Source organism: Lewinella sp. (assembly GCF_050633125.1).
In the GTDB taxonomy this organism is placed as follows: domain Bacteria; phylum Bacteroidota; class Bacteroidia; order Chitinophagales; family Saprospiraceae; genus Lewinella.
In genome coordinates, this window is record NZ_JBOEFX010000138.1 from 1 (window position 1) to 46,006 (window position 46,006).

At 45.2% G+C, this 46,006-nt stretch carries 29 protein-coding genes and 1 riboswitch; of the genes, 11 read left to right on the forward strand and 18 right to left on the reverse strand.

The features are described 5' to 3' along the window. The 6 genes from ACRBG0_RS25170 to ACRBG0_RS25195 form a co-directional block, all read right to left on the reverse strand. On the reverse strand, positions 1-3,428 hold a 3,428-nt coding region (locus ACRBG0_RS25170; RefSeq protein ID WP_431489597.1), incomplete at its 3' end, for a beta strand repeat-containing protein. Positions 3,429-3,693: 265 nt separating this feature from the next. Next, complete coding sequence (locus ACRBG0_RS25175) at positions 3,694-4,287, reverse strand: leucine-rich repeat domain-containing protein (protein ID WP_431489598.1); 594 nt, start codon at positions 4,285-4,287, stop codon at positions 3,694-3,696. 140 nt (positions 4,288-4,427) lie between these two features. After that, positions 4,428-5,105 carry a T9SS type A sorting domain-containing protein gene (locus ACRBG0_RS25180; protein ID WP_431489599.1) on the reverse strand — a complete coding sequence of 226 codons (678 nt, stop codon included), beginning with the start codon at positions 5,103-5,105 and terminating at the stop codon, positions 4,428-4,430. A 36-nt stretch (positions 5,106-5,141) separates the two neighbouring features. Next, positions 5,142-6,986, reverse strand: a complete 1,845-nt coding sequence (locus tag ACRBG0_RS25185) for a tail fiber domain-containing protein (RefSeq protein ID WP_431489600.1) — start codon at positions 6,984-6,986, stop codon at positions 5,142-5,144. Between the two features lie 172 nt (positions 6,987-7,158). Next, positions 7,159-10,251 carry a CRTAC1 family protein gene (locus ACRBG0_RS25190; RefSeq protein WP_431489601.1) on the reverse strand — a complete coding sequence of 1,031 codons (3,093 nt, stop codon included), beginning with the start codon at positions 10,249-10,251 and terminating at the stop codon, positions 7,159-7,161. Positions 10,252-10,506: 255 nt separating this feature from the next. Then, positions 10,507-15,483 (reverse strand): T9SS type A sorting domain-containing protein, encoded by a 4,977-nt coding sequence (locus ACRBG0_RS25195; protein WP_431489602.1) that lies wholly within the window; start codon positions 15,481-15,483, stop codon positions 10,507-10,509. Between the two features lie 407 nt (positions 15,484-15,890). Here ACRBG0_RS25195 and metK point away from each other — a divergent pair, with 407 nt between their 5' ends. Further along, positions 15,891-17,144, forward strand: coding sequence for a methionine adenosyltransferase (metK, locus tag ACRBG0_RS25200; protein WP_431489603.1), 1,254 nt, complete (start codon positions 15,891-15,893; stop codon positions 17,142-17,144). A gap of 118 nt (positions 17,145-17,262) precedes the next feature. Here metK and ACRBG0_RS25205 read toward each other — a convergent pair whose 3' ends face one another. Beyond that, a complete protein-coding gene (locus ACRBG0_RS25205; RefSeq protein WP_431489604.1) occupies positions 17,263-18,741 on the reverse strand; it encodes a T9SS type A sorting domain-containing protein in 1,479 nt (492 codons plus the stop codon). A gap of 84 nt (positions 18,742-18,825) precedes the next feature. Continuing rightward, on the reverse strand, positions 18,826-20,352 hold the full coding sequence (locus ACRBG0_RS25210) for a zinc-dependent metalloprotease (RefSeq protein ID WP_431489605.1): 1,527 nt from the start codon (positions 20,350-20,352) through the stop codon (positions 18,826-18,828). A gap of 195 nt (positions 20,353-20,547) precedes the next feature. Between ACRBG0_RS25210 and mdh the strand changes: the two genes are divergently transcribed. Then, on the forward strand, positions 20,548-21,477 hold the full coding sequence (gene mdh, locus ACRBG0_RS25215; RefSeq protein WP_431489606.1) for a malate dehydrogenase: 930 nt from the start codon (positions 20,548-20,550) through the stop codon (positions 21,475-21,477). Between the two features lie 241 nt (positions 21,478-21,718). On the opposite strand, the gene ACRBG0_RS25220 is transcribed toward mdh, so the two are convergent. Both ACRBG0_RS25220 and ACRBG0_RS25225 read right to left on the reverse strand, forming a co-directional pair. After that, on the reverse strand, positions 21,719-22,249 hold the full coding sequence (locus ACRBG0_RS25220) for a DUF6794 domain-containing protein (protein WP_431489607.1): 531 nt from the start codon (positions 22,247-22,249) through the stop codon (positions 21,719-21,721). A gap of 207 nt (positions 22,250-22,456) precedes the next feature. Further along, positions 22,457-23,527 carry a 3-oxoacyl-ACP synthase III family protein gene (locus tag ACRBG0_RS25225; RefSeq protein WP_431489608.1) on the reverse strand — a complete coding sequence of 357 codons (1,071 nt, stop codon included), beginning with the start codon at positions 23,525-23,527 and terminating at the stop codon, positions 22,457-22,459. Between the two features lie 228 nt (positions 23,528-23,755). Between ACRBG0_RS25225 and ACRBG0_RS25230 the strand changes: the two genes are divergently transcribed. The 3 genes from ACRBG0_RS25230 to ACRBG0_RS25240 are packed head-to-tail and all read left to right on the forward strand — an operon-like array spanning position 23,756 to position 28,141. Continuing rightward, positions 23,756-24,388: a response regulator gene (locus ACRBG0_RS25230; RefSeq protein WP_431489609.1), complete on the forward strand. Its 633-nt coding sequence runs from the start codon at positions 23,756-23,758 to the stop codon at positions 24,386-24,388. Further along, a complete protein-coding gene (locus ACRBG0_RS25235) occupies positions 24,375-27,515 on the forward strand; it encodes a two-component regulator propeller domain-containing protein (RefSeq protein WP_431489610.1) in 3,141 nt (1,046 codons plus the stop codon). Before ACRBG0_RS25230 ends, ACRBG0_RS25235 begins: the two co-directional genes overlap by 14 nt. A 2-nt stretch (positions 27,516-27,517) precedes the next feature. Beyond that, entirely contained in the window at positions 27,518-28,141 is a 624-nt protein-coding gene (locus tag ACRBG0_RS25240) for a fumarylacetoacetate hydrolase family protein (RefSeq protein ID WP_431489611.1), read from the forward strand. 9 nt (positions 28,142-28,150) lie between these two features. Here the strand turns inward: ACRBG0_RS25240 and ACRBG0_RS25245 are convergent, their stop codons facing one another. Continuing rightward, positions 28,151-29,623: a hypothetical protein gene (locus ACRBG0_RS25245; protein ID WP_431489612.1), complete on the reverse strand. Its 1,473-nt coding sequence runs from the start codon at positions 29,621-29,623 to the stop codon at positions 28,151-28,153. Positions 29,624-29,817: 194 nt separating this feature from the next. Between ACRBG0_RS25245 and ACRBG0_RS25250 the strand changes: the two genes are divergently transcribed. The 3 genes from ACRBG0_RS25250 (at position 29,818) to ACRBG0_RS25260 (ending at position 35,182) form a co-directional block, all read left to right on the forward strand. Further along, complete coding sequence (locus ACRBG0_RS25250; protein ID WP_431489613.1) at positions 29,818-33,780, forward strand: cohesin domain-containing protein; 3,963 nt, start codon at positions 29,818-29,820, stop codon at positions 33,778-33,780. A 60-nt stretch (positions 33,781-33,840) separates the two neighbouring features. Beyond that, a complete protein-coding gene (locus ACRBG0_RS25255; protein ID WP_431489614.1) occupies positions 33,841-34,413 on the forward strand; it encodes a dockerin type I domain-containing protein in 573 nt (190 codons plus the stop codon). 202 nt (positions 34,414-34,615) lie between these two features. Continuing rightward, complete coding sequence (locus tag ACRBG0_RS25260) at positions 34,616-35,182, forward strand: hypothetical protein (RefSeq protein ID WP_431489615.1); 567 nt, start codon at positions 34,616-34,618, stop codon at positions 35,180-35,182. A 78-nt stretch (positions 35,183-35,260) separates the two neighbouring features. On the opposite strand, the gene ACRBG0_RS25265 is transcribed toward ACRBG0_RS25260, so the two are convergent. From ACRBG0_RS25265 to ACRBG0_RS25280, 4 genes are all read right to left on the reverse strand, one after another. After that, positions 35,261-36,769, reverse strand: coding sequence for a M28 family peptidase (locus ACRBG0_RS25265; protein WP_431489616.1), 1,509 nt, complete (start codon positions 36,767-36,769; stop codon positions 35,261-35,263). A 193-nt stretch (positions 36,770-36,962) separates the two neighbouring features. Then, on the reverse strand, positions 36,963-37,601 hold the full coding sequence (locus ACRBG0_RS25270; protein ID WP_431489617.1) for a peroxiredoxin: 639 nt from the start codon (positions 37,599-37,601) through the stop codon (positions 36,963-36,965). Between the two features lie 39 nt (positions 37,602-37,640). Beyond that, positions 37,641-38,738 carry a homoserine O-acetyltransferase MetX gene (metX, locus tag ACRBG0_RS25275; protein WP_431489618.1) on the reverse strand — a complete coding sequence of 366 codons (1,098 nt, stop codon included), beginning with the start codon at positions 38,736-38,738 and terminating at the stop codon, positions 37,641-37,643. Between the two features lie 126 nt (positions 38,739-38,864). Then, on the reverse strand, positions 38,865-40,184 hold the full coding sequence (locus ACRBG0_RS25280; RefSeq protein WP_431489619.1) for an O-acetylhomoserine aminocarboxypropyltransferase/cysteine synthase family protein: 1,320 nt from the start codon (positions 40,182-40,184) through the stop codon (positions 38,865-38,867). A 222-nt stretch (positions 40,185-40,406) separates the two neighbouring features. Then, positions 40,407-40,524: riboswitch (SAM riboswitch) on the reverse strand. Between the two features lie 161 nt (positions 40,525-40,685). On the opposite strand from ACRBG0_RS25280, the gene ACRBG0_RS25285 reads away from it, so the two are divergent. Beyond that, complete coding sequence (locus tag ACRBG0_RS25285) at positions 40,686-41,099, forward strand: OsmC family protein (RefSeq protein ID WP_431489620.1); 414 nt, start codon at positions 40,686-40,688, stop codon at positions 41,097-41,099. Positions 41,100-41,101: 2 nt separating this feature from the next. On the opposite strand, the gene ACRBG0_RS25290 is transcribed toward ACRBG0_RS25285, so the two are convergent. Together ACRBG0_RS25290 and ACRBG0_RS25295 are read right to left on the reverse strand one after the other, a co-directional pair. Continuing rightward, entirely contained in the window at positions 41,102-42,136 is a 1,035-nt protein-coding gene (locus tag ACRBG0_RS25290) for a hypothetical protein (RefSeq protein ID WP_431489621.1), read from the reverse strand. Between the two features lie 9 nt (positions 42,137-42,145). Continuing rightward, on the reverse strand, positions 42,146-42,409 hold the full coding sequence (locus tag ACRBG0_RS25295) for a hypothetical protein (protein WP_431489622.1): 264 nt from the start codon (positions 42,407-42,409) through the stop codon (positions 42,146-42,148). A 123-nt stretch (positions 42,410-42,532) separates the two neighbouring features. On the opposite strand from ACRBG0_RS25295, the gene purU reads away from it, so the two are divergent. Then, positions 42,533-43,390 carry a formyltetrahydrofolate deformylase gene (purU, locus tag ACRBG0_RS25300; protein ID WP_431489625.1) on the forward strand — a complete coding sequence of 286 codons (858 nt, stop codon included), beginning with the start codon at positions 42,533-42,535 and terminating at the stop codon, positions 43,388-43,390. 121 nt (positions 43,391-43,511) lie between these two features. After that, positions 43,512-44,990 carry a glycogen synthase GlgA gene (gene glgA / locus ACRBG0_RS25305; RefSeq protein ID WP_431489623.1) on the forward strand — a complete coding sequence of 493 codons (1,479 nt, stop codon included), beginning with the start codon at positions 43,512-43,514 and terminating at the stop codon, positions 44,988-44,990. 90 nt (positions 44,991-45,080) lie between these two features. Here the strand turns inward: glgA and ACRBG0_RS25310 are convergent, their stop codons facing one another. Next, a complete protein-coding gene (locus ACRBG0_RS25310; protein ID WP_431489624.1) occupies positions 45,081-45,926 on the reverse strand; it encodes an NmrA family NAD(P)-binding protein in 846 nt (281 codons plus the stop codon). Between the last annotated feature and the right edge of the window lie 80 nt (positions 45,927-46,006).

Genomic DNA, 46,006 nt, shown 5'->3' on the forward strand with positions numbered 1-46,006 from the left:
TTGCCGTCATCGGTAACACCAGTACCGCTATAAACACCCAGGTCTCCTGTAACCGTTCCTTGTGGAGGCGTACCACCGCCAAGACCAGCTTGTACGCCGGCATCAACACATAGGTCTGCAAGAGCAGTGAAGGTTATGGTAGGTAGCGCGAAAACTTCTATGTCATCAGTGGCGCTTACCATACAACCGTTTGCATCGGTATAAGTATAAGTAAGCGTATGTGTTCCTACGCCAGCCGCAGCAGGATCGAAACTGTAGGTCATGCCGTTACCATCATCGGTGACGCCAGCACCACTGTATATACCCGAATCACCAGCAACGGTTCCTTGTAAAGGAGTACCACCGCCAAGGCCTGCTTGAACACCGTCATTAAGACATAAATCAGCAAGAGCAGTGAAGGTTACCGTTGGTAAGGCAAATACCTCTACATCATCATCAATCACCATGCCTGCAGAGCAGCCATTTGGATCAGTATAATCATAAGTAATGGTATGCGTACCAACACCTGCTGCTGCTGGATCAAAACTATAAGTCATACCGTTGCCATCGTCGGTAACGCCTGTACCGCTGTAAACGCCACCCATTGGCGTGCCACCACCTAAACCAGCTTGTACACCGGCATTTAAGCAAATGTCAGCGAGTGCGGTAAAGGCGACAACAGGAATAGGGAATACTTCATAAGTATCATCGGCAGAATTCGTACAGCTATTACCATCGGTATAGGTATAGGTAAGTGTATGGACACCTACACCTGCGCTAGCTGGATCAAAATCAAAAGTGCCGTTACCATTATCCGTTACACCGGGGCCACTGTACATAATAATGTCGCCATCAACGGAGCCATCAGGAGGATTGCCTCCTGATAAATTAGTTAACACACCTGCATTAATACAGGTGCCAGAACCTGTGCCTGCACCTGTAACAGTAAAGCTCACGTTTGGTAACGCAAATACTTCCCGATTAAGGTTGGCCATATTAGAGCAACCATTGGCGTCTGTAACAGAATACATGATAGGATGAAGACCTACGCCAGCAGTAGCTGGATCAAAGGAGTAAGTCATACCATTTGCATCATCTGTAACACCAGCACCACTATATACACCACCGGAAGGTGATCCGCCATCCTGGGCAAGTTGAATGCCAGCATCTAAACAAGTACCAGTGCCGGTAGCAGTGAATGAAACACTAGGTAAGGCAAATACTTCTACATCATCCATAGCTAGTCCTGCACAGGCTCCACCTCCTACGATATAAGTTATTGTAGTTGTTCCAACGCCAGCGACTGCTGGATTAAAACTATAGGTCATGCCGTTACCATCATCGGTAACACCTGCACCTGAATATATACCTCCTGTAGGCGTACCTCCACCCAAGCCAGCTTGCACACCTGCATCAATACACAGGTCTGCTGGTGCGGTGAAGGCCGCAGCGCCTACGGGGAAGACCGTTTCGTCATCTGAGGCACTATTGGTACAACCATTCGCATCTGTAAAGGTGTAAGTAACTGTATGCATTCCCGCACCCGCTGCAGCGGGGTCAAAGGAATAAGTCATACCGTTAGCGTCATCCGTAACTCCGGTGCCACTATATACACCGCCTGTTGGCGTGCCACCTGATTTACCGGTCTGAACGCCTGCTGTAATACAGGTTCCTGTACCAGTAACGGTCATGGTAACGGTAGGTAAAGCGAATATTTCTACGTCGTCGGTAGCACTATTGGTACAACCATTACCATCAGTGAATGTATAGGTAAGAGTATGGGTGCCAACACCTGCGCTAGCAGGGTCAAAGGAATAGGTCATACCGTTGGCATCATCGGTAACACCTGCACCTGAATATGTACCGCCGGTAGGCGTACCACCACCCAAACCAGCTTGCACACCTGCATCAAGACATAAGTCAGCGGGAGCAGTAAAGGTTACGTTAGGAAGAGGATTTACCGTGAAATTGGAGATGCTGGTTGCTGAACAGCCATTCACGGTAACAGTGTACATGATATCATTGTTACCTGTTGCAGCCATACTCGCGTCAAAGGTAAAAGTCATGCCATTACCATCGTCCGTTACACCAGGTCCGCTGTAAGTTCCGCCAGTAGGGGTAAAGTTTCCAAATCCATTAGAGGAAAAGTTTGCACATACGGCTCCAAAATCAGGCGTACTATTGATGACAGGAATTGCTAATACCTCTACATCATCACTGGCGCTGTTGGTACAGCCATTTCCATCAGTGAAGGTATAAGTAAGGGTGTGCGTTCCTACACCCGCAGCAGCTGGGTCAAAGGAATACGTCATACCGTTTCCATTGTCGGTAACACCTGTACCGCTGTAGACACCGCCTGTTGGGGTGCCGGTACCAAGGCCAGCTTGGACGCCAGCATTAACACAGAGGTCAGCAGGTGCAGTGAAGGTAACATTAGGTAAAGCGAATACTTCTACATCGTCCGTCGCCATGCCAGTACCGGTACCATCCGTAAGGGTATAGGTGATGGTATGGGTTCCTACACCCGCCGCAGCAGGATCAAAATCGTAGGTCATGCCATTACCATCATCGGATACACCAGGACCACTGTAAGTGCCACCCGTTGGTGTGCCGCCACCAAGGTTATTTTGTACGCCCGCGTCGATACACAGATCAGCAGGAGCGGTGAAGGTGACCGTAGGGCCAGCAGCCCCTAAAGTCACTCCACCAGTGAAAGGCGTTGTTGACAAAGCTAAATTTGTAGAAGCTGTAATGTTCCAGTTCGTGGCTACATCTTCAATATCGCTAGCATCTGTAGGTAGGTTACGTTTGGCAGGATCGTATTCTCCGTCGCTCGCGTTTAAAAAGATAATTACAGCATTGGGATGCTGTCCGCTAGGGTCGTCTCCTGATCCTAGTGCTCCATCAAACGCATTGGTAAAGACTAATGAGGAGTAAATTTCATCAACGTTAGAAGTAGGATTACCAGGAACGCTGGAACGGAAAGCGTGCAAGGCATCTGAGGCAGCAATACCAAAGTTTCCACCAGAGTGGGCTATCGAACCTCCAGCACCCGTAACGGTGAATGTGTTAGTACCAGTTTCACTGACGAAAACTACTTCACCTTCCATTAGTCCACCCACAGGAGGAGTATAAGCAAGGAGTGCTTCACCAATACCCGAACAGGTGCCATCAAAATGAAACTGTCCGTTACTGCCACCAGTAGTACAGCTACTTTTGTATTCCTCGTCGGTGAAATAGATAGTTTCCGTATCAGGTATCGCTTCGCCCGCTACGAAAGAAAAGCCGTCAGGACTACTACTACGAGTACCTCCAACAAAAGCTACTTTAGGAACTTGAGCCTCTACAAAGAGGATACTTGCGAGGAGAACTATACCCAGCACGAAGATTTTTTGGCATAGAATACCAATACGGCGAGGCACAGTGGGAAACTGTAAAAGTTGTTTCATGGTCGATTATAATTTGTTAGTCGAATAGGGGCCTGGTGAACAGGGCCTAAGCTCAAAAAAACGGTGTAGGCCGAAGCCCTTTTTAGGTCTCTTTAGTAAAACTGCGGGAATCTATTCAAAAGAACAGGAAGAGCCCACATTCAAAAATTCTCTCAAAGCTAGCCAAATATGGTAGGATATACAATTATTTAAGCGACTGAATTTAAAATGTTTTAAATGAACACCTTATCCTATCAAGCTTCAATGTTTAGATCATGAAAATTGATTAGCGCCGAGTTCCCTTTTCGAGGGTTAGTCCGGTGGCTTTTTCAGCCCTTTTTATTTCTATTTCAGAGAGATGGTCGTTAGGTAAAGCCAGAATGGATTGGAGTTTAGGCTGATGACGAACATCTAATCCTTGAAGCGATTTCAATGGGTTTTTAAAACAAGAAATTTCTTGTAAATGGCTTAGAAATGCTATTTTTTCAAGAGATGAAATTTGATTTTTATGAACAAATAATTTCTCCAGATTTAGCATTTTTTCTACCCCCGAAAGGCTTTCTATTTTGTTGTTATAAACGACCAACTGCTTAAGTTGAGTCAAGGCTGAAATCTCTTCCAGACTAGTGATTTCATGATGAGTAACAAAGAGCAATTCGAGGTTTTTTAAGCCTTTGAGGCCACTCAGGTTGGTGAGGTCAAAGCCCATGTTAGGGTTTTCTGAACCAGGGCTTGCAAAACGTAAGACAGGCATTGTCCAAAGGTCAAGGATTTCTGCATCAGTAGGCGTGTAGACTGTTCTTGCATGAAAAACAGCTTGGCTAAAGGCGAGCTTCCATTGATCTTCTAGTTGATCCCACCAGGCTTGAGGTTTTTGCATTTTATTTAAACTTGTTTGGTTTGAATAGGGGAGGAGGCGCAAAAATAAGAAAGCCGCTCCCTAAATTAGGAAGCGGCTTGATTTATTTTGTACTCTTTTGTTCAAAGACGTAATTAAAAACGCCTCTGTTCAAATTGTAATTACTTGGTTACCACCATGATACGAGAGTCGACAATGTTGCCGTCTACGTAAAGGCTGTAAACATAGTTGCCGGTGGCCAGTGATTGGGTGTCCAACCTTAGGTTGCTGAGTCCCATTTCCTGGATCTCGTAAGTCTGAAGAACAATGCCCTTCAGGTCTGAAATCTCCACACGAGCGTCGGTCATGTTTTCCGGTACGTAATAGCGAATGGTAGAATTGTCTACGATTGGATTGGGTGCATTCTGCAAAAGGTAGGCATCATTGGCATCCAAGTTAGAAGCTTCGCAGCAGCTGTTAAGGCTTTTGCGGATAACTTCATTTTCGCGACGCAGCTCTTCGTTGGCAGTCATTAAGACCTCCATCTGAGCAGTGAGTGCATTCAGTTTTTCAACAACCTGACGAGGTGAAGAAGAAACGTAAAGTTCCTCTTTCAATTCATCAAAATCTGCTGGAAAAACAGTAGTGACTTCCTCCGTTGCAGAACGATTTAGGCTTCCAGGGATATCCTGATCACTGCCTTTGAATACGTCACTGCTGGCAGGCGTATCAACTTTGTCAGTAGCTTGTGGTTGCTTAACGTCTTTGTCACGACCATTATTAAGCTCTGTGTTTTGTGCCCAAGTTAGCTGAAGCGAGCAGCTAGCAACCAGAAGCAACAATAATTTTATATTCTTCATTTTATTATTTGCGTTTGATTTTTGAAATAAGATAGCCTAGCGCTTTTCAGAAACGTTCTGACTTTGCGTATCGGCATTCTGCTCAGTGACTTGCGCCTTCAGTACTTTAGCCAATTCGGCAACTTCCTGACGCAGCTGAGCTACTTCACTCAATTGAGCTTCTAGCTCGTTGATACGCTCGTCCTGGTTATCAATGATTGCTTGTTGATCCTGTACAGCATTGATCAAGATATAAGTAAGAGGTGTACCGTCAACAAAGAGATAGCCTTCTTCACTACCTTCTGTCACCTTTACGGTGTAAGGAGCAACTTCCTGGATTTCTTGTGCGATCAAACCAATGAATTCCGGCTCGGTAGGCATGTTCATCTTACCGTTGTAGTTGTAACGTACAGGACGGATGGCCATTACTTTTGCTAAACCATCTTCGAAATCACGAATGTTGGTTTTAAGGCGACGATCAGAAGGAGCAGCCCAGGTACCACCGTTAGGCTTTACCGCATCATCTACTCCCAATTGTAAAAGGTGATCAGGACTGACAATTCCAATACCTACTCGTTCGGTAGCACCATTCACGTGTAAGATGGTATTGTTGTTTGCATTGTTCAATACATTAAAAGCATTGTCGACAAAGAAGCGAGTATTCGTACCTTTTGAAGTCGTATTACCTTGTACCTGAAGGTTACCGTCTTCTAGGAAGAGATTGCCTTGCTTTACGTGTAATTCAGCAGTAGGGTTATCCGTACCGACACCTACGCGACTATTACGAATAACAAGTTGGTCATCATTATCAGCTCCGGGAAAGATGCGGAAAGAAAGGGTCGAAGAATTGGTCACGTCACGTACAAAGAAGTTCGTTTCGTTACCAGCTAGATCCCAGGTTTGGGAGGAGAAACCATCGCTACCATCCTGTTCTAGTCGTACCGTAGGCGTATTTCCCTCTACCATGTGAAGGTCTACAACAGGGTTAGCTGTCTTGATACCTACATCTCCATCAGCCTCTGCGTAAAGTGTATTAGCTGGTGCGCCTGCTTCAACCACGAAAGGACGACGGCCTGCGGTAGCATCTTCAATCGCAAAGAGGTTTGCACCACCGTTGCTGGTTTCATTCGCTACCAAACGCCAGTCATTACTTGGGAAAGAAGCGGAATTACTCGTATCATCAAAGTGAAGACGCAGGTTGTTCTCTTTTAAGCGTTGAGTGTCAAAACCGAAAGATTCGGAAGAGGAACAATCAATACCTACACAAAGGCTTCCTTGGACAATCACGTCGGTGACGAAGACTTGCATATCTTCCGCCATGGACATATCCATCGTTTGAGGAAGCGCTTCGATTTCGAAATAGTTCAAAGAAGCATAAATAGCTTCTGACGCAAAGAATTCCGTTTGCTGACCCATCATCGTCGGAGGTGGCATATCACCTTCGTGCTTGTTTGGGGAAACGAACTTACCGTTGAGGATGCCGAAGTTGTAGTTCTGGATTTCCAGTGCCTGAGGTAGGCCATTGGCTACCACATAGCGCTCAATAGCTTCCTGGTCACCTTTTTGGCGGAACTCAAGAAGGTCTTCTTGCTGTTGCTCCGTCAAGCTAAAGGTAGGCGTCACCGCTACCTTGTAGGTTCCGTCCGCAAATGAAGTTCCGTCAGCCTTTACGGGGCTAATGGTTAATTCTTGAATGTCGTCTGCCATGTAAGTTGTTCGGTAGCTGTTGGGCCCAGAGATATCGACTTGATAAGCTTGAGCATTCTCTTGATTGACCACGATAGTCACTTGAGTTTCTTGTACGTCTATGTTCGACTTAGTGGTCGACTGAGCGTACACCATCTGTCCAATCAGGCAGCATGCGAGTACTCCTAAGAGTCGCAAGTTGATAGTTGTCTTCATATGGGTATGAATGTATAAATGATGAAATTGATTATAATCAATGATAACTGCATATACCATCAGGTTTACACAGCGGAAATTTTGAATAAGGAAACGGTTGTAATTAAGTAGTAGGGGGGAATAAGCATTGTAAAAGTAATAATATTTTATGTGCAATATGAGAAATACAGTACTAATTTTGATTAAACCTGTGTATTTTGTTGATAGTTAGGTTTTTGTGCTCTTCTTGAGTTCCGTCTGGCCAGATGATTTTTAAATCCACTTGATCTGCTTGTCCCACTCCAAAATGCATCATTTTGGGGTGGACAGATAAGTAGCCATCGGTACTATGAACTTCCCGCCACAATTGCCGTCCGTCGGGCAGTACTACGATGAGTTGAGCACCGATAGCGTCGCGATTGCTTTTATTGGGATTGCCGGCGAGTTTAACTTTTAGCCAATTAAAGTCATCTGTGCTGGCCGTGTTTTCAAATAAACGGGCACCTGCCTGGAATTCATTCACAATGATGTCCAAATCTCCGTCTTGGTCATAATCAAAATAAGCAGCACTTCTAGAGGTACCTTTGTAGTCGAGTCCACTATCACTCTCTACAACATTTAACTGGCCGTCACTATTTTCGAAAAGGATGTTCTTCTCGGCCAAACTTTGAGCCAGCGTAATGTCAATTACCTCTCCATCTGGTGAAGTATAGTAGGGATTTTCGTCGCTGTATACACTGTATTGGTTCATTCCCGTAAGACAATAAAGATCCAGGTCTGTATCATTGTCGAAATCAAAAAAGTCAGCATCCCAGGACCAACCGGTGGAGTTGTATCCTCTTCCTACTTTAGTGGATTGTTGGAAAATCGGGCTACTGCCCGCTTGGCGAGCCTGAGAAACAAATAAGTCGTTGGCTTCTATGACCCGCATGCTGGCCAGTGATTTTGGATCAAAGTGGGCCTGGGTGTCTTCATTGGGCAGTACGTATTTATCGTCTTTTTCCATCACCACGATATTGGAAATGTAGAAGTCGGGGCTAAGGTCCCCATTAATGTCCCCGATACCAACGTTCATGGTGTAGCTGGGTTTATCAGTACCTATTTCTGCGCTTACATCCGTAAAGGTTCCGTCTTGGTTATTGAGGTAATAACTATTGGTGCCAAAGTCATTGCCGGCAATGAGGTCTTGCCACCCATCGCCATTAAGGTCAGTATGGCCAGCTGCTTGGGTCCAGCCGGTGTTTTCTACACCAGAACCAGCGGAAACATCCTGAAAGCGAAAGTCCCCCAAATTGCGGAATAGCTTATTAGGGCTACCATTTGTATTGTGGCGTCTGAGCGTTGGCAGTTCTCCTTCTAGGTAGTTGCCAAAATAGCCGATATAAATATCAAGCAGACCATCACGGTCATAGTCAATAACGGTAGTGGGGCCACCCACCAAGCCTGCTCCGCCAAGCTGGGCTGGCTTGGTTTGGTCTCGGAAACGCCAGTTTCCAAGATTTTCGAAGACGCGATGATCATCGTTGGCATAAATAAGGATGATATCCTGATCACCATCGTTGTCAAAATCGGCTACGAGTGGTTGTCGGGCTTCCGGATAGGTGCCATCTGCGCGCTGCCAGTTAATACCGGCTTGTTTGGTTTTCGAGACAAATCCTTGGCCCTGCTGGTTTTGGTAGAGTTCGCAGCCTTTGCCTCCAAGCAGGAGTACGTCTATCCAACCGTCGCCATCAATGTCTTCTGCGGCCACACCACCACCACCGAAAGCAGGAGGAATAGAGAGCCGAACGACCGTTTCGTTTCCTTCTTCTTTGGCTACGTAGCCACGGATCAAGCGACTCAACCAGTCGGAGTTACGGTGTTCAAAATTGATGCCCAAGTCTTGGCTACGATCCTGAAACAAGCGACCTTCTTGCCGCTTTGGTGATACTGCTGCCGAGGATAAACTCACCTCTTCTGTAGAGGGAGGAGGGAGTTGACTATAGCGCTCCAGGCGTCCTTGGAAATCGCGCAATGCTAAGTTAATATGGTCAATGTTGAGCCTTGGGTCGTCTAGTGCTTTGGCTTTTGTGCCAGCAATACGGAAGAGGAGTACCGCAAATTGTGCGACACCTTCTACCAGCATTTCTAGCGCAAACGGATCTGGACGAAGTAGCAATGCTTGGCCTTGGTCATCCAAAGCAAATTTCAGGTATTGCCAATGCAGGCCGCTATCGCGAAAGGCATCGAGGTCATAAGCTTGAATGACAAGGTTATCCTGAGGAGCTAAACGGGGAAAATAGTCGACATCCTCAAAAGCATTCACGCTATGGGGGAGGTAATCCTGCACAGCTGTGTAAACGTGCTCATAACGAATACTATTACTCCCGGCTTGCTGAGCCAGCGACTGGGCATGTAGCAATACTTCGCTGCTAAAGGCAGCCATGAGTTCTGTGTAGTGGTTTTTCAATTGTCCGGATTCTTCGCTACTCGCAGGCCAAAGAACTTTAGAAAAATAGACCTGGATATTCCGTAAAAAAACCGCCTGGCTGATCTGATTATAAGCTTGGTAAGCTGCTAGCTTTTGGGTAATTAAAGGATAGATCAAATCTGTAGGCTTAACACTCGTATTGGTTACCGAAGGGCTTACTTCTGTTACTGGTAGTGACCAAATGGTAGCCGCCTGTACGATATGCTGTTCGGTAATCTGTTGGCTATTCGCACGCCGAGCGAGCTGGTCGGCTTCCTGTAATAAAGCGAGGACCGCAATGTCTATCGTCTTTTTGAAATATTCTAACGTTTTCCCTTCTAATGGGGCTAAGTTTTGATCAGCCATCATACAGGATTGTTGCACTGCCAGAATAGCACGATAAGCATAAGCGACAGAGCTGTATTGTCGGTAATCACGCGCTGTAATTTGCACCTTTTGCCCCCCTGGTAGGAACAATTCAACGCCTTTCTCATCTTCCTGAAAAGCCAACTGTTGAGCCGCCACTGTTTTGAAAAGGCTCAATTCTTCTCCCGCAGGGTTTGCTTCTTTTGCTTTGGTGTAAGCCATCCATATATGCTGAACCAGCGCTTGCTGAAAATTGATTCGCGCTGTACGCGCTTCGAAAGTAAGCGGAGTGCCGTACAGGAAGTCTTCTAAGCGAGAAGCAGTAGCATGGCACTTGGGGTCACGTGCACTTTCGAGGGTGCCTATTTCGGTGAGTATAGGAGAATAAGCAGGGAAATCCTGAGCACTAAGTTGTGAATGAAAAAGTATAAATACCAGGATAGTACTAGCGAAGAGGAGGTGTTTTTGCATAAGAGGAAGCTTTTGCTTGGGCTGTAAAATGATCTTCCTGCAAAGTTACAATTTCTTAGTCAACTATGGGCCATGCCATCGTTCCTCGGCACCACGCTGTTCGCTACCGCTACCATCGCTTGTCCTTGGTCACTCCGTGCCCCGAGCTTGGGCCGCTGGCCCTCGCACTACGAGGGATAAAAAAGCGCTCTCAGGCAACAGAGGGAGCCCAAGAACGCTAGTTCGCAAAATCCAATACTTCTTGATTTACCGTCACTAAGGAAGCAGCACCATCTTTTTGGTCAACGATACATCTGCTGTGGACAGGGTGTAACTGAGTACGCCTTGTGCATTTCCGAGTAGCTGACGATTCAGCGTTACCAGGTGTTCGCCAGCAGCATATTTACCATTGAACTGGTAGATGATCTGCCCTTGTAGGTTTTGTACACTAAAGGTGATCTCTTCTTCTTGCGCAAGCGCAAACTTGATCTGGCTCGATGTCCGAAATGGGTTGGGCGTGTTCTGTTCTAACGAAAGTGGGAGAGAAGCTTGATTAGTAAAGCTCAAGCCTAAACTTAGGAGTTCCTCCTGGCGATAAGCTTCTGGGTTAAGGCTCCTCGATTCACGGATACCAAGGGCATCGCTCAGCCTAATGTCTTCTTCTGCTTTCAGAATCAGCGTAAAGAAAACTTGTTCACCGTTCTGGTCCATAGATGCCAGACCAGTCTGATGCCAAGAGGCCAACAGTAAGTTATCCTCGGTAGGAGCGTAGTTGAAGTTTTCTTCTTGAGCCAGGTTATAGGCGATGTCCACGATTGTTACGCCATCTAGTGATAACGCCATTTGCCATCCATCCAAAGGCAGATTGCCATCATTCCTGAAAATGACAGGGTATTCCTCACCGGCAAGTAAAACCTGATCCGTTAGAGAGAAATCGACCTTGCCGTCCAGGGAACGATCTTGTTGAGCATGGGCATTGGCAAGCACACTTTGATTGACATCTCCAACTTTTACACCAACAAAATTGGCCAATACTTCTTCTCCAATGTTATTGTGGCTAGCGACCTCAGGGAAAAACTCCAGCCAAGGGTTGTTGGCTTCCGGGAAAGAATAGTCGCTAGGAATGAAACGCCAGCTTGTATTATTGGGAAATTCGGTGTTGATCTGTAGTACCAGTTTGCGGATTTGAATCAAGTCCAATGTAGAGATACTTTCCGATTTGTTGACATCAGCTGCAATCATTTTGTAAGGGCTATCGAGGATCCGTATTCCCAGGATATGCTTGCTAATGAGCACCAAGTCAAAAGTAGTTACACCATTGGATGGGTTAGCATTCAAGTAAGGAATCACTGATACATCAATATCTGTTTCCAGGTTGGTGAAGCTATACATTCCAGCAGATGTAGTAACGGTGGCTTGTGAGTAATTACCACTTATGTTGACCTCTACGCCTTCAATACCTTCTGCGTTTTCGGTAGCTATTAAGCCAGAAATGGTGCCGGTTACAGCTCCGCAGTCGCTATGCTCTTGCACCTCAATGTAGGTTTCGCAATAGTCGTAGTTGCCCTCTTGGTCAAAAGCATAAACATAGACAACCGTAGTTGTCTCATCATTTTGGGTAAGTACCAAACCATTGTCAGCAGGGTTAGGCACAAATTCAGGGTCTGCCTGAACGGTACTGGCCCGATAAATAGCATAGCTGTTTACTTCGCGTAAGCCATCATCTTCTAAAGGCCCTTGGCCTGTGCAGTCGTAAATTGGAGAATTGGCGAAATCTGACGCCCAAATACTCATGGCACAACCTCCGTCAACTTGTGGCATCAGCGTTACGGTCAACCCGTTGATACAAATGGGAGCTGGACCTTTTTTGTCAATCACATCAAAGAGAATGGTTTGACTGGTTTGGTTACCACAACCATCTTCAAAAAGTACCCGTAAGGCATGAAATACGTTCGCACCCATGGATGCCGGGATGATCGGGAACTCACCATTGAAATCAAAAGTACCATCCTCGTTGTCCGTTATTAATGGCAATGCGGTTTCGTCTGCTACGAATTCTGTAGACTGGATGATGCCATCATTATTGGTGTCCACCGCAAATGCGTCTATAGATGCATCCACTAAACTGATCACCAAGTTGCCGTCACCGTCAAATAATTCGCATTCATCGGTAACAGAGAACGGAATGCTTACAGGGGCCGTACAGTTACCAAAAACGTCTGCGAATTGGCCAACTGCCAAATCGGGAGAGGCATCTGTTGGGCCGCCAAAGTAGCCTACAGACACAACAGGTGCAGCTGTATCATATACTTTTATGAATTGGGTATAAATATACCGCCCATAATTCGTTAGCGTAGGCGAGGCGTTGCTCAATTGAGAGTCTCCGTCACGGTCATTGTGTTTACGGTCAATAACCAGCCCGGTTACGTTATTGTAGCGAATAACAGGACGTTCATTGCCTTCTACAGCACGATCCTGGGGGAGGGCTTCGCCATCATCTTCTGTCATTCGGTCGAGGGTGTAGCCATCGTATTCGCCATCCCACAAGCACCAGTTAATAACGTCGTAGGTCAGCGAATATTTGTAGCACTCGTCGCCGGTTGCAGCAAACACCACAGGTTCGCTAATATTGACCGAAAGTACATCGCAGCCCAGTGCTTCTGTAATAATAGTAGGAACAATGGGGTCGCCACAATCTGCAGCGGCATCTTCAGGGAAGTCAATAGTAAATTGGTGAACCTCGGTAATGGTAATGACCTGCTGACAGCTATTGGTCGAGCGGAAAACTTCCGAAATGTCAATGACTCCGTTATCGTTTGCGTCTCCTTGGGGGCGTAATTGCCAAGCTTCAAAACGACGTGTAATCGTACCCCATCCGCATTCATTGATACTGATGTTTGGCGTTCTTTCCACGATGGTATCTACAGCGCAATTGTCGTTGCCACTAGCACCGCCAAAAATACTTGTCATCATGGTAGAAGTTGCTGCAAAATCACTAAGATAGGCGATGCCGATATCTCCAGGGAAGCTCAGTGGCAGTTCTACACAACTCAGTGAAACATCTTGAGGGCCAGTGCAATGCGGGTTTAATTTGTCTTCAGGGATGACCTCCAGCCAGCAAGTGTTGGTATTCTGAGCAGTATCGGTTACCAGTAAGTGGATTTTGATTGTTTGACCAATGTCTTCACACGAAAAATCTACGGTGTCCGTCCAAGCGGTGTCTTCGTCTCTGCGAATAGCTAGGCTAATGTCGCTGCAATGATCTGAGGAGCCTTCGTTTAAGTCTTCTGCGCTGAGGCTGGCATGGCCGTATTCTCCGTTATTAATATCCCCTCCACCGAGAGAAACAATTATTGCATTTGTACAGGCAGCAGTAGGAGCAATGCGGTCTCTTACTTCAAGGATAACCTCCGAGCAGTTTTCGTTACCACATTCATCTGTTGCACAGTAAAGAAGGTCATAATCACCGATTTGCAGTTGTACAAGTGTACTGGTTGTGCCACTCCAAATGTAGTTGCCTTCTGCATCATTTATCTGAGCCTGAATACTCTGGATACCTGAGCAGCCATTTCCATCACTCACAATGGGAGTAGGAACAACAATATTAGCGAAGCAACTCGCTGGCGAAGTGGAGAATTGGTAATATTCATCCGGTTCGCCATCGTGATCATAATCGGGGATGTTGTAAGCAATAACAGGGCCTGTATAGTCGCCAACGGATATGATTTGATTGTAAATAATGGTACTACCTGGATCACACCAGTCAACAATGGTCCATTCTCTGCGGAAATGGTAGGTGCCAGGGCAGGTAACGATACGCGGCTCATCAGAATAGGAAGCACCGATATTACACACACTCTGGTCAAGGTTGTAAAAATTAATTCCGGTGCTTAAATAAGGAAAACCTGCATATTCCGGGGAGGGGTTGTCATCTGGTCCTCCTTGGTCGCCATCGGTTGGGAAACCTTCGTCGCATTCCATGATTGATGTAAAGGGAGGAAGTGCAATGTCGTTTAAGGTAGGCTTGCGAACAGTAATGATTTGGGTACATTCAACTACCAGTGCGGGGTCTTCGCAGTTGGAGTTGTACCGATCTGCAATACTGAAGTGTCTGGTGATTGTCCAGTCTCCGCAATCTCCGTCTTCTTCCAGGTCATCGTAAACGGTGACGAGCATGTCACCACAGTTGTCTGTTACTTCTGGGAATCCGGTGAAATCTAGTTTGTTGCGGATGGCCTGCGGGATGCGGTAAGGGTCGTCGTAGTCCAAGATTAGGCTTCCATCGGCATAGAGACTATAAACATAGGTGTTCGTAAGAACAACATCTTCAACATCAAGGCAAATTAGTTCAGCAGCTAGCTGTACTTGTGATTTACTAAGGTTAGTCACCCTTCCATTGTTGTCGGCAAAAATGGCAATACCATAGCCTCCAGTTTCTATTGGTTCTCGGCTGGTCCAAACAAGGGTATAAGTCCGGTTGATTTGGAGGTTGAGACTTAATCGAAAAGAAGGATTGATGTTGGGTACAATAGGATCGAAACTATCTACACTTCCATTAAAAGTGTTGTCGGATTGAGCAATTAAATTTTGACAAGGATTTTCAGGAGTGAAGTCACCTTGGTAAAGGCCAATGAGGCCATCATATTCTGCTGCACCAATAAAGGTGTAGATATCTGATGAAGTAATGGTAAAAGTATGGACGTTGTAATAGCGACTGCCAGAGAGTAGGGGCGGTTCTATTTCTTGGTAGCAACTTTGTGAAGCGGGGCTGAAAGAAGGAGAATCGGTAAACAATTCACCTCGAAAGACTTGCATATCATTAAGAAGTACTGCTTCGCCGGTTCCTTCTGGGCAGGTAAGTACTGGTGGTGTCTTGTCTTCGGCCAGGATTTCGCCCCAGCAACTAAAGAGTAATTCATCATTAAGGTAGGTATCCACATTATAAGTGTGTGTACCGCAACCCGTAAGATAGTCGGTTGCTTCGCCGTCAATGGTGATTTCAATAAGGTCTGCTGCTGAATAATCACCTGTCAGGATCATTTCCGGAGAGACCAGCGCGCCGCAATTCTCGTCAAGGGTAAGGTTTATATCCCCAATACATCCAATTTGAGCATTGGCTTGGAAATAACTTAATAGACTTAGGGCCAGGAATAAAAAGGCTGACAAGGAGTTCTTGTCTCGATGAGGTAATGGGATAGAAAAAAGGATGCATTGGCAACCAGCCAAGCGAGGGGCGTTGTGTAGTTTAATCATAAATCGTCCTTTTGAAGTCGTCTCAGTGCAATAATTCAAAACGCCAGTATTGAAAAGGTACCGCAAAATACCAGTAATAACAATACTGCATCAGCCTGGCTGACAGTGGATTAGACGATTGGATAATGTTGTATACCACTAAAACCCTAAGTGATTAGGAAGGGTACTACTTCTTGATAAGGGAAGTAAAAGCTAAAGCTAAAACTTTGATAAAGTATGTGGCTGTAAAAATAAGGTTAGCAAATATAACTTTTTTCCTAAATATTAGGAATTAATAAGCTTCTTTTTTTATGATAGAACATAGCTGGTCCTTAACTGTTATTGTCCGTAAATAATTTATATTTTTGCGGCGCCCGGAACAAGGATATCCTCTCCGGACCATTGTAAGCGAAAGAAAATATCAGAATATGCCTTACCTCTTTACTTCAGAATCTGTTTCCGAAGGACATCCCGATAAAGTTGCAGATCAGATTTCCGATGCTTTAGTCGATCACTTTATTGCTTTTGATCCACAATCTAAAGTGGCTTGTGAAACATTGGTAACCACCGGACAGGTTGTGCTTGCTGGTGAAGTTAAATCCAATGTTTACCTAGATGTGCAGCAGATTGCTCGCGACGTCATTCAACGCATCGGCTACACCAAGTCGGAGTATATGTTTGAGGCCAACAGTTGTGGTGTACTATCAGCTATTCACGAGCAGTCACCCGATATCAACCAGGGCGTAGAACGCCAAAACCCTGAAGACCAGGGGGCCGGTGACCAGGGTATGATGTTTGGTTACGCCACCAACGAAACAGAGAACTATATGCCATTGGCATTGGATCTTTCTCACAAGATTTTGCAGGAACTGGCGGCTATCCGTAAAGGAGGTTCAGAAATGACCTATTTACGCCCCGATAGTAAGTCGCAGGTGACCATAGAGTACAGCGATGACCACCAGCCTCAGCGTATCGACTCGATTGTGGTTTCTACCCAGCATGATCCTTTCGGTGAAGACGAAAAGATGTTGGCGAAAATCCGGGAGGATGTCATCAATATCGTTGTTCCTAGAGTTAAAGCGCAGTTGAAGCCTGCATTACAAGCCCTCTTTACGGATGAAATAACTTATCACGTTAATCCTACAGGAAAGTTTGTGATCGGTGGTCCTCATGGGGATACTGGTTTGACGGGACGTAAAATCATCGTTGACACTTACGGCGGTAAGGGGGCACATGGAGGTGGTGCATTCTCAGGAAAAGACCCTTCGAAGGTGGATCGCTCTGCGGCCTATGCTACTCGTCATATTGCCAAAAACATGGTAGCTGCTGGCGTTTGTGATGAAATCCTGGTACAGGTTTCTTATGCGATTGGCGTTGCTAAACCTACCAATATCTATGTCAATACCTATGGGACTGCTAAGGTAGGGATGAGTGACAGCGAGATTGCTAACAAGGTTAACGCAATTTTTGATATGCGTCCTTATGCTATCGAAAATCGCCTAAAACTGCGTACACCTATTTACAGTGAAACCGCCGCTTATGGTCACATGGGCCGTGATTCCGAAATCAAAACGGTTCGTATGGTCAGTGGTTCCGGCGAAGTGAAAAATATAGAAGTAGAGACCTTTACCTGGGAAAAACTAGATTATGTTGATCAGGTTAAAGCTGCTTTTGGCTTGTAGGCAGGAGCATCAAAATGCTATAAAGGTTGGATGATGGTGTTGTTAAACCATCCCCTAAATTCAGGGGGCAGAACGACAATGGTTGTTCTGCCCCCTGTTTTATAACTTGTTGGGGAATTTAGTGAACGATTAGCTTACGAACAGTCTGACGATCTTCTAATTGTAATTGGATAAAATACAGGCCTGCTGGTAAGTCAGTGATATCCAATACTTGTTTTTGCATTCCTGTATTGGTATGAAAGTTGCCACGTTGCTGTAGGGTTCCTCGGCTGTCGATAAGTTGCCAATTAGCTTGTCCGCTAGTGACTGTCTTTAGACTGATGGTAACTGGGCCAGCTGATACAGGGTTTGGAGCAATGACCAGTGATTCTCCAGGGAGCAACTCATTGGTAGCAGTGGTGATACCTGTGTCAAAACTGGAAGAAGACGTAAAATCACTACAGGTATTGTAAACATTGAATGGCTTGACTCGTATGTAGTGAGTACGATTGGGTTGTAAGCCACTTACTTGAATACTTGTCCCCATCACGACTTGCTCTTCGAAAATAATACTGAAAATATTAAAGGGGTTTACTTGTACGATGTAGTGTGTGGCACCGGGTACAGGGTCCCATGTTAAGGTAACAGGGTCACCTTCTGCCAATTCATCGGCGGCAGGTGTGATAAGATTAATATTCTCTTGATCAGCAATGATTATATCTTCAGCAACCGGAGGAATAGTTAATAGATTTGTACGTACTTCCTCTACATTAGCCCTCATCGCAGCGATTTGATCGTCGGAGAAGGTGCTTTTGCATGAAGGGTTGGAATATGACATGAAAAGTGTCCCGTCTGAAACAAAAGTTTCCCCGTTAGGGTCTGTCTGAACAGTACTTGAGACGCCATTGCCATTACAGTTCCAGCGATAGTTAAGGTAATCAGGAGGAGTATCACAAAAACCATCGCCGGATGTGGTGCAATTACTACCGTCTAATTTCTCTACTTCCCAGCCATCCCATTGTGTGGGGGCGGGCAAACTATAGTTGTGGTTTTCACCTTCCCAGCCATAAAAGGGGTGGGGAAGAGAAAGGAAATGACCTACTTCGTGTGCCCATGTATGGTCAAGAGGACCAGTGCAACTTTTAGACAAGGCGATACCGTCTACACCGGGGAAGAAGTAGCCACAATTGCCGGCAGGGTCGTTTACGATATAGCAATTAATAGCATTGGGGTAGTTGTTTTCAGCCATCATATCATAACCAGCGTCATATTCATGTTCGTAATAGGCTGAATTATTGATATAGTTAATGGGGTTGGCTAGAAAAAATTGGATGTCTGCCTGGATAAAATCTTCATTAAGGGTACAAAAGGCCTGAAAGACAGCTTTTGTTGACATATGCCCGTTTTCTAAATCGTTACCGACTAGATGAACCTGAAGGGGTAGATAGATTACATCATCGGTACGAGAGGAGCTGTTGATCCGGTTTTGAAAATCTCGTAACCAGGGACTTACACCGATATTGGAGCCACAGGGGGCTAGTTCTTGCGCATTACTGCCTAGTGGTAAGAGTAGGCTAATCAATAAAAAAGAATAGAATGCTTTGTAGATAAACTGCATATAATTGAGCGTTGATTTGGGCTGGAAACAGACTGCCCTCTTCCGTGGTTTTGAAAGAGGGCAGTTTTTGCAAGCTAGCTGACTTTAATTGGCAACCACTACTTTTTGGGTTAATCTTCCTTCATTAGTGGTAATCTGTAAGAGATAAATACCACTGGTAAGACGATCAATATTAAGGTTCAATTGCTGGTCACCAGTTGTGAAATCATATTGACGCTGAACACCAGTAGGCCGACCAGTAATATCTAATACTTCGATTTGGCCATTGAACGCTTCTTCGCTGCTGAGTCGGATTTGGAGTTCACTTTGTCCGAATACAGGGTTTGGAGAAACGGTGAATGCTTCGACAAAATCTAGTGTCTCTGTGCTGGTCTCACCGATACCTGTTCTGAAAGAGGTAAGGTCACTGGTTGGTGCACATCCAGACATGGCGTTGAAAGGACGTACGCGCCAGTAATAGTTACGATCTGCAGTCAATTCCGTAATTACTTTGCTATTGCCGTAAACGATTAAGCGAATAGGGCTAATAGAGAAAGTTGCCGTACGGTCGATTTCCAGAAAGTAGGCTGTTGCACCAGGCACTGCATCCCATTGAAAGTTGACGTAATTGAAGGCGTCGGTAGTTTCTCCTTCAACAGGATAGTTAAGCGTTGTTGTTTCCGTAATCACAGGTACCGTAGGTACAGGGTCAAGGCGTAGGTAATTCCTGGAGAAAGAATTCAAATCTTGCTGAACAGCTGCGTTCTGCTGGTCAGAGAAGAAGTACTCATCATCTGGGCAGCTCAGGAAATAACTCATGTAGTTACGCTCATCAGGATCAATGGCATTACCTTGAGGATCTAGTACATTGCCGGTGAAATCACATCCGCTCCAGCCGAGGCCGTTGTTGTAGTCGGCAGGAGTGTCGCAAATATAATCTCCGGAAGTCTCACAATTTGAGCCATTGGCCCGCTCAGTGGCAGGGGAGTTGCATGATGGGCTTGTAGGCGCAGGAACATTTTCGGTGTTATAGGCACCACATTCCCAACCGTTAAAGGTGTGCTCAAGAGAGAAGAAGTGGCCGATTTCATGAGACAATGTTGCATCATTGTCACGGATATACGTTTTTGTGATTACAATCCAGTCACGAGGAATATTGTAGTAAGCCAATGTTACCCCGTCGCCTGGGTTATTACCGGTATTGGCGCTTTCAACGATAAAAACATTCAGTGCGCGGGAATCCTTCTGAATGGCCATAACACTGTTCTGTGTGGCGCTATGGTTTTCGTAGAAGGTGGTGTTGTTGATGAAATTGATATTGCCACCTGCTAGGAAGAACTGAATGTCATAGGGAGCGAAATCTTCGTTTAGTTCGCATAGTTGATCCAAGACTTTGCTTACACTGATGCGTCCGCTGCCATCATTTTTAGCACCAACATGAAAGCGAATGGGTACAAAGGATACATCTCGTGGCGTAGGAACACCGTCCTTAACAGCCCTCAAGTTGTTGAGTAGGCGACTCGTCTGAAGGTCAAAACCCTCGCTGTTTGGGTGGGTGCCACACAACTGCTGAGCAGCGAGGCTGGAGCTACCTAGAAAGAGGAAGCTTACAAAAATAATAAGTAGACGCATATGGTAAATATTTTTTTATCTAAATAGAGTGCAAAAATAGGAAAATATCCAGCAGACTCTCTTCAAGGTAACGCCAAATGTTTGGTCTTTGACTGAACAAAGCGCAAAAAAATCGCTATGTTTGCCGCGCAAACAACAAACAATCGGCTCTTTTTAGAAAAAAATAGTAAAGCCGAAAAAACCAATAAGTGAAACATGAGTAAAGTAACCGTAGTTGGTGCCGGTAATGTTGGAGCTACCTGCGCAAACGTTCTAGCCCACAAGGATCTTGTAAAAGAAGTAGTTCTCCTGGATATTGTTGGCGATACCGCAAGAGGAAAAGCCCTTGATACCTGGCAGCAAGCTCCTATTGATTATTACAGTACCCGCCTAATGGGTACAGATGATTATGCTGATACTGCTAATTCTGATATCGTAGTTATTACTGCGGGTATCCCTCGTAAGCCGGGGATGAGCCGTGACGATCTTATTGCTACCAATGCTAAGATTGTACAGAGTGTGACCAAGTCGATCATGGAATACTCTCCTAATCCTATTATCATCATCGTTTCTAATCCATTGGATGTGATGACCTACGCAGCTCATACTGCTTCTGGTTTGGATCGCAGTCGGGTTTTTGGAATGGCTGGTATTTTGGATACTGCACGTTACCGTGCGTTTCTCTCTACGGCACTAGACGTTTCGCCTAAAGATATTCAGGCACTTTTATTGGGTGGCCACGGTGATACCATGGTGCCATTACCTCGTTATACTACTGTTGCAGGTATTCCTGTAACGGAGTTGATCGATGCGGAAAGCCTCGATGCTATTGTTGAGCGGACCAAGAAAGGTGGCGGCGAACTCGTTAAGTTAATGGGTACTTCCGCTTGGTATGCACCAGGCGCAGCAGCAGCTCAAATGGTAGAAGCTATTGTACGTGACGAAAAGCGTATTTTCCCTTGTTGTACTTTGCTCAATGGCGAGTACGATCAAAAAGAGGTTTACCTAGGCGTACCTGTGAAATTGGGTGCCAACGGTATCGAGCAACTCCTGGAAATTGATCTTAACGAAGACGAGCAGGAATTGATGAATACTTCTTCAAAGCACGTAAAAGCCGTAATGGACGTTTACGACGGAATGAAGTAATTGTATAATTGAAAAGATGAGTCATTCCGAATTTTGGCCTCAGCCAAAATCCAGCCTGACTTTAATTTAGAAAGGGTCATTAAACATCTGAAAAGAATGTTTTATCTGACTTTTTGTACGAAACCCCGTGATTTCGATTAGTGAAATCATGGGGTTTCGTTTTTAACNNGTTGGTCAGCACGGATTTTGATGATAATCAAAATTCGGGATGACTCATGTTAGAGGCATGACCTTGCTGTTTTTATTGTCCCCCAGGGATGGAGTCAAGTGTTCTGCTTTCCTCGTAGATGACTTCGCCTCTATCCAGTACTTGTTGCTGTTCTTGCTCCCGACGCAGGTTTAGGAGTCCTTCTACAACGGGGCGAGGATCAAGGGGCTTTTTATTGAGGTGCCGGTGGTACATCACTAATAGAAAGCGTGTCATATCGTCGGGGTGGTAAAGGTTGAGTTGATTGAGGTAGGCGGTCAATCTTGAACCTCCGTAAAAGCCCCAGTTATGAGACATCCATCGGCCTAGCCCGAAAAAAGGCTTGGTAGCTGCGCCTTGTTCACTGAGTCGTTGGAAATTTTCTCTTCCCGATGCTTCTGATAATTGGTTGAGCTGATTGAAAACCTCCCCTAAATCACTGGGGATGTAAACGCCGAAAAGTCGTTCCTGGCGCACTCTCCATTCATAGGAAGATTCGTATTGCTCCTCCGTCGCGGCAGGGTCTCCCTGAGCAAAAGAGGGAATAGATAGCAATAGGAATAAGCTCAAAGTAAGGATGCGCATGAACAAGGTAATTTTGGTTCATGCTAAAAACGAAATTTCTGGAGGACTTGGTATTTGAAGCCGGATTTAGGTAGGTGTTGTTTTTGTGTAACTGCATGAATGTATTTATACGAATCAGGGTAGCGCCGACACACTTTCAGCACTACCCGATGCCTTTGGATACTCCTAGGTAATTCCCACTTCCCACTTCCGAACTCTGATTTTAATCTACCACCTAATCAATGCTGACCCCCAGGTGAAACCACTACCGAAAGCAGCCAGACAAACGAGATCTCCTCTTTTTACGTCACCTGCCTGTACGGCTTCTGCCAATGCGATAGGAATAGACGCTGCAGTGGTGTTGCCGTATTTGTGGATGTTATTCCAAACCTGATTGTCTTGCAATTTGAGCGTTCTTTGTACAAATTGAGCAATACGAAGATTGGCCTGGTGAGGCACCAGCATATCAATATCATCGGTTTTCAGGCCTACAGCCGTAAGTGCCTCGTGGATAACTTCTGGGAACTTTCGTACCGCTAACTTGAAGACAAATTGGCCTTCCATGTTGGGGTAATATTGGCCCGTTTCAAGCATACGAGGAGTAATGAACATCTCCCCGTATTGATTTGTGTCAGGGTAGCCGTAGTCGTACTCTTCTCCAGCTTGTTCATGGTGATAGCCACCGTGAGCTCCGGGGTTGATGAAGGCGAGCTTCTCTGCGTAAGTGCCATCGCTATGGAGCTTGGTGGTGAGGATACCTTGGTCTTTATTCTCTGTAGGTTGCAGCAGCACGGCGCCAGCACCATCACCGAAAATAACGGTCACATTTCGTCCGCGAGTACTGAAATCCAATCCCATAGAATGCATTTCAGCACCTACCAGAAGGATGTTTTTGTACATGCCGGTTTTGATGAACTGGTCAGCAATAGAAAGCCCGTAAATAAATCCGGAACACTGATTGCGTATGTCTAGCGCACCTATTTCGGTGTTGGTGATGCCTAGTTCGCGTTGTAGCAAAACCCCACATCCAGGGAAATAATAGTCAGGACTGAGGGTCGCAAAAATAATGAAGTCTACTTCCTCTTTATCTACACCTGCGTCGGCCAGGGCTTGTACGGCGGCTTTAGCCCCCAAGGTAGTGGTTGTTTCTTTGTGTTTGGTAGCATAACGCCGTTCTTCGATACCGGTACGCTCTCTAATCCATTCATCATTGGTGTCCATGACTTTTGCCAGGTCGTCGTTGGTAATAATATTGTCAGGAACGTGGTAGCCGATACCGGCAATTTTTGCATTTAGCATAATACTTACTAATTTGGTGACGCTAACAGTGAGTTAGCCGGGTCAGGACATACAAACATAGTTGCCAGCGCTCTCATTACCAAAAAACGGTTAAAGTTTTCCGTAATTTGGGGCACAATATCGATTCAGGATAAGAAACGTTTAAATTCAATTCCTTTTCTTATATAGAGGCGAGCTTAGAATGACTGCGATCTTATCTTGATTGATCACCATTGAAACCCTTGAACAATGATTCATTTAGGCATTATCGAAGACGAAGGATTAATGCTGCAAAGCATTCGCGAAACATTTTCGGGTAATCCGGATATTGATATTACCCTCGAAGCACAAACGCTTGAAGACGCGTTGGAGGATTTGACGCCCAATGTCAAGTTGACGACCTTGTTGCTGGATATCAATTTGCCAGGAATGAGCGGCCTACGAGGGATTCGTTACCTCAAAGAGCGCCGCCCGAATTTGGATATTATCATGCTGACGAATAAAGACAGCTCGGATGATATCTTCAAAGCTCTCTGTGCTGGCGCAGTAGCTTATATCTCAAAAAAGAAAGCCAGCCCACCTATTTTACGGGAAGCTGTGACAATGGTCTCCAGAGGCGAATCTTACATGTCGCCAGGAATTGCTCGAAAGGTGATTCAGCATTTTGCGCCTCCTGATCGCGCTACTGCTAACCCTGTACTTACACCACGACAGCATCAGATTGTAGAATTATTGACGGACGGATTGAGCTACAAAATGATTGCTGACAAACTTATTATCTCGGTGGAAACCGTAAGAGATCATATCAAAAAAATATACCGAACCTTGCAAGTGAACAGTAAAGCAGAGGTAATACGGAAGAAACTCGATGGTGATATTTAGAAAATCAAGGATACGTTTTTTTGACACGCCGCTGGCCCTTTTGTGTCTTTTTCTGTGCTTGAGCAACAGCTGGGGGCTCTCTGCTCAGGGGTTGATTTTTGATGCTTATGCAATCCGTGAGGGGCTTTCGAATCGTTTGGTTAGTGATATTGAAGTCGATGAATTGGGCTTGATATGGCTCGCTACCGGAAATGGGCTTAACCGTTTTGATGGGTACGAGTTTGTTACCTTCTCTAATAGCCAGAAGATACCACAGATAAACCGCCTTTCACAGTCAAATATAAAGGACATCGCCCAGTCTCCGGATAATCGGTTACTCGTTTTTTTCGAAGACCTTTATTCGTCATTTGATATTTTCGACCCTAAGAGTTTCGAGGTAAAGAAAGTGGAAGTGACACTGCAAATTGAAGGGCAGGCCAGGAACTTTTTTGTTGACGGAGCAGGCAATGTTTTTGTCGTTTCTAAATCAGATAATTTTACAGCAGTATCTGTCTATGACTACGATTTACAGTCGTTCACAGAGGTTTGCCGATTGTCTGAACATTGGGATCGACAATATCCGCTTATAGATATTCTCGTGGATAGCCACGGGAAAGTTGTCTTGTATGACGAAGAACATGGTTTACGGACTTGGCGACCAGATACCAAGGAGGTAAAGTATAACGATCAAACAATAACTGGGCAATCACTAAATACAAAAGACTTAACGATTCTCTATGAGGATCAGAACCGAAAAATTTGGTTGGCTTTCAGAAATATACCAGGTTTGTTTAATCTCAAGGGAGAAGCGGATAGTCTGCAACTTTACAGTGGTATTTCCGTGGACCATGACTATGGTGATGTTTGGGAGGATAATAGTGGTAATTTGATCTTTTCGCAAGCAGACATTAATGGTAATTTCCCTTTTAGTACGCAACTTTTTTGCCTGAGTAAAGAGGGGGGAATTTTTGATTTTAGCCATTTACTTGAAGTAGGTAATTATATATTGAGTCTTCATAGTAAAGATTTCTTTCGCACCATTTTTATAGGCACTGATACAGGTTTGAAAGTGGTGCAGAATACCACCACACGATTGCAACGTTATATAAGTCAGCGTATTGGAGAAGACCAGCGGGGATACTCCATGCGTGGAATTTGTGCTGATGACGAAGGGAGTATTTATTTTTCCAGGGAGGTATTAGCCTGGTATAGGCTTGATTCTTCTACGGACCTGATTGATACGATACGTTTACATGATAAGTATGGTAATTTCCTCGATTACAATAACTGTCAGGGTATTTGGTACGATCCTGCAGGTTATTTATGGGGTGTTACAGGTGATGGAACTGATCGAAAAATTGGTTACCTGCATCAATATGATTTGGAGAATTGTAATAACCGGATTTTTGAATATCCTGATGCCTTTACTGCATACGCCCAAATAGACAACGACAACTTTATTCTTGGCGCGCGATCAAATGAAAACCGAGGAGCTTTGGTTTTCTTCAATAAGGAAGAGCAGGTGTTTAAACGCTTTGTCGATAACCAGGGAGAAAATCCTTTTTCGGCAACTCATATTAGGTACATATTGATTGATGCGGAGACGATTTGGGTGGGTACCGAGCAAGGCTTGTTTGTAGTAAATAGAAATGATCGCAGCTGGCAGCGGTTTATTCGTGGAAGTGATACCAATGCCCCTGATGCAGTATCTGTGAAATTGGCAGATAATATTATTTTCTCACTGTTTTTGGACAGGGATAATACGCTTTGGATAGGTACACTCAATGGCCTTTCTTCTTATGATCAAGCAACAGGCCATTGGGAATCATATACGACAAAAGATGGCTTGGCTTCTAATACGATAGCCTGTATTTTGCCAGGCGGCCCTGGGGCTTTATGGATAAGTACCTATAACGGATTGTCCTATTTTACACCAGATCGAGATGATTCCCGCAGCTTTTTTCAGATCGATGGCTTAAGCCACAATGAGTTCAATCGTTTTTCTGCTTTAAAGGCAGAAGATGGTCATTATTATTTTGGTGGAGTAAATGGTATAAACGCATTTAAGGAGGATGAGCTGCTAGTGAGTAGAGATATTCCACAGGTACTGCTGACCAGCTTTTCTCATTATAATAGTAAGCTGGACTCTACCATCATCGTATCGGCAAACCTTTTGGAGAATCCTTCGATTGTTATCGAACCTCACTTTTCCTATTTCAGCTTCGATTTTGCTTTGCCGATTTATACGCCTACAGCCAATAATCAGTTTCGTTACCGTATAGGCGATGATCCAGACCAGGAGTGGATTTATCTCAAAGGTGATCGAAGTTTGAGGTATAATGATATAAAGTCAGGCACTTATAAAATTTATGTACAAGGCGCTGACCCTAATGGGAACTGGGGCAATAAATCGCTGGTGCTCAATATGTCAGTGGAAGAAGTTTTCTATAAGAGAACTTGGTTTTTAATGGTGCTGGCATTGTTTCTTGCAGCTTTGGTCTATGGTGTTTTACGTTATCGCCTAGAGGAAAAATTACGCATGGAAAGGTTAAGAACACAGCTTGCCAGCGACCTTCATGATGAAGTTAGCGGCTTGTTGGCTGGTATTTCCTTACAGTCAGAATTGCTGAGGTCGCAAATCAGCGAGCCAACACTGGATTTGAAGTTGCAAAATATCCGACAAGCCAGCCAGCGTGCCATGTCAAAAATGAGCGATGTGATTTGGTCAATCGATTCCCGCCGAGATCGACTAAGGGAATTGATCAACAGAATGGAGGAACACGCAGACGAAGTGCTTTTACCCATTGAAATTCGTTATCACTTGGAGACGCACCAAATGGAGACCGACGGCCCAATTCCTGCTAATATTCGCCAAAATATTTACTTTATCTACAAAGAAGCTATCAATAATGTAGCGAAGCATGCCCAAGCTACGCATGTTGATATATGGATGGGGAACCGTGGTAATCATTTTGAATTGCTCATCAAGGATGATGGGGTAGGAGATGGAGAGAACACAACTAAAAAGGGCAAGAAAGGCCAAGGGTTAGCCAACCTCAGAATGCGAGCTCAGCGATTAGGAGCTGAATTGTCTATCTTGAGCGGAGATGGGTTTACTATCCATTTACGTATGAAAAAATTCCTGTAAAAATGAAGATAATCTGTATTGGTCGCAATTACGCCGCGCATGCTAAGGAATTAAATAATCCGATTCCTGCACAGCCTGTGGTATTTATGAAACCTGCTTCGGCGCTTTTGATCAACCGCAAGCCTTTTTATTTTCCTGAGTTCACAAAAGATTTGCACTACGAGGCAGAAATCGTCTTGAAGATAGGGAAGAATGGGCGCCACGTTCAACCTGAGTTTGCGCTTGATTATATCCAGGAAATTGGCTTGGGCATAGACTTTACCGCCCGAGACCTGCAATTGGAACTCAAAGCCAAAGGGCAACCCTGGGAATTAGCTAAGGGGTTTGATGGTTCTGCCGTCATTGGTGACTTTGTAAGCCTAGATACTTTGCCAGGGTTGTCTAATATTGAGTTTTACCTGGAGAAAAATGGTGAGCGCGTGCAGCATGGTTTCTCGAAAGATATGCTGTTTTCTTTCCAGGATATTATCTGCTTTGTATCACAGTATTTTAAACTACAAATGGGGGATTACATCTACACGGGTACGCCCGCTGGTGTAGGCCCAGTGGTCGTTGGTGACGAACTACGCGGCTTTTTGATGACCAAAGATGGTGCGAAGGAAACACTGGCTTGCAATATCAGATAGGAGACTAAGTTAAGGGTTACTTGAAGTTTTCTCAAGTAGTTTTTCTTGCTCTTGGCTTAACCAATCTTTGTAATTGGCAGTGTATGCTTTATTGCTGAGCCGATCTTGTAGTTTTTGAATGCGGTGTTGTTGTTTTTCCAAATTCCAGTATTTTGCTTCATAGCGCAAGTCAAATAACTGCTTGATGAGCTTGAGGAAATTGAGGTAAGCATTCTTTTTCAGGCTGCTCAATTGGCGATTGCGGCTTACAAATTGGCGCGTAGCGAAAAGCAGGGCTTGAAAGGAGGATGTTTCTTCCTTTTGGTAATATATTTTTAGCTGAATGGATTTCGCACCCAAGTGATAGAAAGCATCGGTAAATTCTACCTGATGGAGGCCCTGGAGCGCTATGTCGTAATTAGCTTGTTCATAACGCAGTGCCGCCAAGTTGTAATGATAGGCATTGTACTGATCTTGGGCGGGGAGGTAGGCACGATAGGTTTCCAGGAAATTCTCTGTCCATTCCCAAGCTTTTAGACGACTGCCAGAGGTAATGATATTGGTATAAGTCCATTGAGAAATTCGCTGATCCTGTAACAGCAATTGTTCTTCCAAGAGGCTACGATAAATGGCCAGTACCTTTTGATAATAATGGGTTTCTCCCAAATTGATGCGTTGGACACAGTAGTTGAGGAGGAAATTGTAGACTGTCCGTTTTTCTGCGGGAGGGAGCGCGTCTGGATATTTTTCCAACTGCTCTTCTAAAAAAGGGAAGGAGGCATCATCATTCTCAGATTGTAATAATCGAGCAAGTGCCATATAAATATTAATGGCCGACTGGTAGGGTAAGGACTGGTCGCTGGCCTCTACCTTATTGAAAATCTCCTTCAGGTAGGGAAGGTCATATTGCCCCTGGACGATATGCTGTCGACTAAGCATGTTGCAATAGTTGACCAATTGTTCAAGCGTATAGTACTGATCCAGTAATTGGCTCTTTCGTTGCAGCGTAGTGGTGTGTTTTCGCTTAGAGGCCAACAGCTCTATGGTGTCTTCAAAACTGGCAATTTGGTAGCGGATATTCAGGGCAGTAGCCCCCTGTTCGGGATGGCCTTCCCATTTACTTTTCCATTTTTTAAGGATGCGTTGTGCAACAAGCGGAAGACCAAGGTCGAGTAAGGCTTGTATTTGGAGTGGAAACGAAGTGTCTTCCTTTCTTTGGAGTTCATCGTGGGCTAAGAAGGCATAAGTCGCCTGTAGTAAATCCGACAGGTAATTATTCATAGTACTTGCCCGATAGACACTATCAGGGTGTAGCTGCTGCCAGGTTGCCTGTTTGTCTAGTAAGGTAGCACCACGTTGGTTGATGTGTGACTGGAGCACTTGACTGAGCTTTTGTAGATTTACATTCGTCAAATGATAAGATGATTGACAATAGTCAGTCCAAGATTTTATTTGTACAGGTGAGAATTGTTGAAGTACTTGAATAAGAAGCGTATTCTTCATCTATATTTATTTTAAATAAAACACTGGTATTTAGGTTTTTATGTATTTAGTGTGCTTTGTTTAATTCTATAATCAAAGATAAATGTAGTGTTTTTTAATGCTACTTGAGACTACATTTGTATCATCGGCTTGAGAATAGCTCGATTTCTTTGTTTTTTTATTTCAAATACAAGCAATCCCATAAAATATTAAAGATGTTAAGACCTCTATTGCTATTTGCCTACTCTCTTTGTTTTCTGGCACTAAGTGCCCAGGAAAACAACTGTAGTTTTGGACTAGTCCTCTCATCCGCGGAGGCTGAAACGGGGGATACCGTCACTATTGATGTAACGGTACGCCAATTCGAAGACATAATCGCGCTACAGTACCAACAAAACTGGAATCCACAGGAGTTGAGTTTTGTAGAAATTCTTTACAATCCTGCGCTTCCTTTTACGCCTGCGAATTTCAACTTAGCTCCAGCTCAGTTGAACCAGGGAAAACTCAATTTTTTATTTGTCGAACCAAGCCTTGATGGCTTAACGCTCCAGGACAATGACGTGCTCTACAGCCTGCGGATGCGGATAGATGCCACCTCTGCGGCGGCTTTAAGTATTAGCAGCCCGGATGATTTCCTTGTAGAGATTATCAAAGAAGAAAGTGTCTTGGTAGATAATTACTATTTCCTCCATGCGGTAGTTGACCCTACGGTAGCTTCGCCTGCTAATTTTCCTGGCCTCACCAGTGCGTGCTTGTACGGGCAAGCTTGTAACAACCCTGCCTTGGGGAGTATCAATATTGCACCTTCAGGAACGGCACCATTTTTAATCCAATGGACCAGCCCGGAAGGGTTTAATGCCAATACCGCCGAAATTACGGGCCTAAACAGTGGTGTTTACCAATTGGCCCTAACAGATGGCAGCGGAAATACCGTCAATGGCGACTTTTATGTGTCATCCAACTCAGAGCTTGACCTTACACTGGCTGTAGATGCGGACGAATGTGGAGGCATGCCCGACGGCGCAGTAACGAGCAGTCTTAGTGGTGGTTCTGGTACGTATAGTTACTTATGGAGTAATGGAAGTACAGCGGCCAACTTGTCTGACCTACTTGCTGGTACTTATAGCTTAACAGTGACAGACCTCACTTTGGGTTGTAGTGTAAGTGGTACTGCAACAGTGCAAGGATTGAGTAATATCCAAGGCTACTTTACCACTGTCACCCCTTCGTGTGAAAGTAGCAATGATGGTGCACTGACCATTAATATTGACATGGGCAGTGGCACAGGGCCATTTACTTACCTTTGGTCGAATGGTGCAACAACAGCAACGACAAGCAACCTACCCCCCGGTTTTTATACGGTTACCGTTACAGATGGGGCAGGCTGTTCTGCTATTTTTACCAACTTTCTATTGGCAACGCCCTTTACGGTAGATGCAACCGTGACAGGAAACAACTGCGGAGAATCAATCGGTAGTATTGAAGTATTGCTATCGGAAGATGACTATAGTTTTTTATGGTCAAACGGAGCTACCACCAATAGTATTAATGATCTTGATGATGGTATATATTCCGTAACCATCACGAACAACGCTTCTGGCTGTACGGCGACGGAAAGCTATACGATCAGTAGTGAGGAGATGATTCTTGCTTATAACATCGAGTGTAGTTTAGTGGATGGAGCTTATTTCGCGGATATCACTGCGGTAATTTGGAACAATGCTGATGGTCCTTATACCTTTGATTGGAGCACTGGTGAGACCCAGGTGAGTGACCAGTTTTCTGCGATTACCGTTCCAGATAATGGCAGCTACAGTGTCACCATTACGAGTGCTTCTGGTTGTACTTCAGTAATAGAGGGGATGGTTGTGGATTGTAGCGATGATAATCCCGCATTTTTCCTTACTCCGGCGACCAGTAACTTGTTTGTTGGGCAGAATATTTGCCTTTCTGTACGTGCTGATCAGTTTACGGCCATCAATGGCACTCAGTTTACGCTGAGTTGGGACGAAAATTTACTGACTTACACAGGTGTTGATAATCTCTTACTAAACGGGCTTACGACGAGTAATTTTGGCACTAGCCTGGTAGAGGATGGCCTGTTAACAGTTTCCTGGTTGTCTCCCGACTTAATCAATGGCGAGAGCCTTCCGGACAATAGTGTACTCTTTGAACTTTGCCTAGAGGTAAGTAGTACAGCGAGTGCTACCACGAACGTTGTCTTTACCAATTCACCTACACCACTGGAGGTAATCAACACCAGTAACGATGTTATTTCTGCTACGACAACGGGCGCACAGCTACAGCTCAATGATCCTACCACGATGGGTGACCTTACCTTCCAGATAGATGATGCCAATGTGAGTATCGGCGATCAATTTTGTGTTCCGCTGAAGGCGAATCATTTTACAAACTTAATTGGCCATCAACTTACTCTGACGTGGGATGAAGAGGCCCTGCAATTTACGGGGGTACAATCGCTAAATCTCCCCAATTTAACGGTGTCCAGCTTTGGAAGTTTGGCAGAAGCACAAGGAGAAGGCCGCTTGCGGATGCTCTGGAGCAATACAAATGTCACAGGAGTTAGCCTTGGCAATGAGGCTGTACTTGCAGAAGTGTGCTTTACAGCAATTGGCGGGGCAGGTACTTACCCTATTGATTTTTCTACGGTAGTGCTACCTGTGGAAGCCGTTGATGCCAATTATGAAAACCCGATTATACAGACAGAAGCTGGTACGATTACCATTGATGGAGAAGCACCTGAGCTAGCCAGTCTACGAATTGCCAGCGCTGGTGTAGAGCCGGGAGCTACTGTCTGTGTACCGGTAGAAGCGGTTGAATTTTCACAGATTGTTGGGATGCAGTTTAGCATTAATTGGGATGTTAATCGCCTGATTTTTGATGAGCTAGTGATCCTGGACAATTTGCCATGGTTGCAAGAAAGTAATTTCAATGTTCTTGCAGAAAATGGTACGCTGAGTTTATCCTGGATTGGCAATGTAGCCGAATCGGTAAGCTTGCCGGAAGGAACACCACTTTTTGAATTGTGCTTTACGGCCCAAGCTACAGAAGGCCCAGCTGGCGTGATTTTCTCTGGACAACCTACCGCTATCGAGTTTATTCGTGACAATATGCTGTTGCCTTTTGTTGCGGTCAATGGAGAAATTACCATTAGTGCTGACGGCTTGGTATGGCCTGGCGATACGAACGACGATGGCGTAGCCAATAACCTTGATTTACTGCCTATAGGTTTAGGTTTTGGTAGCGAAGGAGCAGTACGTAATAACCCGTCTTTACAGTGGTTGGCCCAATATGCAGAAGGCTGGGCAGCGCAAACACCTGCTTCTGAGGTCAATTACCGGCATGCTGATACCAATGGTGATGGTATAGTAAACGGACTTGATACTTTGGCATTGTCATTGAATTGGGGCTTGGAAGCGGAAAACTTTGCTCCGGGTACCCCGGAAGACTTCTTTACAGGCTCACCTTTCTTTGTACAAGCTGATACCGTACAAGCGGGTGCCACAGCAAGGTTACCCATCATTTTGGGTGTTCCCGACGAGGCGATAAATGATGCTTATGGTATAGCGTTTACCATTCGTTACCCAGCGGAAATGATAACCCCTGGTTCCCTGCAAATCAATGCTGATGGATGGATGGGTGTTGAAAATGACAACCTACTGCTGATGTACCACGATTACCCCGCCCAGGGTAGGGTAGAAGTGGCGATGGTTCGGACGGATGGCCAAGAGATGAGTGGAGAAGGCACCATTGGCGAGTTGATCATCATCATGGAAGACGTCATCCTCCGTGGCTTGGTCGACGTGATGGTTCCTATCGTTATAGAAGACGTGACTTTGATCAACTTTAGTGAACAACAGTTGCCTACGGCTCCGAAACAGACGGTCACATTGGTAGAAGGTGTTACAGATACCGATACACCGATTTGGGCAAATGACATAAGTGTACTGCCTAACCCAACAACCGGCCCCTTGAAAATTAAAAGCGGGAACGTAGCTGTTGAAAGTATCCGCCTGACCGATGTTAATGGCAAACGCTTGCTTTCGCAGAAAATAGATAACAACGAATTGGACTTGAGTAGCTACCCAGCTGGAGTATACTACCTCCAATTGCAAACCGCGGAAGGAAGCCTTTACGAAAAGGTCGTTAAGTTCTAATTCCAGATTACGTTTGGCGCTCTCTCTGAAACTTACTTTAATCCCACAAAAAATAAATTCATGTTACGATATATCTTGTTTGTAGTTCCTTTGTTGCTTTCGGTTGCAAGCTTTGCTCAACCCTTTACCGTGGCTGGTACCGTTGAAGCCTCTAACGGGGAAGCGATTGGTAGCCTTACTATTGATTTGCTAGCTGCTGACGGAAGTGTTATCAGCTCTCAATCGGTAGATTGTGATGGTCAGTATGCTTTTTCTGGTTTGGACAGCGGTGTCGATTACTCGCTCCGCCTGGACAAAGAAGATGGTGCAGCCTTAAATGGCGTCTCTACATTCGACTTGGTGTTGATCTCTAAGCATATGTTGGATGTGCAGCCTTTTGGTAGCCCCTACAGTATTGCTGCTGCGGACGTGGACGAATCTGGAGATATTTCTATTACAGATCTTATGATCATCCAGTCTGTAGTCTATGCTCAGAGTACCGATTTTCCTGGGCAGAACTGGTTTTTCTTCAGTGAGGGCAATACACTCCCCGCTACCGAATTTCCCTTTACCCTTACGGCTGATCTATTGGATTTCAACTTTATTGGTGTCAAGAAGGGTGATGTCAATAACTCTGCAAATAACTGTGAATAAATAGAGGACGCAAGACTTAGTATTGCGCAGAAAATCACGTTTTATTTTCGTGCTGTTCCTTAGTGGCATTACGATAAATGAGTATCGTTAAAAGGTTCTTTGTCCTCTAGGGCAAGAGATCGTACCCGCCATGAAGGACGGGGAGCGACTAAGGTGTAGCGTATCCGAATAATCATTCTATCATCCAAAAACTTCTAATCTAATGACTAACTATAAATATCTTTTGCTTGCTGTTTTTCTTCCAATGGCAGGCTTTGCACAAAACACCATCAGTGGCGATATCGTATTGCCAAACGCCTTGCCGGTATGTAATGTATTGGTAGAGTTAATTGACCAGAATAATCAGGTTCTCCGACAGGATTTTAGTGAAGAGGATGGCACCTTTGCGCTGACAAATGTACCTGATGGTACGGATTATACCTTACGGTTTTTTAAAGAAGGCCCCTACCTCAATGGTACTTCCACCTTTGACTTGGTACTCATTGCGAGAATGGTTTTGGGAATCGATCCACTTACTCCTTACGCACTATGGGCAGGCGATGTCAATGGTTCTGGCACGCTCACGACATTGGATATGATCTTGATTCGTAAACTCATTCTTCAGATAGACACCGCCTTCATCGTGCCTTCCTGGGGTTTTGATGAGGTAAATGCGCCAGGGTGTGATAACCTTATTGAAATACCTAGCCTCACAGAGTCACTAAATGTTTCAGTCGTAGGTGTTAAGCGTGGTGATATAAACAATAGCACTTCGATGATTTGCCAATAGGAGGGATCACCCTTTGTTTAAAAAAAAAACGCGCTGTCCAGGATTTCCCGGACAGCGCGTTTTTCTTAAAAGAAACTTTTAATCCTTCTTGTACAGTTCCTTTCCAGCTTCTTCGTATTTGTCACCTTCGGCCCAAACGGGGAGTTTAGAACTGTTGGCAATAACCCGACAGCTGTGGGCAAAAGCCTGACAGTAAACCTTTAGGTAAGCGTAATCTATGCTTGATGCCTCGTCACTTACCTGGTGGTAGTGTTCTAGAATCTCTGCGTCAAACTCTGAAAATCCAGGGCTGAAGGTTAATGCAGGAATTCCCTTACGGGCAAAAGAAACATTATCAGAACGATCGAATAAGCCTTGCTCTGGTGCAGGGTCTCCGATGATCTTTAAATTGAAAGGTGCTACTCCGGCTTCGAGCATCTCGTTGGTTCCTGTGCGGTTCCAACCAAAGATGGATACGGCTCCGGTATCACTGTATCCAGCGCCATCGGTATTGAAGTTGAAGATCACCTTATCTAACGGAATCAGCGGATGATCAGCGTAATATGCGCTACCTAATAGGCCAATTTCTTCGCCGGTTACAGCTAGAACAATGATGGAGCGCTTAGGACGCATTTCTGCCAATGCCCGGGCAGTATTGAGCAAAGCGATAGTACCAAAGGCATTGTCGCGAGCACCGTTAAAAATGCTATCTGTTTCAGTGTATTGCCCACCTTGCTTACCTACACCAACATGGTCATAGTGTGCAGTGATCAAGAGGTACTCGTCCTTGAGTTCAGGATCAGTACCTTCCAAAACACCAACGACATTTTGTGATTGAACTTTATTACGAATAAATCCAGTTGAACTCAACTGAACTTTCAGCTTTTTGGCTGTCTGAATATCCGTAAAGGAAAGCGCATCCACCTTGTTCAACCAAGCGTAGGTGATGGTGCTCTCTTCTTCCTCTTCTTCCATTACTTGTAGCGATTCTCCGCCGAAGTAACCCGCAAACATTTCCCAAGGGAAAGGCAATTGGTAGAGTTCTACCAATGCTATTGCTCCACGCTCTTCCGCTAGTTTACGCTTTGCACTCATGGCGCCAACAATACTACCAGGGTCTTTTGCTCCCGGAGGGCCAGGCAAGACAAAAACGACTTTTCCTTCCACATCCAAGCCAGCATAGTCATCATGGCTCGTTTCGGCATCTACCCAGCCGTGGCCGGCAAAAATACCTTTGGCTTTAGCCGTTACAGCCGGGCCCGAAAGAATGATGAAATCACTTCCAGCCTGTAGACTAGCCCCATTTACCGTCATAGAAGAAGAGACAGGAGGTTGGGTTGCCGCAAAAGGGATGCGCTGAAAATGGTCGCTCATACCTGCAGGAGGCGCGTAACCATAGGCGCGCAAGTGGGCAGCAATGTACTCTGCTGCCATATCGTTTCCGCGACTAGCGGTACGACGACCTTCGAGTGCATCACTCGCAAGAAATTCCATTTGAGTCCGGATATCGTATTCATTGAATGAAAACTCCGGTGCTTTATCGCTCTGTTGAGCCGTACTATAATTGACCAACCCTAGGGTCAAAAGTAGAAATAGGTAATACCGCATAAAATCGTATTGATATTAATTAGAGGTCAGGCTTGAAAATAATTAGTTGGTTTGCCTGCTATGTTTCCGGCTCGAAGATAGGTATAAGTGTTAAAAAAAGAAGCCCCCGCTGTTCTGTAGCAGGGGCTTGAAGTATTGCTTTTGCGGTAAAATGACCGTTTAATGCTGCCATCGACGGTCAGATTAGAGCTAATTAATCAATATTAGGTTGTGGCGTAGTCCGTAGGTAAGGCTTGATCTTAGTATGCCCTTTGGGAAATTTCGCAGGAATATCAGCATCAGCAATGCTAGGTGAGATCACTACATCTTGCCCGTGTTCCCAGTCGACAGGGGTAGCTACACTGTAGTTATCCGTTAACTGCAAGGAATCAATAACACGTAGGATCTCATGGAAATTGCGGCCAGTACTAGGAGGGTAGGTCAGGGTAAGACGAACCTTCTTGTCGGGGTCAATCACAAATACGGAGCGCACGGTCACTTTGGTCGTCGCATTGGGGTGGATCATATCGTAGAGTTCTGCAACTTTACGGTCATGATCAGCGATAACAGGGAAGTTCATCTTCACTTCCTGTGTTTCTTCAATATCCTTGATCCACTCGTGGTGATCGGTTAATGGATCAACACTGAGCGCGATGGGCTTTACGCCTCGTTTTGCAAATTCTTCTTTAAGTGCCGCCGTACGCCCTAGTTCGGTTGTACAAACAGGCGTGAAATCTGCTGGGTGAGAATAAAAAACAACCCAGTTGTCGCCAGCCCAATCGTAGAAATCTATCTCTCCTTGGGTGGTTGCTGCTTTGAAGTTGGGAGCATCGTCCCCTAATCGTAAAGACATTTGTTATGGTTTTTTGAAGGAAATTTTTATTAAAAATGCTTAGAAACTCTCGCTGCCAGGAAGAACGAGGTTCTGTTTGAAGGCTACGTTTTTTCGCAACCTTGGCGAAGCGGTTCTTCCGGTTAAGGCACCTTGCATAAAGTCATATAACAAGTTACTGATGGCCTTGGTTTCGGTCAAAAAGCCATCATGACCAAAATCACTGTTAATGACTTCAAAACGTGCATCAGGAATGTGTTCTGCTAGTTCAGATTGTTCCGTGACAGGAAAAAGCAGGTCACTATCAATACCAATGACCAGTGTTTTTGCGGTGACGCTCTCTAAGGCTTTAGCAATATTGCCGCGTCCACGTCCTACATTATGCGCATCCATGGCTTTACTGAGTACCCAATAAGATTGAGGACTGAACCTGCGCCAGAATTTTTCGCCTTGGTATTGCTGGTAACTGCTGGCGCGGAAATTATCTGTTTTATTATCATCTGTTTCTGCCTGGCTGTTGTCATAGGTTTGATAATGCCGATAAGAAAGCATCGCAATGGCACGAGCGGTGGCCAGGCCTTTGCGGCCTCCTTCCTTGGTGCCGTCGCCAAAACTTGCATCAGCTTGCATGGCCATTCTTTGCGCTTCATTAAAGGCTATGCCCCAGGGAGAGTGGCGGGCATTGGTAGCCAGTAAGCACAGGTGCCGAAACCGATGGGGAAACAATACGGCCCATTCTACCAATTGTTGTCCTCCTAGTGAACCGCCAATCCCTAGTTGTATTTGATCAATTTCCAAATGTATAGCGAGCAATTCATGCGCTTTGGCTAAATCTCTGGTTGTTATTCTGGGGAAATCCAAACCATAAGGAGTAGTGGTGTCAGGGCGCCAATCATCAGGCCCTGTGCTGCCGTAGCAGGAACCCAAAATATTGGCACAAACGATAAAATGCCGATCAGGATCAATAGTCTCCCCTTTACCAACTAGTCCAGGCCACCATTCTACCGGATTGGTATTTCCGGTGAGTGCATGGCAAACCCATACCACGTTGTCTTTGGCGGGATGAAGGGTTCCAAATGTTTGGTACGCCATCGTGATCCGAGGAAGCTGCTCGCCAGACTCTAAAGTGAAAGGTTGATCGAAATGCAAATACCGCATAGAGGAAAGAGTTGAAAGTGATCAGGAAACCATGAATGATAGAAGGACATAAGGCAGCCCAAGTTGGAGTTAAAAAAGGGGGATTCTTTCTCCTTGCCATTGAGCCCCTTATGCCATTCTATAAACTTATACCGTTACAGGCGTTCCAATTTTGGCAAAAGCCTGCGTAAAATCGGCCTTGATATCATCAATGTGCTCAATACCTACGCTTACACGCAACAAGTTGGGCAATACGCCCGCCTGGATCTGAGCTTCTGCTGACAACTGCTGATGAGTGGTTGCTGCTGGCTGAATAATCAGTGTTTTGGCATCCCCGACATTAGCAAGGTGACTAACCAGTTGAAGACTATCAACCAGCTGAGTTGATTGCTGCTGGTTGCCCTTGAGGGTGAAACTCAGAACCCCACCAAAACCATTCTGCAAAAAGTTTTGCGCATTTTTGTGATTGGGGTGGGAGGGTAGCCCCGGGTAATTGACCTGCTCTACCTGTGGATGCTGTTCGAGCCAGGTTGCTAGGGCTAGCGCATTGTCGGTTGTGCGTTGTACGCGCAAGCTCAATGTTTCCAATCCTTGCAAAAGCAAAAAGGAATTGAAAGGACTAAGGGCTGGGCCAAAATCACGTAGACCTTCTACTCTGGCACGAATCGCAAAAGCAATATTGCCAAAAGGCCCATCTACACCAAAGACATCAGAAAATACCAAGCCGTGGTAACCTTCAGAAGGTTCACTGAATTGAGGGAATTTACCATTGCCCCAGTTGTAGTTACCTCCATCGACAATGATGCCACCAATACTGGTGCCATGCCCGCCGATCCATTTAGTTGCTGATTCTACAACCACGTTGGCACCATGCTTTAAAGGTTGGCAGAGGTAGCCGCCCGCACCAAAAGTATTGTCAACGACTACAGGCAAATCGTGCTGCTGGGCAACTTCAATGATGCCTGCGAAATCCGGGACGCTGAAGCGGGGGTTACTGATGCTTTCGAAATAAATAGCTTTGGTATTTTCGTCGATCAGGCGTTCGTAATCAGAAGGGTTCTCTCCCTTTGTAAACCGCGCTTCTATGCCTAAGCGTTTGAAAGCTACCTTGAATTGATTATACGTGCCGCCATAAAGGTTGGCCGAAGAAACGAAGTTGTCGCCTGCCTGGAGAATATTGGTCAATGCAATAAACTGTGCAGCTTGCCCCGAACCAACAGCCACCGCAGCAACACCGCCTTCCAGCGCTGCTACTCGCTTCTCAAAGACATCGGTGGTAGGGTTCATGATGCGGGTGTAGATGTTGCCAAATTCCTTGAGCGCAAAGAGATTGGCACCGTGTTCAGAATCCTTAAAGGTATAGCTGGTCGTCTGGTAAATAGGCACCGCTCTAGAGCGAGTAGTACCTTCTACTTCTTCTTGGCCAGCGTGTAATTGCAAAGTTTCAAATCTAAGATTGGACATCATTTATTGTTTTTGTGGGTAATTAATAGCAATAGCCTGTTCTGCATAGAGAAGACGATAGCAGCAATTACCCCTTGGGGTAAACAACTAAAGCCCTCCTGTATACGCAGGATGGAATTAACAGCAACAACAACAGCAAGCTACCATAGCAGGCTGTTCGACAATGGAACGGAAAGAGAAAATTGGAAGTGGCGCTGAGGCCGAAAAATGATTCATTATATCCCGATTTTATATTTCCCCTCAGCAATATGCTGAGGCGGCGGGATTGGCACCTTTTGCTTCAGGGGAAGCAAGGTTGCCAGGGTTTCATTGAGCCCGATCTCTCAACCCTTCGGTATAAAATCAGAAATCCGGAGAAATCCGATTAGAATGCAAATGTAAAGGAGTAGAATGTAAAAGTCAACTAATCTAGTAGGAATTAATTCTTTTTTTACTAAAATCCTGGAAATCCAATAATCAACTTAAATTAGTCCTTTGGTGTTTGGCTAAATAAAATAGACAAGTATGAAAGTTACCTTAGAAAGATTAGATGATGCCTTCCATATGCAGGCGAGCAATGAAGATGGCCTCACCGTACATACGGATGGATCTCCTGAAATTGGTGGCCACAACCTTGCGATGCGCCCCATGCAGATGGTGCTGGCCGCGCTAGGTAGCTGTAGCAGTATCGATATTATCTACTTACTCAATAAGCAGCGCCAGCCCTTGCGTGATATCAAGATTGAACTTAATGGTGAACGTGTGGATACTGTCCCCAAGGTCTTCAAAGCCATCCATGTTCACTACAAACTCTTTGGTGGTCTTGATGAGAAAAAGGCGGAGCGTGCGTGCCGCCTCAGCATGGAGAAATTATGCTCCGTTTCTATGATGCTGGAAAAGTCGGTAGACATTACCTGGTCGTATGAAATTTTAGTATAACCTCAACTTCCCAAAGCCATCAAGGCCCGTGGCTCCCGGTCAGCTGTCATGGCCATCACCACGGCAGCGGTGCAGAAAACAGGGCTGGTGATGCAGTGATGCCCGCTCCAGGAAGCATTTCCGTTTTGGATATTGCTGTACAATTCGTTCATCCGGCTGTACCAGGCTTCCCATTCGGCGCCACCCATTGCGGCTAACGATTCTGAGGTAAGCATGTGGCTGAGGAATTCCTCCCCACCATTGTTACCGAAACCGCGTTGAACATCATCCCGTAGAACTTGGCGGGCGGCTTGCACGTTGGCTACATAATCGGCAGCCATTGTTACTGCTTCTTCTTCGTCAATGCCTTGTTGGCGCAGAGCTTCTACTGCAAGCTGGGTAGATAGGGTGTCTGTCGTTTGGTTCATTTCGCTGAGTGCCTGGCGGGTAGTGTTTGCCGAAGATGCTGTGGCTCTTTGTGTACTGCACAAGGCGTAAAGAGGTATACCCGCAGAACTTTCTGTACTCACGCTTCCGTCAGCAAAAACATTGCTACGCTGGTATTGCTGCGACCGTTGCATGGCATCGCGGTTAACGGGCCTGCCTACGCGCTCGGCGAGTTCCAGTGCATTGTTGCCCATTGCGGAATTGAGGACGGTGGCCCAGCCTCGGTTGTTCCAACTACCGTCAGTTTCTTGAGAGGCTTCCAGCATGGCGATGCATCGGTCTAGTGCCGCTGTTACTCGCTGGTAGGTCATCGGATCATGATTAAGGTAGGGCGTCAGTCTTGCAAAAAACTGTGCCGCCAGGGCTACATCTACATTAGCACCAAGCTTTATTTGCGGTTGGGTACCTGTGCGTTCCGTAATGTTGAAAGCCTGATGATCAGCGGCCTCGGTTGCAGAAATCAAATATTCTGTAGCGTTGGCCAGGGTAGGGCGGTAAGCACCTTGCTGTAAGGTGGTACCTGATCGCAGAAAAGCCATCGCAACCAAGGCGGTCGTTGCCGGATCGGTCGTTACTTGCTGAGGGTCGCGGATGTTTTGCCGACTATGCAAACCAGCACCTCATCCACCATCAGCAGCTTGGGCTTCAGATAACCAGGTGAGACTTTGCTGTAAGTAATCTGGTAGAGGAGCAAAATCTTGGGGTGAGGGGATTCCCCAATCTTGGTTGGACAATTCGGCAATAGCCGCTTCATTGGGAACATAAAACGAACTTATCCTCACCTGTGCCCAGCCATCGTAACGATTAGAGGCTATAACAAGTGCAATAAGAGACGTAAGGAAGAAAAGAAAGAATCCAAGGATAAAGAGAGATGATTTACGCATGTTAGAGGGTTATTGGTCATAAAAATACAGAACGAAGTTTCAAATTACAAAATGATTAGTACAAAGGCAATTATGCTGTCAGACTATTGTACTTTTGCACCCTCAAACAAGATCTTAAATATGATACAGGCGACCGCAGTATTGCTGATTCATTGTCCTGACCAAAAAGGAATAGTAGCAGCTATAACCGATTTTTTGCACAATAACGATGGTAATGTTATATCGTTGGAGCAACACGTCGATCCTAATTTAGGGCATTTCTTCATGCGCGTTGAATGGGAGTTGACAGGTTTTGGAATCAGTGCTGATAAAATTGAAGATTATTTTGCCACACTAGTAGGTAATAAATTCGGCATGTCTTGGCAGCTTCATTTTACCGATCGGAAGCCCAGGATGGCGATTTTCGTATCAAAGGCTTCACACTGTTTCTATGATATTTTGCAGCGCTACTCCTCTGGGGAGTGGGATGTGGAGATACCGGTAGTGATCTCCAATCATGAAGCACTGGGTCCTATCGCAGAGCGGTTTGGTATTGACTTCAAGGTTTTTCCTATCAACAAAGCCAATAAAGCGGAGCAGGAGGCACTAGAAAAAGAGCTGATCAAAGAGCTTAATGTTGATTTTATTGTATTGGCACGTTACATGCAGATTCTGTCAGATGATTTTTGTGGCAGTTTCCCAAACCGGATCATCAATATTCACCACTCGTTTTTACCGGCATTTAAGGGAGCACGCCCTTATCATTCTGCCTATGAGCGTGGTGTGAAGATCATTGGTGCAACCAGTCATTACGTAACTCCTGACCTGGATGAGGGCCCAATCATCGCCCAGGACGTCACCCATGTCAGCCACCGCGACGACCCGAGAGAGTTGGTGCGCAAAGGCAAAGACATAGAGAAGAGAGTACTCTCTCAGGCGATTAGAGCACAGCTGGAACATAAAATTTTGCCTTTTGGTAATAAAACAATTGTGTTTCACTAAAAAACAATATTTTAGAGCTTGTTTGGAACAGTTTCGTAAAGCACTTAGATGTGCATTAGGAACAAGCCCCAAATATGTTTTTAGACCCTTCCTTATCATTCATACTACATAATTTCTATCCATGTCTGCACCTCTTAATATTGTTTTTCTTGCCTCAGAAGGCGTTCCGTTTGTGAAAACAGGTGGTTTGGCGGATGTCGTTGGAGCTCTACCAAAGGCCCTTCAGGATTTAGGGCATCAGGTACGCATCATTTTGCCTAAATACAGCAAAATTGATGCTGCTAAATTTGGCATGGAGCGCTTTCAGGAATCTATGGGCGTCTGGATGGGCGGCGGTGTGCAGGAATGGTGTGCGGTAGATGTAGCTTATATTGAAGGAGATATTCCTGTCTATTTTATTGAAAATTGGAAATTTTATGAGCGTGATGGCATTTACAATGATGCTAATAACCGCGATTTTAATGACAACCCTGAGCGCTACGCTTTCTTTACAAGAGCAGCGCTACAATTGTGTATCGACCAGCAGTGGCCAACAGATATTGTGCATAGCCATGACTGGCAAACGGCGCTAGCACCTGGGTATCTAAAAACCTGGTTCCGTAATGAACCCATTCTGAGTAGGGCAGCTGGGATATTTACAATCCATAATATTCAATACCAAGGTAATTTCCCTAAAACCCGTTGGCCTTACATTGGCTTGGGATGGGAAAACTTTACTTCCGATAAATACGAAGATCACGACCGGATAAACTATCTCAAAGGCGGGATAGCTTTCGCAGATATGGTCAATACGGTGAGCCCTACCTATGCCTTTGAAACCAAAAGTTCTGAGTTGGGCATGGGGATGAACAACCAGCTCAATGCGAAAGGTGATGCTTATGTGGGTATTCTAAATGGCGTCGATTACGCAGACTGGAACCCCGCTACCGATAAGTATCTTCCTGCAAATTATTCGCCCGAAGACATGGCGGGTAAAGCAGAGTGTAAGCGCGCTTTGCAAGAAATGTTTGGCTTAGAGGTTAATCCCGATATTCCCTTGGTAGGCGTAGTGAGCCGCTTCGCTGATCAAAAAGGACTTGATCTATTGTACGGTGCCATCCACGGAGCCGTTAATCGTATGAAGGTCCAGTTCATCATATTAGGTTCAGGAGACAAGCAACTCGAAACAGCCTACATGCAGCTGCCTGCACAGTACCCTGGCCGGATCGGGACCCTGATTGGTTACGATAACCCCAAGGCACATCTCATTGAGGCAGGTTCTGACTTCTTTGCCATGCCTTCTCGTTTTGAGCCCTGTGGCCTCAACCAAATGTACTCACTGAAATACGGCACCTTACCGATCGTTAGGGCTACTGGTGGTTTGGCAGATACCGTTGTTCAATACAATGAGCAAACAGGCGAAGGGACCGGTTTCAAATATACTGACAATACGCCTAGCGCAATTGTTGATGTTATTGGTTGGGCGGTAAGTACTTTTTATGATCGCAAAATACATCTTGATGCGATGATCCAAAGAGCAATGACACAGGATTTTGGCTGGCTCCAGAGCGCACGCCAGTACGAGACAATGTACCGCGAAGCATTACGTCGCAAAGGGTAAAAAATACTTTTGCTTTAAAAGAAGAGGCGCTCGGAACAGGCCAATAAGTTTATTCAGCAACCTGCTCCGAGAGCCTCTTTTAATTTACACTTAAGCACGCTGGTTTTTGGGAATTGAAGACCATACGCCTGTGGCAGCAGTTTCTTGTACATAAGTTGAAAAATCCTTGGCCTTTCTGCCCAGTACTTTTTCAATATCGTGTGTTACCAGGGAGTTTTTTTCGTTACCAATGACCTCCGTGAAGAGATAAGTAATGAGCCATACGTAATCGGCAGGTAGTTGGAATTCCTTTAGCATCTTTGAATATGCATCCAACGAAATGGGCGTAAATACAATGTTTCTTTCCGTTGCTTTATTGATTTCCTGAATGACGTCTTCAAAGGTCAATAACCTTGGTCCTGTTAATTCGTAAATTTCACCATTGTGCTGGTCATCCAATAGTGTTTCTACTACAACAGCAGCAATATCATCAGTATCCACATAAGGGACTTTGGCTTGTGCTTGTGGTAATGCTACGTGACCTGCCAGAATAGGGTCTAAAAAGAAGCTTTCGCTAAAATTTTGATTGAACCAGCTTGCCCGAACTATGGTATAGTCAATGCCACTATGAATAACGACTTGCTCACATAGTTCTGCTTCTCGTTCTCCTTTTCCAGACAGCAATACTAATTTTTTGATGCCTGCTTTGTGGGCCTCTTTTGTTAGTAATTCTATAGCTTCCAGTGCTCCTGGTACAGCGAGGTCGGGCTGGAAAGTAATATAAATTTTATCTATACCTTGGAATGCAGCTGGCCAGTTGGCTGGTACGTTCCAGTCAAAAGATGGGGTGGCATTCCGAGAGCCTACTCTGACTTTCTGGCCGCGATTGGTTAATTGTTCCACGACTTTACGGCCAGTTTTTCCTGTTCCGCCAAGGACTAAAATATTGTTTTTCATCAGTAGTGTCCGGTTATAAGTCAAAGATATTCAATTGATTATGACTTCCGGGGTTCTTGTTTTTGGATTCAATTTTCATA

Excerpts from the sequence above, each read along its gene's own strand:
- ACRBG0_RS25230 (WP_431489609.1), top strand. The coding sequence starts at position 23,756 with ATGATTCATTTAGGCATTATCGAAGACGAAGGATTAATGCTGCAAAGC.
- ACRBG0_RS25280 (WP_431489619.1), bottom strand. The coding sequence starts at position 40,184 with ATGATGTCCAATCTTAGATTTGAAACTTTGCAATTACACGCTGGCCAA.
- ACRBG0_RS25270 (WP_431489617.1), bottom strand. The coding sequence starts at position 37,601 with ATGTCTTTACGATTAGGGGACGATGCTCCCAACTTCAAAGCAGCAACC.
- metK (WP_431489603.1), top strand. The coding sequence starts at position 15,891 with ATGCCTTACCTCTTTACTTCAGAATCTGTTTCCGAAGGACATCCCGAT.
- ACRBG0_RS25220 (WP_431489607.1), bottom strand. The coding sequence starts at position 22,249 with ATGCGCATCCTTACTTTGAGCTTATTCCTATTGCTATCTATTCCCTCT.
- ACRBG0_RS25225 (WP_431489608.1), bottom strand. The coding sequence starts at position 23,527 with ATGCTAAATGCAAAAATTGCCGGTATCGGCTACCACGTTCCTGACAAT.
- ACRBG0_RS25265 (WP_431489616.1), bottom strand. The coding sequence starts at position 36,769 with ATGCGGTATTACCTATTTCTACTTTTGACCCTAGGGTTGGTCAATTAT.
- ACRBG0_RS25260 (WP_431489615.1), top strand. The coding sequence starts at position 34,616 with ATGACTAACTATAAATATCTTTTGCTTGCTGTTTTTCTTCCAATGGCA.
- ACRBG0_RS25240 (WP_431489611.1), top strand. The coding sequence starts at position 27,518 with ATGAAGATAATCTGTATTGGTCGCAATTACGCCGCGCATGCTAAGGAA.
- ACRBG0_RS25190 (WP_431489601.1), bottom strand. The coding sequence starts at position 10,251 with ATGCAAAAACACCTCCTCTTCGCTAGTACTATCCTGGTATTTATACTT.
- ACRBG0_RS25175 (WP_431489598.1), bottom strand. The coding sequence starts at position 4,287 with ATGCAAAAACCTCAAGCCTGGTGGGATCAACTAGAAGATCAATGGAAG.
- ACRBG0_RS25295 (WP_431489622.1), bottom strand. The coding sequence starts at position 42,409 with ATGCGTAAATCATCTCTCTTTATCCTTGGATTCTTTCTTTTCTTCCTT.
- ACRBG0_RS25235 (WP_431489610.1), top strand. The coding sequence starts at position 24,375 with ATGGTGATATTTAGAAAATCAAGGATACGTTTTTTTGACACGCCGCTG.
- ACRBG0_RS25245 (WP_431489612.1), bottom strand. The coding sequence starts at position 29,623 with ATGAAGAATACGCTTCTTATTCAAGTACTTCAACAATTCTCACCTGTA.
- ACRBG0_RS25205 (WP_431489604.1), bottom strand. The coding sequence starts at position 18,741 with ATGCAGTTTATCTACAAAGCATTCTATTCTTTTTTATTGATTAGCCTA.
- ACRBG0_RS25185 (WP_431489600.1), bottom strand. The coding sequence starts at position 6,986 with ATGAAGACAACTATCAACTTGCGACTCTTAGGAGTACTCGCATGCTGC.
- mdh (WP_431489606.1), top strand. The coding sequence starts at position 20,548 with ATGAGTAAAGTAACCGTAGTTGGTGCCGGTAATGTTGGAGCTACCTGC.
- ACRBG0_RS25285 (WP_431489620.1), top strand. The coding sequence starts at position 40,686 with ATGAAAGTTACCTTAGAAAGATTAGATGATGCCTTCCATATGCAGGCG.
- ACRBG0_RS25310 (WP_431489624.1), bottom strand. The coding sequence starts at position 45,926 with ATGAAAAACAATATTTTAGTCCTTGGCGGAACAGGAAAAACTGGCCGT.
- metX (WP_431489618.1), bottom strand. The coding sequence starts at position 38,738 with ATGCGGTATTTGCATTTCGATCAACCTTTCACTTTAGAGTCTGGCGAG.
- glgA (WP_431489623.1), top strand. The coding sequence starts at position 43,512 with ATGTCTGCACCTCTTAATATTGTTTTTCTTGCCTCAGAAGGCGTTCCG.
- ACRBG0_RS25250 (WP_431489613.1), top strand. The coding sequence starts at position 29,818 with ATGTTAAGACCTCTATTGCTATTTGCCTACTCTCTTTGTTTTCTGGCA.
- ACRBG0_RS25180 (WP_431489599.1), bottom strand. The coding sequence starts at position 5,105 with ATGAAGAATATAAAATTATTGTTGCTTCTGGTTGCTAGCTGCTCGCTT.
- ACRBG0_RS25210 (WP_431489605.1), bottom strand. The coding sequence starts at position 20,352 with ATGCGTCTACTTATTATTTTTGTAAGCTTCCTCTTTCTAGGTAGCTCC.
- ACRBG0_RS25255 (WP_431489614.1), top strand. The coding sequence starts at position 33,841 with ATGTTACGATATATCTTGTTTGTAGTTCCTTTGTTGCTTTCGGTTGCA.
- ACRBG0_RS25195 (WP_431489602.1), bottom strand. The coding sequence starts at position 15,483 with ATGATTAAACTACACAACGCCCCTCGCTTGGCTGGTTGCCAATGCATC.